The organism is Alteromonas sp. ABV4_515 (genome assembly GCF_056160345.1).
The window spans coordinates 1-57,671 of sequence record NZ_JBSWWZ010000008.1 but is presented as its reverse complement, the minus strand read 5'-3'; the positions used below and the strand labels follow the sequence as shown (position 1 = coordinate 57,671).

The window sequence follows — 57,671 nt, the reverse complement described above, 5'->3', positions numbered from 1 at the left end:
CCGGGTAGCACAGCCCCTCGTTACGGCGGTGCCTGGTGTGGCGTCTGCGGCTATTGCCGGCGGCGCGCCGCTGGCTATGCGTATCTGGGTTGACCCGGTGAAGCTGGCAGGCAGAAACCTCAGCCCGTCTGATATCGCCACCGCGCTGCAGCAAAACAATGTGCAGGCGGCACCGGGCCAGCTGAAAGGCGGTGGTACCACGGTCAATATTACCGCCAATACCGACCTCACCAGCGTAGAGGCATTCCGCAACATGATTATCCGCGAATCGGGTAACGATGTGGTGCGTCTGAAAGACATCGCTACCGTGGAAATCGGCGGGCAGAATACCAACAGCGTCGCGCTGAGTTCAGGCAAACGTTCTGTATTTATGACCATCTCCCCGACCCCGGACGGCAACCCGCTGGAAATCGTGGCTAGCGTGAAGGCGTTGATTGAAGACATACAGAAAGTCGCCCCACCGGGCATGGTCATCACCAACCAGTTTGATGTGGCGCACTTTGTTGATGCCTCTATCGAAGAAGTTCAGCACACCCTGATTGAAGCTATCGCAATTGTCATCGTCGTGATATTTCTGTTCCTGGGCACCTTCCGTGCGGTCACTATTCCGGTAGTGACCATACCGCTGTCGCTGCTGGGAACGGCAGCGCTGATGGTCATGTTCGGCTTCTCCCTGAACCTGCTCACCCTGCTGGCAATGGTACTGGCCATTGGTCTGGTAGTGGACGATGCCATCGTGGTGGTAGAAAACATTCACCGCCATATTGAGGAAGGACATTCGCCGTTTCAGGCCGCGCTCATCGGTACCCGTGAAATTATCGGCCCGGTCATTGCCATGACGATTACGCTGGCAGCCGTTTACGCCCCCATTGGCATGATGGGCGGCCTCACCGGCGCACTGTTCAAAGAGTTTGCCTTCACGCTGGCAGCATCGGTGGTGGTCTCTGGCGTTATCGCCCTGACCCTGTCGCCCATGATGAGTAGCCAGTTACTGGACTCCAAACTGACTGAATCGAAAATGGCCCAGCGCGTTGAACACACCATGGAAAGCCTAACTAACGGCTACACCCGCCTGCTCGACAGTACACTGGTGAACCGCCCGGCTGTACTGCTGGTTGGCGTGGCCATTCTGGCCACCATCGTGGTGTTCTTCATGAGTGCTAAACGGGAACTCGCGCCCCAGGAAGACATGGGTTATGTGTTCGTGCAGACCAAGGCGCCCCAGCATGTGAGCGTGGATTACACCGAGAAGTACAGTGCCGCGGTGGCCTCGCAGTTCACGGAGCTGCCGGAATTTGAGAACAGCTTTTTCGCAGTCGGTCTGGAAACCGAGAATGTGGGCTTTGGCGGGGTAATCCTCAATGAATGGAGTGAGCGTACCCGCACCGCCGACGACATTCAGGGCGAACTGATGGGCCGTACTGCAGGTATCACCGGGGTGTATTCCTCCGTGTTCCAGGACAGTCCGCTGCCCGCCAGCACAGGCGGACTGCCATTCCAGATGGTTGTGCGTTCGCCGGACGACTTTAGCAGTCTGTTCCAGACCTTACAGGGCCTGAAAGGCGCGGCATGGGGCAGCGGTTTGTTTGCCTTTGTGGATAGCGATCTGGCTTTCGACAGCCCGCAGGCACACATTACCGTGGATAAAGACAAAGCAGGACAGCTCGGCGTCAGCATGACTGAAATTGCGAATGCGCTGGCGGTGCTGGTCGGTGAAAACTACGTCAATCGCTTCAACTGGTTTGATCGCTCCTACGATGTCATCGTGCAGGCAAATCAGCAGGATCGTCTGACCGTAGAAGATCTGGGGGAAATTTATGTACGTGCCAACACTGGCCGCCTGATTGCCCTTTCGACGTTCATCGACGTGGATATGCGTTCACAGGCGAATCAGCTGCCCCAGTTTAATCAGATGAATTCTGCCACGGTTTCAGGTGTACTCCTGCCCGGCGTGACCATGGGACAGGCGGTGGACTTTATGCGTCAGCAACCGCTGCCGGATAATGTCACCATCGACTGGCTGTCGAACAGCCGCCAGTTCGTGCAGGAAGGGAACAGGCTGACCGTCTCTTTCATCTTTGCACTGATTGTTATCTTTCTAGTACTGGCCGCGCAGTTCAACAGCTTTCGCGATCCGCTGGTTATTCTGATCACCGTACCACTGGCAATTTGCGGCGCACTGGCCCCGCTGTATCTGAGCTTTACCACACTGAACATCTACACCCAGATTGGTCTGGTCACCCTGATAGGGCTGATCTCAAAACACGGGATCCTGATGGTGAGTTTTGCTAACGATATGCAACAGCACGACGGTGTCAGCAAGCTCGAGGCGATCCGCCATTCAGCGGCTGTGCGGATGCGTCCGGTACTGATGACCACTGCCGCCATGGTGGCAGGCCTTATTCCGCTGCTGTTTGCTGCCGGAGCCGGCGCTTCCAGCCGCTTCGCGCTGGGCATTGTGGTGGTGATGGGCATGCTGGTAGGCACCTTCTTCACCCTGTTCGTGCTGCCAACACTTTACGTGCTCATTGCCGGAGACCACCGCGAGAAACCGCAGGATGATACCTCCCCTGCACACAAGGAGCTGGCCCATGACTAAATCGCTTACCGCGCTTGCCATCGCATTGAGCCTTACCGGTTGCAGCAGTATGACCCGGGTGGAAACACCCGAAGTCAGTGCGCCGGCTCCGGCCACATTTGAAACCACCGACAGCGCCTTCAGCAATGCTGCCACACCAGTAAAATGGTGGACACTGTATGAAGACGACACCCTGAATCAACTGGTTGAACAGGCTGTTGCCGCCAACCGTGATTTGCGCGTCGCCAGCGCCAACCTGAAACGTGCCCGGGCGATATTTGAGGAATCTGACAGTCGCCGTTTACCGTCCACATCGGTGGATGCCTCGCTGGCTTATGGTGACAGCATTCCAATGACGGGCATGCCCACGGGCACCCGACAATGGTCTGATACCGGCAGTTTCAGTGTTAGCTGGGAAACCGATCTGTTTGGGCGGGTCTCTCATGCTATTGAAGCCGCCGAGGCAGACATCGCTGTACAACAGGCTCTGCGAGACGGCGTCGCATTACAGGTTGCCTCAGAAACGGTTGAAGCTTATCTGCTCGCCTGCACACTGGCGGAAAGTAAGAAGGTGGCTGAAAATTCACGTGACGTTACCCGCTCCCAGCTAGAGCTCGCTGAAAAAATTCAGCAGGCCGGTGCGGCAACGCGGGCAGAGACGGAAAGCGCCAGAGCGGCCGTGATGGTAGCGGAAGCTGAGATCCCGGCACTGGACGCAGGGCGTCAGGCTCAGCTGTTCCGTCTGGCAGCACTGCTTGGCACGACCCGCAGCCAGTTACCGGATAGCTTGGATGATTGCACGGCGTCACCGCAAATTGCTGGTATCACACCGGTGGGGAATGTGGCTGATATGCTCAGACGCCGGCCGGATCTGCGCGAAGCCGAACAGCAACTTCGCAGCGCCACGGCATTGAACAGCCTGGCAGTCGCTGAGCTTTATCCCAGCATTTCGCTGGGCGGCAGCCTGAATTACTTCGACAGCCATCAGTCCGCGGTGTCGGACAACTGGTCGTTTTCAGTGGGTCCGCTGATATCCTGGCAGTTCCCGAACCAGCAGGCAGGACGCGCCCGGGTGCGTCAGGCACAGGCCACGGTGGAGGCTTCGGTTGCCGCATTTGAAGGCAGCATTATCAAAGCGCTGCAGGAAGTGGAAACGTCACTGACACGGGTGACTTCATTCGACCAGCGCGTGGATGCGTTGGAACAGGCGGCAGACCACGCTGAACTGGCTTACAAGCTCACTAACCTGAGTAAAATCGCTGGTGCCAGTTCATACCGGGATGTGCTGGAAACTCAGCGGGACTGGCTGCTGGCGAGGCAAGCCTTTCTGAATGCCAGACAGCAACAGGTGGCACAACGAGTCACCCTATTCAAGGCATTAGGCGGCGGTTGGGAAGCTCTTCCGCTGACTGCCAGTCAGGACAATTCAGCCAGCCCGACGCAACAGCCTTGAGCGCTGAGATAAGCCCTGGGCGCAGGTGTAAGCCCTGAGCCTGGCCAATAAAAAAGCCCGGTCTCGCTTCACAGCGGGCCGGGCTTTCGCTTACTTGTCAGTATATGCGTGTAAGCTTTTACTTGTCACAGGAAACCACACGCGCTGAATCATACTTTTAAAGCTTAGTCGTTAGTTACCGGAGTTTCCAGAAACTGTTCGTCAGTAACGGGTTCCATCCAGTCTACCGGACTGCCGTCTTTTGCTTCATTCACGGCCACGTGCTGCATCGACGTTTTGTCGGTGGCTCCGTGCCAGTGGCGACGACCGCAGTTACACCAGATAATATCGCCCTCGCGGATTTCCCGCTTCGGTCCACCTTCACACTGATGCCAGCCTACGCCGTGGGTGACAACCAGCGTCTGGCCCAGTGGATGGGTGTGCCAGTTGGTGCGCGCACCGACCGAGAAATTAATGATGCCGACACCGACCCGGGAAGGCTCAGGCGCACTGAACAGGCCGGAAATATGTACTTTACCGGTAAAGTTCTCATTGCCGCCATCAATCGCTTTGAATTCGCTGGCACGGATAATTATCATATCCTGATTTATTAAATCTTCGCTCATAAATCGTGTCCCCTTGATGCTGCAGATTCGACGGGCATCGTTGCTGCCCGGCGAATTGATAAATTATTTCTCGTTACGTTTTTCAAAGATGTCTTTGAAAACCGATAACGCTGAAAACGCCTTTGGCCAGCCGCTGTAGAATGCCAGCTGAGTCAGCACTTCACCGGCTTCTTCCTGGGTCAGACCATTGTCCATGGCTTTGTTCAGGTGGAAATTAACCTGCTCAACCTGGCCGGTAGCAACCAGTGCAGACACCGTTGCCAGGCTGCGGTCGCGGGGCTCAAGACCAGGGCGTAACCATAAGTCACGGAACAGCGCGTCGGTAGTGAACTGCACGGTGCCTGGCGAGACATCACCGTAGTTATCTTCCACCATATTGGCCCGTTGCTTTTCCTGCTCCCAGTTGATGGGCAAGAGGTCTAATTCGGACGATGGCAATTGCTTCGCTTTGATTTTGCGCTCAGCATAAACCGGCCCGATAGCTGCAATGGCCGCCTTGGCGTTAGCAAACCCGGTATAAAACGCGAGGTGATTTATAATTTCAGCAATTTCTTCAGGCGAAACATCGCTGTCCAGCGCTTTGCCTACAATCTCAGGCATAGCGTCTAGCTGGCCACGGGCAATCAGACCGGAAAGGGTCACGATGCTGCGGTCACGGGAGGACAGCGCCTTGCGCTTCCAGAGATCATTGCCGATAACGTTATCAAGGTTTCGCTGCACCTGAGGCGCAACGATTTCTGCATAATTAGACTGTGTCACTGTAGTTTGTCCTGTTGCATAAAATGAAAGTGAAAATAACGTCGCCAGCGCGGTCAGCGCTGCCGGCTTACGAACCTTGTTCAAACCAGAAAGCGTCATATTCCGCTCCTTATTTTTCGTACTGTTCGTCAGTGACTTTTTCCATCCATTCGACGTTCTTGCCGTCTTCGAACATTTGTACCGCCAGGTGGGTCAACATGGTGCTTTCAGTCGCGCCGTGCCAGTGCTTCACGCCTGGTGGCGTCCAGATTACATCACCGGGTTTGATTGTCTGCTTGGACTTGCCCCACTCCTGTACGTAACCGCTACCCGCGGTCACCACCAGATACTGGCCTTTGGGATGGGTGTGCCAGTTCGAGCGCGAGGCTGGTGCAAAGGTAACACTGGCTGCGGATACACCGTTGTCCTTGCTGCTGAAATACGGGTTTACGATGCTGGTGCCGGTGAAGAGTTTTTCGGCGCCGGTGATAGCTTTCTGAGTGCCGTTTTTTGTGATCTCAATGGATTGCGCTGTGGCGAAGCCACATGCAGAGAGAAATAATGTTGCGCTAAGTAATTTTACGGTAAATCGCATGTTTTCAGTTACCTTCCATTTAAACGTATTTGAGAAAACGTGTATTAGAGGTTACGTGAAATGGATGGCGAAGTTTTCCCGTTGTAGTGCAATGCTGTTATGAGCGAAGTTCATTAATCTTTTTCACGCAACCAGCAGTATTTTTCACGACAAGCTCTTTTCCTTTCGGCTCTCAACTCTCGGAGTTTCAGGCAAGAATTTCACAGGATTGTGGCTTATCTGCGCGCCGTCGATCCCAGCCAGGGTGGCAGTGAAAAGGAGGTGAATATAAGTCCTGATTCGCTAAAAAATGCCACTGCTGTATTGCCTAATTCACCATCATCACAACAACGGCGTAAAATGTTGTTTGAGGGCGATTGTGCGGGTATTCACTCAAGTAATTCTGAATGGTTCGTCTATCAGCATTGGTGAGCAGCATGAATTCATGCCTGGCTTTGGCAGCATTTATTCAGACAGAGACGTAGCCGCATTAGCAAACATAGATGCGATAAACCACAAAGAAAAAGCCAGCACTGATATCAGGTGCTGGCTTTTGTTTTTAAGACTCTATGCTCGCTCAATTGTCAGGCTAGGTCATGGCTTGGACGGTGCATCTTTGAGAATACTCAGCATCTTTGGGTCTCCATTAAGTTCGGCGATGTCGATGAGATAACTTTTCTGCAGTTCATCCAATGTTTGCCCGGCAAGAAGTTGCTTAACCCGATCCACTTCGTTATTCGCAATGGCCGATTGAAGCCCTTCCATATTGGCAATAGAACGGGATTCGGCACTTTGACTGCTTTGTGATGACATAATAGGTTCCTCAGAAAAAAGCCCTCATGAGAGGGCCAAAATATGGATCAAAAAATTAGCTTTTCATTTTCATCAAACCTTCAGCTTCCACAGTGAAGGTATTGAAAAACTCCTCTTCCATCTCGCCGGTCACGCGTACACGCTCACCTTTCATCAGTGAGAGTTTACCGTCATCATCCACCGGTGGTAGTTCGTCCAGGTCGTCTAGCTCAACTGTGAGCGTTGAATCACCCACTTCTAACTGCAGTGCCTTTTTACCAATAGACTTTACGGTACCGACGAGTACCATTTCTTCATCGTCCACGTCTAACGCACTTGCAGCACTCAGGTACATATCGGCCGCGTGTTGATCTACATCATCAGCAAGGTATGTGGTTTCCATCTCATCAACAAAAACACTTTGTGCTTTGATCCGCTCGTCGGAAAACAGGCTGTCATCAAGTTGAGCCGTCACCATCACATCTTTGCCTTCGAGTTGCTCATACGCTTGTGCATCAAGATCGGTATTATTCAGCTCTACAAAGATGGTGCCCTCACCATAATCAAGGGTGAAGAATTTGGAATCTACGTCAACCACTTCACCAGTAAGGGTTATCCAGGTGCGAGGCTCGGTGCTCACTTGCGTCATCGTAGTGGAATCTTGAGCTTGCATCTTAGCTTTCTTCATACGCTCATCCACGTATGACATTTCATCTTGTTTCATCTCGGTTGCGGAGTGCTGCATTGCTTCAGCTTGTGAATTAATTTGCTTTGCTGCAGCGGCGCCAGATACTGTCGCCAGTGTTGATGTAACCATTACCGCAGCAAGTGTTTTATTCATGTTCATCATAATGACCTCCAGATTGATATGTCTTTCGAGAACGCTGAAAGCTCATGCAAGGCCAATACCTTCTATAATATTCAGTCACTTACATAACAATTGCAGTTTTATATCAACCAGGTGGTCAGAAAAATTCGCATGATTTTTGTAGAGTTTACAGGGGCCTTGCGTCTGGCTTGAGAGTGGAAAAGGTTACAAACCCTGCCCTATTTGCTCTAGTGTCCGACCCCGGGTTTCAGGGAATATTTTGATAACCAACACCAGGCTAATAAACGCAAAAGCGCCATACAAGGTGAATGTCAGGGCCGCTCCCAAATACATCAACTCCCAGGGGAACAGAAGCTGCACCATAAAGCTTGAAAGGGAGTTCACTACGCCGACCAATGAGATAGCGAGTGCTCGGCTCTGGTTGGGAAATATTTCAGCGAGCATGGCCCACATCACCGGCCCCAGTGACATGGCATACGAGGCGACAAAGGCAATAATGCCAAATAACACCAGCGGGGCATTCATGTCGATGCCTTTACTCAAAAGCGTACGCTGATAGTGGTGATACAACTCATCCCCTAGCGCGCTGCGCAGTGCATGCTTGAATTCAACATCAGAATCAAATGCAATACCTTCCAGTGGTGTCAGCGCCGACTGCAGTTCAGCTGAGCCAAGGGAAATTTCAGCTACCTCCACACTGTCCAGCTTGTATGTTGCCTGTTTGAAGCCATACGCGCACACCGACATACTCAAGAGCACGCCGCACAAGCCAGTGATCAGCAGCGGTTTTCGACCCCAGCGATCAATGGTCACCATGGCGACTACGGTAAAAACGATGTTCACCAGACCAATAAAAATGGCCTGCATAAAGGCTGCATCGGTACCGACACCGCTATGTTCAAATATGGTTGGCGCATAGAAGAAAATGACATTGATTCCGGTAATTTGCTGCGCAACGCCTAGAATAAGCCCGATACGCAAAGGAAAGCGCATTTTCGGTGTCAGTAGGAACCCCAGCCGTTCCCGCCATTGCCAACTCTTCTGCTCCAATGAATCGCCGATGGCGGCGAGCTGCTTTTCAGCCTGTTCGCTGTCGAACAGCGAATGAGCGACCTGGCGAGCTTCTTCATGACGATTATTCAGCATCAGCCAACGAGGGCTTCGTGGTACCGTGAACAATAGCGTAAACCAAAGCGCCGCTGGTATCACCTCCATGCCCACCATAAAACGCCACGCGTGGTCATTAATGCCTAACTGCTGAACCCACTGAGCCTCACTACTACTGAGTTGTAAAAACATGAAATTGCTGAAGTAAGACACGGCGAAACCAAGCACAATATTGAGCTGATTCACCGAGATCATTCGCCCACGATGGAACGGCGCGCTGATTTCAGCAATGTACATGGGCGCGATGAGTAAGCAACAGAACGCCATACCGCCGACAAAGCGGGCGCAAACCAGCATGGTGTAGTTTACCGACATGGCAGACGTTAACGACGACATGAAATAGAGTGCGGCAATGAATATGAGCATTTTTCGCCGCCCTATCACATCACTCACCGCACCAGCGCAGCACATGGCGAACAACGCTCCCAAGGTAGGTGAACTCACCACGAAACCCTGCTGCCATTCAGTCAAACCGAACTCAGTATCGATAAAACCAATAGCTCCGGAGATAACGCTGGCGTCGAAACCAAAAATGAATCCACCAATGGCAACAATCAGCGTATGTCGCAGCGTGGGAGAGACCCGACTAAACGGACTAAAGCGGCCCAAGCGAGTCTCGCTCTATGAGTTCAGGTTCGAATACATGAACAATGGGCTCGGAAGATTTAATGTCGTAAACATTTTCCAGGACCCAGGCTGCCGCCATCTCCCCCATGGAATGTACCGGGTTGTTGATGGTGGTGAGCTTAGGGTGCAAATAACGTGAAAACAGCACATTATCAAAGCCAATGACGGAGAGATCGTCAGGAATAGTCAGGCCCGCTTCCCTGGCAGCTGTCATGGCACCCGATGCCATTTCATCGTTTGCGCATACCAGCACAGAAAGGTCTGCATTGTCGCTAAACAACTTGGCGAAACCGTCTTGTCCAGAGGATTCATGATAGTCGCCCTCAAAAAGCAACGTGGGCTCGTTGACGATACCCGCATCGTTCAGCGCCCGCAAATGACCATTTAAGCGTTCGGTGGCATCTTGCTTAAACAACGGGCCGCTGATGTATCCGATTCTTTTGTGCCCGTTGTCGATAGCTGCTTTGGTGGCCAAGTAGCCGCCGTTTTCGTTGTCGGCAACAAAGCACTGATCTTCCATGCCTTCCACTTTACGGTTTACAACCGCTACCGGCACCCCACTCTTACCGAGTTTGGTAAGATAATCATCCGAAACTGCTTCTGCGTGCAGAATAAGGGCATCACAACGACGACTGGTCAGGAAGTCTATCGCTTCTGTTTCTCTGTGCTCTTCCACATGTCCAGCCGTAATGATCACGTGTTTACCGTGCTTTTTAAGGATGAACTCAATGGTGCTCATCAGCTCACCAAAGTAAGAGCCATGCAGCTCCGAAACCAATAAACCAATACTGTTCGTGCGATTGGAGGCCAGAGACTGCGCAATAGCGTTTGGTCGATATCCCAACGCATCCATGGCATCCAGCACCTTCTGACGTGTACGCTCACTCACCCTGGCATTCCCGTTCATTACCCGGGAAACCGTTGCCAGCGACACGCCAGCCGCCTCAGAGACTTCGTAGATGGTAGCCATAATTGCTTCTTAAGTAAGTGGTTTTATTTTGCTGGTTATATTTTAACAGTAATGTACCTAGAAAAGCCTTTTCGAACCAGTGTTTCACACTCCACCGCAATGAGAGCGGAATGATCAGTTAATCACTATCTGTCCATCGTCCATTTGCGGCTGCTAAAACAAAGACTATTGAACTCGTTCACACTTCATGTAATTATCATGTTAAAAAATGTAAGCGCTTTCAAAACAAAAGTAAACCGCAATGTAAGCGCTTTCAAATTTTAATTGGAAGGACACCCATGCGTAAAAAACTACTTTCCGCTCTGATTGCCAGCGCGCTGTTATCAGGTTGCGCGAAATTGCCCGAAACAACCACTGCTCAACAATCAGAAACCACAACGATATGGCCAAAGCTGGATATTGCAGTGAAGCAGGACCCTGCTGTAGAAAAGCGAGTTGCCAGTATTTTGGCTTCGATGACCGTTGAACAAAAAGTAGCGCAAATTATTCAGCCAGAAATCCGCAGTGTTACGGTAGAGGACATGCGACGTTATGGTTTCGGTTCTTACCTCAATGGCGGTGGTTCCTTCCCCGGCGATAACAAACATGCCACGCCAGAAGAATGGATTAATTTAGCAGAAGCCATGTATCAGGCGTCTGTTGATGACAGCCTGGATGGCTCAACGATTCCAACCATGTGGGGAACAGATGCGGTGCACGGCCACAATAATGTGGTCGGTGCCACGCTGTTTCCCCACAACATTGGTTTGGGTGCAGCAAACAACCCGGCGTTAATGGAAAAAATAGCGAATATCACCGCGCAGGAAGTCATGGCCACGGGCATCGATTGGGTATTTGCGCCAACCGTCGCCGTAGTCCGTGACGATCGCTGGGGCCGAACCTATGAGAGTTACTCAGAAAACCCTGACATCGTTAAGGCTTACGCGGCGGCGGTGGTAAAAGGGCTGCAAGGCCATGCTGATGCCGATGATTTCCTGGGTGACGAGCGGGTGATCAGTACCGTAAAACACTTCGTTGGCGATGGCGGTACAGTAAAGGGTGACGACCAGGGCGACAACATCGCTACTGAACAAGCCCTATTTGATATTCACGCTCAGGGCTACGTGGGTGGCCTTACCATTGGCGCGCAATCGGTGATGGCATCGTTTAACAGCTGGCACGGCAAAAAGCTTCATGGCCACCAGTACCTGCTCACCGATGTGCTTAAAAATCGCATGGGTTTCGACGGCTTTGTGGTAGGCGACTGGAACGGTCACGGTCAGATTGCAGGATGCACTAATGACAATTGTGCCCAGGCGATTAACGCTGGCCTCGATATTTACATGGTGCCTTCAGATTGGAAAGCCCTGTATGAAAATACCCTGGCACAGGTAAAAGATGGCACCGTTAATGCCGCTCGTTTAGACGATGCCGTGCGCCGTATCCTGCGGGTTAAAGTTCGTGCGGGCTTATTTGATAAACCAAGCCCGGCGGCACGACCGCTTTCAGGTAACAAGTCACTGATTGGCAACGAAGCACACCGGGAAGTAGCGCGTCAGGCCGTGCGTGAATCACTGGTGTTGCTGAAGAATAAGCACAACTTACTACCACTAAACGCGAGCAGTAAGATCCTGGTTGCCGGTGACGGTGCAGACAATATCGGCAAACAATCCGGCGGCTGGACCATTACCTGGCAAGGCACCAACAATACCAACGACGATTTCCCCGGCGGTAGCTCCATTTATGACGGTATCGCTACTCAGGTCGACGCCGCAGGCGGTAAAGTAAGGCTGTCAGTCGATGGCAGTTACACCGAAAAACCGGATGTGGCTATTGTCGTATTTGGCGAGGAACCTTATGCCGAAGGTGTTGGCGATCGCGACACACTGGTTTACCAGCCCGAAGGTAAAACAGATTTAGCGTTGTTAAAGCAACTGCAAAGTGACGGCATTCCGGTGGTTTCAGTCTTTATTAGTGGCCGTCCCATGTGGGTCAACCCAGAACTTAATGCCTCCGATGCGTTTGTCGCCGCCTGGTTACCGGGCTCTGAAGGCGCGGCGGTGGCGGATGTGTTATTCGGCCAGCAGGATTTTAACGGCACCCTGCCCTTTTCGTGGCCTGCTTCCGGCTCGCAAATTGTGAATATGGGCGATGAAGACTACACGCCTCTGCTGCCATATGGTTTTGGTTTGCGATACAAAGATGCAAATGTGCTTCCAGATAATTTAGATGAAAATTTCTCTACAGATTCAAGTGATGAAAACTCAACTATCAACATTCTGGTTGGTGGTGTATCCGCGCCATGGTCACTTTCTCTACATTCCGGCGATCAGTCACAACGGGTATCCGCTGCAGCCCAATCATTGGGTTCGGTAAGCTATCGAACGGTAGATAAGGTAGTTCAGGAAGATGCCATCAATGTGACTTTTGATGGTAGTGCGCCTGCGGCCGTTGCTTTTCAACGGGATGATAACAGCGCGCCCATTAATGCTGCAGCGTCTCTCAGCGGCTATGCACTGAACGTTAGCTACGCTGTCACAGAAGCGTTTACCCAGCCCGCTTATGTTTCAGTTGCATGTGAATCGTTTGAGAGCTGTGATACACGTTTTGCGCTTAAAGCCTCAGAAGTCACAGACTGGGAAACTATCAGCATCCCACTTTCCTGCGTTTCCAATACGTTAGAAATATCTGCAATCACAACGGGACTTACCGTTAGCACCTTAGGAAAAGGCGCGGTTAGCCTGGCTGACATCCGTTTGCTACCGCCAACAGAAACCGTTGATACGGTTAATTGCAATTAACAAAAAATGGGGCGTGTCTGTAACACGCCCCATTTTTGTTTCTGAATCTTAGCGATCTTCCAGCCGGTTATAATCCAGCAGTCCACCTTCAATGGGGTACCGGCTTAGCGCCCACTGAATCACTTCATCGCTAAATTGCCAGAACGCCGGATTAGTTCGTCTTACGCCATAGTCGGTGATAAACGATTCGTAATCCGACTCCGATTTAATCCGTTTTACTTTCGCTACCATGTTCTGCACCTCTGACGCATTTATCTGCAAGAACACATCAGGATAGCTACCTATTAAACCTTGTACCAAGGTAACCGAATCCTGACCGTAGTTACGGTTTTCGTCTTCTTCAAACAAACTACTGACATTGTAATGCGCACTATTTCGCAAAAGGGTGAACATTTCAGGTTCACCTTCGCCGTTGTCCGGTCGAACCATGAGCATGGTAATTTCTGGCAGGATGGTAGCCTGCTCCGGTGACAACGTATCCAGACTACCTAAAAGCGCCAGTTGGTCGTCTGACAGCCAGTTACTGCGCAGGCTACTGCTTTTGGGCTGTACGTTTTCAAGGGCTTGTTTAAGCATGCTATAAAGCTCGGCTTTGGGGGTATCGGTGGAATACTCGATACCGGTATCCTGTTCAAAGCTATTGATGTCGCCTTCGATGAAATCAGTCAACTCCGGCCCCGCCTGCTGGTACCATTCCGACAGTTGTTGATGACGGGTTTGTGGTGGTAACAACGCCAGAAAGTTCGACTCACCTTCCATACGGAGAAAGTCCATATACAACCGGGTCATCAGCTGATGACCATAGTTCCCATACACATCAAAACCGGCCACCAGCAGGTAATGAATTCGCTCTAGCAAGGCATAATCAATAACCCATGCCGTCTTGGTGGGCTCGCCCACCAGCCCTTTCGCCACCGTGGCGTTGTCGAAATGTCGGAATACAGTTAGGGTGGCGTTGGTATTATTGCCATCACCGTCCCAGATGCTTTTAAGACTTAAATGTTGTCCCTGCTGGAAAGTATCATTCATAAAGTCAGTGCGGGCGCGAAGATAATCGCCTTGATGCTCAGCGTATTTGACCCAGCTTACGGCCAGTGCGGTTGACTCCTGCTCTGCTGGCAGGTGTAAGTTTTCTTTTTGCGACGCATAGAAGCGATTCAACTTTTCAGACGTTGCTACTTCGGGATCAACAAAGAATACCCAGAAGCGGTCATTAATCACGTTAAGTGCCACCTGACCACGACACACTGGCCCTTTGATGTAACCCATAATGGTATTTTGCGCGCGCTCCAGCATAAAACGGTAGCGGGTGTTTACCGGCATTAAGGTAAAGGCGGTAAGCGGGTTCGCGGCCACTTCGGGTTTATAAGAAGGAAGCTCCGGCACGTCAAATTCGGCCTCGACAAACCATGCGTTCCATTTCGCCATCAAGTCGTCATTGATTGCGTAAGGCTGGTGCGTTTTACTCACGATGGTTGACGTTACAGGCTGCAGGCGATACCACACTCTGTCCGTGCCAGGATGATCGAAGGGACGGCGGGTTGCCACCACATCCAGCGGCTCACCGGGCGGTGTTAGCGAACGTACCAGATTGAAAAACTGCGGCGTCACGCCTTCTTCAGAGAGCTCTTCAAAGTAAAGGTGCGACGTAAACAGGTGCTCGTAAATATACCGGGCTGAAAGCTGCGCTTTGTTCGAGTTGCCATTCAGCCAGGCTTCGAATTTATCGGCACGCTTCAACAGTGCAACAGGCAAAGGTTGAGCTTCGGGTAAAGGTGCGCCATTGTGTAGCCAGCGCATCAACGTTTGTTGCTCTTCGTTGGTCAGTCCTGGTAGCGCATAAGGCATGCCGCCTAACGGTTGTTCGGCAATGTAACTCCCCATTTCATCCAATGTGGGGCACTGCTGTGGTCGGTTCAGACTAATATCAAAACCTTCACCTAAGTGAGTAGTTTCAGGTAACGGATGTGCTTGCTTCAACAGCAGCATTTGCGCCAGCACTGAGGTTTGCGTAGGCGGCGAATCTTCGGTTTCCACCGTTTCGGGCAACACGGTGAAAAAATTCCGCTTGCGCCATTCATCCACATTCTGCGCGTCGATGAACAACCGGTTTGGCGTGGCCGCCGTTAGCCTTGTGCCCTGATACACTTTCTCTTTATTGGCACCTCGGGCAAGTCCTTCAGCGGAGGACATTTTCAATTGACAAGGGGCATCGTAACAGGCATGACAAACTACACAGCGGTGGGTGAGTACAGGCTCAACATGCTGAACAAAGAATTCCGGAGGTAGCGGTTTGGCGGTCAATGTGTTTGTGGAATCAGCCAGTAAAGGGGCTTCTTCTGGCATCCATTTACAGCTCGCCAACCCCACAATTAAAGCCAAAACTATCACCAGCCCAGCTTTCGAGACACCACTTTTCATCATATCTATCATTCCTGCAAAATTCGGCGTCAGTCTACCATCAAGTGGTCGGGCCTTAATACACAAAAACGCCTAAGAAAAATTCACAATAAAAAAGGGCTGCGATGGTTTCCCATGCAGCCCCAAGTCGTCAGGTTGCTCTTGTTATTAGTGTTATCAGCTATCAGAAGGTATAGCGAGCACCCAGTGTATAACGCGGTCCATATTGGCGTGCGTAAAGGAATTGCTCCTGAAAACGCCCGTAGCCTCGTTCGGTTTCGTTGTTTACGTTCACGCCTTCAACAAACACAGTGAAGTGATCGTTGAAATCGTAGTTCACGCTGAAGTCCCATTGACCAAATGAATCAGCCTGTGTGGGTGGTACATCGGCGGAACCCTGTGCCTGCCCCATGCCTTGCAGATAACCTGCACGCCAGGCATAAGTGACTTTTACCGACAACGCTTCTTTTTCGTAGAACACCTGAAAGTTGGCAGAATCACCAATACCCACCAACGGGTTCTGACCACTTTCGAGAATGTACGGATCGTAAGTCACATCGCCGTCAACCAGCGTACCGTTTACGCCAACCCCAAAGCCGGTTTCCCCAAAGGTGTGCTGAACCGCCAACTCGATACCATCAACGGTGCGGGAATCCGGCAGATTGCGCGGCTTGGTCACACGCCATGTAATGAGTGGATCATCTGCATTTGGCTCAATCACACCTTCCGCATTGGCATAGCCGTTATCCTGGAAATACTGGAAGATGGCACTGTCTGTGGCCTGTACCCCATCAGCTTGCAGAGCCGCAACCGCTTCGTTCCAGCGCGGTCCCTGGTAAATATCACGCACCCCTTCGAAGGTCTGATCGCCCCCCGTGGTCTCGATATACTCACTCACTTTCTTACGGAACAAGCCCACAGAGGCATAGCTGTCTTCGCTGTAATACCACTCCAGTGATAAGTCGAGGTTTTGCGACTCGTAGGGTTTCAGGCTGGTGTTACCTTCAGACGCGGTACGGGCTCCAATTTTCGGGCTACCACTGAACGAACGCCCTCCTTGCAGCAAGCCAATAGGCGCACGGGTTATCGATTTACCCCATGAGAAACGGGCAACCACGTCTTCAGTCACGTCCACTTTAATGTCGAACATGGGCAGCAGAATGTCATATTCACCAGTGAAATCCTGCAGGATAAGTTCCGACTGATATTCAGTGATCCATTCAGAAGGGGCTACCCAGTTCACCTGCGTAGGCACCCGCACCTGTGCGGAACTGGGCACTTCAGTTTCTTCGTAGCGCACACCGGCATTCACCTGCACATAGAAATCACCAATATCAAAATCCCACTCGGTTTGTACGTAAACAGAATCGGTGATCTCTTCGACAAAATTCACCGTTGGCGCATTAAAGAAAGGATCGATGGAGTACACGTTGCTGTCACCGGTCACGTCTGCCGTAAGGTAAGCCAACTGTCGGGTGATCGCTTCATCAAAGCTGTAGGTGTAAAAGTAATTCGGATTCAGCGCATCACCGCCGCCACTGAATGTATCAAGGAAATCACCAGTGTCATGGCGGGTAAACATGCTGTCCGGGAAAATTTCAGTATAAGACGGGCTGAAGCCAGGTCCACCTCGCAAACCACCCCAGGCATCAGTTGCGCCCAACGACTGTTCGGTACGGGCATAACCAAAGTCGACTTTCACCAGTGGAATACTGTCGAAAACCGAGTTGTACCAGGTACTGTCGATTTGTAGCTGTTCAATATCCGAACGGCCCTGATTGCGGGTAAACTGACTAAAGTTAGAATCAATTTCACTGGGCATCAACTCGTTGGTGCCGTTATTCCAATTGATATAATAACTCGGAATATCACCTTCCCGATAATCATATACTTTGGAGATCAACTGATCGGAACCAAGAATGACCTGGCCACTACCGCCCAACCCTTTGTCCTTACCGTTATCAATCTGATTGTAGGAGTCGTGATAATCCACTGACACTTCCCAGTCATCGGTGATTTGCCACTCCAGATTTACACCCAGAGAACGGGCATTCACCTCGGTGGTGTTACGGCTGGCTGTAGCAGAACCGTCGTCACCAGCAATATCCGCATACAATGCGGTACCATTTTCGTCCAGTTCATAAGCATTGATATTCGGCCCGAAGTTGTTCCAAATCCCCCAGCCAAAGCTGTTAGTGCCGGTGACGGCGTCTGATGCGGTGTAATCCACCGTTGCCGTGAAATTATCGGTAGGACGGAACTGGAAAGTAACCTGCGCGTTGGTACGCTCACGCTGTACATCGGCAAAACCAAAGTTCAGATCTTTAGGAAAGAATGCCGCATCGGTGATAACAGAACGGTTATCCACCACCATAGATGGGTCAAGCTCGGGCAGATCCGCATCAGGCACTTGTACCCACCCTTGAATACTGGCGGACTGTTGACGGAAATCCCGTTCCTGGTGAGAAACCGACAGCCCGATGCCGAACATATCGTCGGCAAACGTGTTAGTGAACACACCTGCCACTTCCGGCGTAATGTCGCTGCCTTCCTCATTAGAGGTATCCATAATGCCCTTGGCCGATACCGAGAATTGCTGGCCTGGGTTGTCCATGGGGCGCATAGTCAGAATATTCACCGTTGCCCCAAGACCACCACTGGGGTTTTCAGCCCGTGCAGTTTTCTGCAGTTCCAGGGTTTTCACTCCTTCCGAAGACAAGTTCTGTAAGTCGTAAGAACGGGTGAAACCGGTGCCCGGCATCTGACGGCCATTTAGGGTGATAAGGTTAAATTCAGGGCCAAAGCCACGCACTGTGATCTGGCTACCTTCACCGTTTGCGCGGCTAATGGTCACACCTGTAATACGCTGTAGCGCTTCCGCCAGGTTGGTATCCGGGAATTTACCCAGTTCTTCAGCGGAAATGGCATCCACGACACCGCTTGAATTCCGCTTGAGATCCTGCGAGCGCATCAGAGAGCCACGTATCCCCTTAACCTGAATGACTTCCATGCTTTCGTCAGCATCGGTTTCAGCTTCTTGTGCCTGCACACTGAACATGCTTGTTGTACCCAGTAACAAAGCCATTGATGTGGCGACCCGGGTCTTTTTAAATGTATTGTTTTTCATAGTTGACCTACTCATCATAATCAATTGTTCCGGCGAGCCAGCCTGGCGTCGCCAGAGGCTTTGTTATTGCGCTGCAATTTCTGCGTTATCGATGCGGTACACCGCGCCGTCACCCTGCCCCCATGCTGGGAACACCATCACTACGTTAATGTCTGAAACATCGAGACCAAGATCAGATAGCGTTTGCAGCGGGAAGGTATAGGTTTGCCATTCGCCCGCTACCGGGTCGACGCCTTCAAGGCTTTCCGACAGCGGCAACTCAACGGCAGTGGCAGCACCGGTAGATTCAATCTTAAACAGCCAGGGCGCTGTGCTGTCAGCAGGCATAGAAGTCACTTTCATTTCAAAGCGAACCGCGCCTGTGGTAAGAAGTGCTGAGGCATCAAAAGACACATCTTCGTCTGCCAGGAAGCCCATAACCGTTGGGGTACCGCCGATACGGAATTCGGCGACGTCACCGTGGGTATCATCATCGGCTTCGATTGTCGGAGTAGAACCGCCACAGCAATCCCACACGCTCCACATGTCCGCTGCGGTATCAGCGAACAGGGTTAAACCAGCAGCCGCACCGGCATCCGGGTGATAGAGTTTCATGTTGTCGATACGATATGCCGCACCTTCACCGGCGCCCCAGGCCGGGAACACCATGATCACGTCAATGGCACTGATATCCAGACCACCGGCCTGCAGGTCAGCTATGGGGAAAGTGTAGGTTTGCCACTCCCCTTCAACCGGCGCTTCCCCTTCCACACTTTCGGTGATGGGTAATTCAATGGCCGTAGACGCACCGTTGGATTCCACTTTGAATAACCACGCCGCCGATGCATCATTCGGCATGCTTACCACACGCATATCGAACTGCAGCAAACCACCGTCCGCCAGTGCGGTGGCATCAAATGGGGTATCACCGCCACCGTCCGCAGGACGGGTAATAAAGCCCATCACAGTAGGCTCGGCACCAATACGGAATTCAGCAGTCAAGCCGTGGGCATCGTCATCCATTTCTTCTGTGGGGGTTGAGCCGCCGCAGCAGTCCCACATAGGCCAGTTAGGGTTTGTGGCATCATCAAAAATTACCAGTTCCGGGTAGTTGGATTCCGCAGAAATTTCCACGTTGGCCATGCGGTATGTGGCGCCGTCACCCGCGCCCCAGGCTGGGAACACCATGATGACGTCAATAGCGCTCACATCCAGGCCGGCTTCATCTAGCATGGACAGAGGGAATTCATAAGTTTCCCACACACCCTCTTCCGGCGTATCTCCGGCAGATTCATTCGGGCCCACGTAGCCTGTTGCCAGCGGAAACTCTACAGCGGTTGAGCCTTCCGAACTTTCAATTTTAAACAACCAGGCGGCACTGGCGTCAGACGGCAGGGAGGTGACTTTCAGATCAAACTTTACACTGCCGGTTTCAACCATAGGCGCACCATCAAAAGGGGTTGCCTGACCGTCCGGTTCGGTAATGAAAGTACTGCGACTGACAAAGCCCATCACAGTGGGTGTTGCGCCAATAGAAAATTCGTAAACGTCACCTTTTTCGGCATCGTCGACGATGGCTGGCGTTGAACCACCACAGCAATCCCAGGCTGGCCAGTTCGGATTAGTGGTACCGCCAAAGATGGTCAGGTTCTGCGCTACGCCACTGGAAGGGGGTGAAGGAATGGGCGCTTCACCTTCTACCAGTGCGTCATCCGTAGAGGCATAACCCGGACGTACAGTTTCACAGCCTTTACCGGTATCCGGGTTGGCCGAACACTGATAAACATGTACATAATCGATTTCGTAAGTTTGCCCTTCCGCGAAGGCTTCCGCATCGATGCCAAGCTCGTTCACGTTAGATGGCCAGTCGCCGCCCACCGCCAGATTCAGGATCATGAAGAACTCCTGATCGAAAGGGGCATTGGTATAGTAGTTCTGCAATTCGCCGCTGGTCTGATCGAAGTATTCGGTGTACCAGCCTCGATGCGCCAGGCCTGTTGCTTCGCCTTTGCTGTTATATCGCACCGTTGATTTTCGCTGTGTGGCGTACAGGTAATCATCCATGTACCAGCGAATTTCTCCTTCCTGCCATTCCACGGCATAAGTGTGGAAATCATCAGCCGGGTTGGAACCATCCGGTAATTTATACGCCTTGCCACTGTATTTATTGTTCGGCCACTCACTGCCGTAATGCAGGGTACCGTGGATGTTTGCTTCCGGGTTGCCGTCGGCATCCATGGCTTTCAGGTTCACCGCTTCCATGATGTCGATTTCACCACTGCGGGGCCAGCCACCATAAACAGAATCGGTAGGCATCATCCAGAATGCTGGCCAGCTTCCCTGACCAGAGGGCAGCTTTGCGCGCATCTCAAAACGGCCGTATTTAAAATCAGCTTTGTACTGGGTAACGAGTCGGGCTGAGGTGTAAGGCTTTTCCGCTCCCTCTTCGGCTGGCAGTGCAACAATGTGTAGGGCACCATCCGCTACATAGGAGTTGGCATCACTGTCGGTATAACATTGCGATTCATTGTTGCCACCGCCAGCGCAATTTACCTCGTGGGTCCACTTGCTATCGTCAATGCTTGTTCCGTCGAAGTCATCGCTCCATACCAGTTCCCAGTCTGTCACCGGTTGTGTGGTATCAACGATGTTGATATCGGTATCTGTTGTGGCGCCCCCACCGCACCCAACAAGGGTCGTGACCGATATCGCGGCCGCTAACCGCGAGAGTTGCGTGATTTTCTTAGTCATTATTTTTCAGCCCTGATCGATTAATTATAAGTTGTGTTCCGCCGAGTGGAGGCGTCGAACCGCATTTTTGTAAGCGCTTACAAGTTCAAATAAAAAGAAAGCACTCCTAAATGAAAGCGCTTTCATTACATTAATTGAGGGTAAAATAAAGATCAACAATATTTTCATTACATTAACAATTCATTTCATTAAAAAACGATGAAAGGGTTGTTTTCCGCCAGCGCTGTAATCTGCGCGACATTTAACCAATTTACCCTCGACATAACGGGCGCGATTCTTTATATTGCGCGGCCCTGCACGCATACCGTGTTTCATTTATCTGTTCAGCATCTGGGAAAGAATCTTGATTACCACCGCCAATATCACCATGCAGTTTGGCTCCGCGCCGCTTTTTGAAAACATTTCCGCCAAATTTGGTAATGGCAACCGATACGGCCTGATTGGTGCCAACGGCTGTGGTAAATCCACGTTCATGAAAATCCTGAGTGGTAAACTCACACCGACAGCGGGAAATGTGTCGATGGCACCAGGTACGAAGCTTGGGATCTTGAGTCAGGATCAGTTTGCTTTTGAAGAAATGTCGGTGGTTGACGCTGTGATCATGGGCGACCGCGAACTGTGGGAAGTAAAACGCGAGCGTGACGAGATCTACAGTAATCCGGACATGAGCGAAGAAGACGGCATGCGTGTGGCCGACTTAGAAGTGCAATTTGCTGAAATGGATGGCTACACCGCTGAAGCCCGTGCCGGTGACATACTGATTTCTGCAGGCATTGAAGAAGACTATCACTTTGGCCTGATGAAGGAAGTGGCTCCCGGTAAGAAAGTACGTGTGCTGTTAGCTCAGGCACTGTTCGCGGAGCCGGATATTCTGCTTCTGGACGAACCCACTAACAACCTGGACATCTACACCATTAACTGGCTGGCGGAAGAGCTCAACAAGCGTAAGTCCACCATGATTATCATCTCCCACGATCGTCACTTTCTGAACTCAGTATGTACTCATATGGCTGACATTGATTACGGCGAGTTGCGTATTTATCCGGGTAACTATGACGACTTTTCTGAAGCCGCTGCGGCAGCGCTAGAGCAACTTCATCATGAAAATGATAAGAAAAAAGCAGAAATTGAAGAGTTACAAAGCTTCGTTGCTCGTTTCTCGGCTAACGCGTCTAAAGCTAAGCAGGCGACCTCCCGGGCCAAGCGTCTGGAAAAAATTGAGCTGAACGAAATTAAAGCGTCAAGCCGCCGCAAGCCTTACATCATTTTCAAACAGCATAAAAAGCTGCACCGTCTGGCAATTACACTGGAAGAGCTTGGTCATGGCTTCCCAGAATTACCCTTGTTCAGTGGCGGTAACCTGTTGCTGGAAGCTGGCGCACGATTGGCAATTATCGGTGAAAACGGTGCCGGTAAAACTACCCTATTGAAATGTCTTATAAATGAGCTGGATGCCAATGAGGGTGTGGTGAAATGGGCTGAAAATGCTGCTGTAGGCTATGTACCGCAGGACAGCAACCGTGACTTTGCTAACGATCTCACCCTATTCGAGTGGATGAGTCAGTGGCGCGGACCAAAGCATGATGATCTGCAGGTTAAAGCTATGTTAGGTCGACTGCTGTTTGGCTCTGACGATTTCAATAAAAAGGTCAGCGTGTGTTCTGGTGGTGAGAAGAACCGCCTGCTGTTCGGCAAGTTGATGCTGCAGGATATCAATGTGCTGGTGATGGATGAACCGACCAACCACCTTGATATGGAATCCATCGAAGCATTGAATAACGCCCTGCTCCACTACGACGGTACGGTTATTTTTGTCAGCCACGACCGCGAATTTGTCTCGTCACTGGCTACCCAGATCATTGAAATTAAAGATCAGAAAATCAATCATTTCGAAGGCACTTACGAAGAGTTCCTGGCTCACAGCGCTGGCGCTTAGTATTTTTCTTAATACCTTTTCGACGACTGACACTATCGCCTTTTGACTTACTGGACTATGTTTAACAGTAAGGCGCAAAAGGTGATGGTGTATGTCAGTATCCAGAATCTACCCTAAACAAATCGTTCCAATCCTCTCCGGCGGCGGTACCCGGCTACCCGCTCATATCGGTATTTTGCAAGCCCTCGACGATCTCAACGTAAAACATGAAACTATTGTGGGTGTATCCGGCGGCTCTATCATTGCCGCCATGTACGCCAAAGGCTTTTCTGTTGCGGAAATGAAGCATCTGGCGCTGAATACCGACTTCCGGCAGTTTGCTGATTTTTCCCTGTGGCGTTTGCTGCGCGAGGGCGGGCTGGCCTCTGGCGATGTATTCGAAAAATGGCTCGATGAACAGCTGGACGGTGCCACCTTTGCGTCGCTCAAATACCCCTTACATATTCTCGCCACCGACGTAAATGGCGGCGGCCCGGCTTTATTCAATAAAGAAACTACCCCCGATGTGCATGTGTCTGCTGCTGTGCGGGCGTCCATGTCCATTCCACTGATTTTCTCGTTCAAGCAATTTGGCGACAAGCTATTAGTTGATGGTGCCGTCCTTTCGGAAGATGCCCTGTTCCGCGACTGGCAGCAGGATGGTACGCCCTCTGTTTGTTTCCGCCTGCAAAGTCGACAGAAGAAAGAGCCGTTAAACAAGAAAGCGCGGTTTGCTCTGCCCACCTATGTCATGCTGCTCATCAGAACCTTCATGTCTGCTTTGTCACGGGAATACGTGCACGCTGAACATTGGCACCACACGATTCTGGTGGATACCGGCGAGGTTTCTGCCGTAGACTTTGATGCTAACGATATCGATAAAGAAGCTCTTTTCGAGATTGGTTACAACACCACCCTGGCTTACCTGCCGGATAAGCTAAAGAAGCAGTACACCCAAATTAGTTAGTTCATCGGCCTTTTTCACTGATTTTATCGCAAACCCTTGACTCTGGAGTTAACTCCAGGGTTTATAGTAGGCAATATGAAAAAATCAGACTTGCTGAAAATAGGCGAATTGGCGCGCCTGACTGACCTGAGTAACGACACCATTCGCTTTTACGAAAGCAAAGGCTTACTCACCCCTTCCGAACGCTCTGATGCAGGTTACCGGCTGTATTCTGCGGATGACGTAGAAAAGCTTTTGTTTATTCAGCGAACCAAAACCGTGGGGTTCACACTGAATGAAATCAGCGAACTTATGGAGCTGAAACTCCACCCGGATACGCACACCTGTGGCGAGGTAAAGAAAGTCACCGAACAAAAGCTGCAGCAAGTCACGGCTAAAATTAATGAACTGGAGCGAATTCGTCAGTCGCTCCTGCAAATGAACGATTTGTGTGATGGCGGCCCGAAAAGCACCCAACACTGTACCATTTTACAACTTCTGGACTCTGAAAAACCGTTATGAATGACATTACGCTTTTACTTACCAACTTCTTTGGCCTGTTCATGGAGTCAGCCCCATGGTTATTAATGGGCCTACTGGTCGCCGGTATCATGCACGAATTGGTACCTGTTAGCCTGCTACAAAAACACATGGGTAAAAATAGCACCGGGGCGGTGGTAAAGTCGGCCTTGATTGGTGCGCCATTACCCTTATGCTCCTGCGGCGTTATTCCTGCTGCGCTGGGTTTACGCCGTAGTGGTGCATCCAAACCCGCAACCGCGTCCTTTCTGGTATCGACACCAGAAACGGGGGTGGATTCAATTTCGGTATCCTACGCCCTTCTCGGCCCGGTATTCGCCATCGTACGTCCCTTCGCCGCCATCTTCAGCGCCATTTACACCGGTATGATGGTGAAATGGTTTGTGAAGGACGACACTAGCACACAGAAAGCTGATGACATTTCTACAAAGGCAACGCCCGTTGAGTCATGTTGCAGCAGCGAAAAGCCTGCTGAGAAAGGGCAGACACCGTCATGCTGCTCGTCGGAAAAAGCGCCCGTACAACAGGCGACTTCATCTTGTTGTGGTAGCGAAAAAGCGGCCAAACCGGAGGTGACAAGTTGTTGCAGTTCGAAAACGCCAACGCCGGCACCCGCTGCATCATCCTGTTGTAGTACTGAGCAAACAAAAACGGTGAAAGCCGAATCCAGTTGTTGTGGCACGTCTACGCCAGCCACGCAAAAAGAAAGCAAACTGGTGCAGGTGTGGAAATTCTCCACGGGCAAGCTGCTTGCAGATATCACCCTGTGGTTATTATTGGGTTTAGGCCTTGCTGCCGCCATTCAGACCTGGGTTCCTACTTCATTTTTAACGCAATGGGGTGACGGATTCCTCGCCATGCTGGTGATGGCGCTAATTGGTGTGCCCATGTATATCTGTGCCACAGCATCTACACCATTGGCGGTTGGCTTCTTATCAGCGGGCCTCTCACCTGGTGCCATTCTGGTGTTCCTGTTAGCCGGCCCGGCCACCAACATTTCTACCATGGGCATGATTGGCCGAGAACTGGGCAGACGCTCACTGGTCATTTATCTGTTCTGTATTCTTACCGCCAGTATCGGTCTTGGTTATTTACTTAATTTCGCTGTTGATGCCTTCAACTTACAAGCGCTAATCCCGACCGGTGAAGGTGCCCATATTCACGGTGAAGGTGTGAGTGCCATTTACGCCTTGTGTGCGGTCGTGCTGGGCGGCCTGATGGTACGAAATCTGTGGCAAGCGGCCAAAGCCAAGATTGCACCGGCCGGTGGTGCACAAAGTAGCTGTCACTAACCGTTGCTATACATTAGCGAAGAAAAAGGAGGGTTTTATGTTTTCATTTGCCAGAAACATCAGCTTTCCCGTTCGGCGGGAGCTGGTATTATCCCGCCGGGCAATGCGCACTCGCAACCAATACACCGCATTCAAGCACCTTGAAAATGCCCATGTACTAAGCCAGCTTTCAACCTACTGGCACACCCGAGTTCACTGGCTGATGTTTGTGTGGGCATGGCAGCAACATGACTTTCGAGAACTGCGCGGTCAGACCGTCCGCTTAGTAGGCGCCATAACAAAAACGGCTATCGGCCTTTTACCTACGGGAAATACCGGTGGGAGTAACGTAAGCGCCTTTAAACCCATGCCGTTATCAACTAAGCACCATGCAATCATTGCGCGTGCGCGACAGCGTAAAAGCACTTAGGTAAAGCTATGCGCTAGCGCGGGCATTTTCCTGCACTTTACCGGCCAGCCGGGTGAGATAATCCCGGTTGGAAGGTAGCGAACCCAACAATTCTGCGGTGGCGCGCTGTACACCGCCTAACGCTTTATCTGCCACTCGCATTTCATGTTGGCTCAGTCCTACACAAGCTTCACTGCAGGTAGCCTGCATGCCCATCAGAATGTACTGCTTACTGGCAGAAGAGAACAACTCTAACCGGCGATCGGTTTCGTACAACCAAGGTGGCTGAGTTTGCCACAAGAGTAGTGACTCTTTCAGGCTCTCCGGAATAGACGCGCCCTCCCGGTGAGCACGCCAGTATTCGCTGTCGTCACGAGAAGACAACACATAATGTAGTTTGATGAAATCGATGATCTCTTCCCACCGTTTGTGGGTCATCTCATTGTAACGCTTCGCTAATACTGTCATTGCGTTGCGGCAGCGGGGGAACTGGTGACTGATCCACTCGACGGACTTCTCAACCAGCACTAAAGCAGTGGCTTCCAGAGGTTCAACAAAACCAGCAGACACCCCAATGCCCACGCAGTTACGGTGCCAGAACGTTGAGCGGTGGCCGGGTTCAAATGTGATCAAACGCGGCTCTGCACCGGTGGCATCAAGATGCGGATCGCTTTTTACATAATTCATTAGTGCTTCCCGGGCTTGTTCTTCAGAACAATGCTGACGGGAAAAAACGTGCCCTATCCCGCGACGGCTAGACAGGGCGATATCCCAAATCCAGCCATGTTGCTGTGCCGTTGCAACGGTTGCAGAAGCAATGGGGGCGGTGTCATCTTTGTAAGGCACTTGCAACGCCAATGCGGCATCGTTGAAAAGTTGATCCCGTTTACTTACCAGGGGAATGTTGTAGAAGCCGTTGAGTAGCAATGCTTTAAAACCACTGCAATCGATAAACAGATCGCCATCGATCTGACGTCCATCATCTAACGTCAGAGAGGCAATATCACCATTCGCTGCGCCATTGACGTTCTCCACATGACCCAGCGTATGTACCACGCCCAGTTTCTGCGTACAGTGCAATCGCAACATTTCGGTGAATTTACCCGCATTCAGGTGATAACCGTAATTCATTGCAAAAGCGTATTCAGGCATAGCCAGGGTTTTCGGCGCTAAAGACTGTTCGCATACTGCGCCTTGAGGACAGACCATCGACTCGAAATCTGCACCGGGACGGTTCTTTACAAAATGACTGGATAAGTTAACGGCACCATAGCCAGCCGGCGCCGTGAAAGGATGATAATAATGCTCGCCATTGCCATACTGCCAATTAACGAACTTTGAAGCTTGTTTGAAGCCCGCATTACAAAATCGCATGAAGTCTTGTTCAGACAGGCCGATTTGTCGAAGCGTGTCGCGCATCGTAGGCCAAGTTCCCTCGCCCACCATGAGGTTTTTTACATTGGGTGATTCAACCAGCTCAATATGAACAGGATTGGTACACCCGGAATGGATACCATTTTTTGCAGCAAGGATACCAGCAGTAAGCCAACCCGCGGCTCCACCACCTACAATCACAACACGGTTAGTCATTTTTCAGGCTCCTGAAAAAATTAACCCACCTTCCCTGCCGGGCAATATTTATGAATAAATTGCTCATGAGGTGGCAACTGTGCCACCTGGTTTTCAATTTGTTGCTTCAAAGCGGCTAACTGTTGTTTTAATCCTTCGGGTGCCAGCATCTTGCCTGCATGATGGTATTGCTTTGGCTGTAAGCCCTGCCCCATCATCACCTGAATCCAGGAATCCACTCTGAACAGCGACACGTCGTCCGGCCAGACATAACCATTTTCAGCAAAAATGGTCATTCTGTGTCTGAGAGAATCCGGAATATCCATAGTCCGGTAATGGTCCCAGAACGGACTGTCATCGCGCGCAGTCTGATGATAATGAAGGATAATAAAGTCACGGATAGTTTCAAGTTCAACCGCCGATTCCTGGTTAAACCTTTCGGCTAATATTCCGAAATTATCCGAGAACGGAAATAATTTCATAAGCCGGATCAGTGCCGTGGTCACTAGGTGAATACTGGTAGATTCAAGAGGCTCTAAGAAGCCGCTCGATAAGCCAATGGCAACACAGTTTTTGTGCCAGGTTTTTACCCTGCGGCCGGTTTTGAACTTAATGCGACGGGGTTCTGTTAAGGGTTTCCCGGTCAGATTGGCCAGTAAGGTTTCTTCAGCATCTTCATCGCTCAGGAAACGACTGGAATAAACGATGCCATTACCCGTGCGGGTTTGTAAGGGGATACGCCATTGCCAGCCAGCATCGTGGGCAATCGCACGGGTGTAAGGCCGCGGTGGTTCTGGTGATTCAGTCTGCACAGCAATGGCGCTGTCGGCTGCCAGGTAGTGGCTCCAGTCTTCATACTCCACGCCAAGCGCATCGCCGATTAATAAGCCACGGAAACCAGTACAGTCGATGAAAACGTCACCCTGTACGCATTCACCATTGTCTAATTCCAGACTACGGATGTTTCCGCTTTGCTCATCAACAACGATATTGTTAATTTTACCTTCTACCCGTTTAACGCCAGCGGCTTCTGCCTTTTTGCGCAACCAAGCAGCATAAGCGGTGGCATCTAAATGGAAGGCGTAATTAACCGGCTTCTTGCCTGCGGCGAGGGCGAACTTGCCGGCTTTCGCCGCTTTCAGTTCCAGACAGTAATCATCTAAACTGTCGTTCAATCCACTGTCGCGGGCCGCCATCCAAAAAGCATGAAATTCAGCCATCCAGGCACGTTGACCAATTTCGCCAAATGAGTGGATGTAACTCTCGTTTTTCTGCCCCCAGTTTTCAAACTCAATGCCGAGCTTAAACGTGGCCTGTGTGGCCGACATAAACTCTCGCTCATCGATGCCCATTAACTGATGGAAATTGCGCATGGTTGGAATGGTTGCTTCGCCTACCCCAACGGTACCGATTTGCTCTGATTCCACCAGCGTAATATCAAGCAAGTTTCCCAGTCGGGTAACCAAACTAAAGGCACTTAACCAGCCAGCAGTACCACCACCGGCGACAACAACACGCGTCTTCGTCGCTGAAGTCATGTCTGGCTCCTTATCGATTTAGGTTACTGATTAACATGGCGCGCAGACGGCGGGCGTTTATCTCAGTCATCTCACCCAGCGCGCCCTGACATTCAGGCGGCAGATGCTCACGCACCACTTCACCTTCACCGAATACGTAATAATCAAACAATGCTTTCCATGCACGCTTTTCGTCTTCAGGCTTGTCGCGTAGACTCATCATGCCATTTAACAGAACATCCATCGGATTGCCTTTATAGCGCTCTGTGGTCATCCACCAGAAGTTCACCATAATGTTAAAACGCTCGAACGCTGTCACCTCGTGCCACCACATACTCGGATAATACAGTCCATCACCAGGCTCGAGATCGGCAATCCAGGCATTTTCCAGCGCCGTTTTAAGGCGAGGAAACTTTTCAAAATCCGGCTCAGCGAGGTTAGCAATCGTCACTACCTGACCACCCGGTGTTGGATGCAGTGGACCGGGATATAAGTTTTCAATCTGGTCTGGTGGAAACAGGGTGAAACGACGTTTTCCCAGCACACAACAAGCGAGATTTTTGGGTTGATCGAAATGGCAGGCTGCCAACGACTCGGTGCCAATCCAGATTTTGGCCAGCACCTGATTTTGCTCGAATTCAGGATGATTAAAAGCCAGCGAGTGAGAAGCCGCTAATGCGGGAAAGCCCTCGTTGAGGATTAGCGAATTGACATACAGATATTCATGCTCTTCTTTATCCAGCTCATTGCGAATGATGTCGAGCACAGAGGGAATCGTTGAACGTTCTGCGGCGAAGTTAAAACCGGTGTAGTTGTCGTTGTACCCAAAGCGCCCTTTTATGGAAGCGGGCGCGCGGTAAACAAGCATGGGCTTTTGACTGTAATTCTCTTCCAGCATTTGCATAGCAGGCAATATTCCCTGCTGACCAGTTTTAACCAGCGGCCAGTCTTTTACCAGCCCTTTCAGGATAACCGGTTTATCCAGAGCAAAGAGTTCATCAAAAGGAATGTTGTCCGGCGTAATGCCTTCCCACACGGTTACTTTCTGTTGAGATGCCTGCACCATAGCGAGTTCCGTTTGTGATTATCAGGAAATTGCGGACTTTACAGCAATGATGACTTCGCGTTCTTGAGGTCAATCAAGCGCTGGAAATTTGCAAGCGAAGAGACAATAAAATACAACGGCCCAAGCATGCCGAACTGGCTCAATCGCGCTAACGCTTCGCCACTTAGCTGGCTAAGTTTGTCTTGATTAATCGTGTAGTAATTACTGAAGTTAACCTGTTCCACGTTGCTGAGCTTCACCTCAATGTTAACGTGTTCAAGCAGCTCCATTTCTTCCACCAACGCAAACAACGTTTTATTGTATTGGGTACCCGCTTCAATAGTCTGCAGAGCGCGTTTTACATAGCTCAAGTAACCTGACTCGCCGCCCATGGGCATGAATACAGGTTCCCCTTCCGTTTCGTTAATGCGGGGATCTTCGGTATCCACACAAATGAAAGGTTGCGGTGCGGCATCATCAGACTCGCGATAGGCAATGCTAAAAGGCCCTCTACCTAACAATGCAGGTACATAGCGAGTGATCCAGCCATGATCATCGAGGAACAGGTTTTCGTCTTTACTCAGGCCAAGAATGGCGTGGATCTGGATGTCGCCTGACTCACTGTCTTTATGAAACACCAGCGGAAATTCTTTGTGCAACTCACTCACTTCTGAGGCATAAACCCGAGTGCGATTTACCTGATAACCCGTAAAAGCGGATGGGCGAGTATCGACTTTCAGATCTTTGTGATCAACGTTATTTAACACGGTAGGTGTAGACATAGATTGGTCCCCGGTTACTGCGGGTTAAACGAATGGTATACGCGGGATGTTATCGCGCTACCTTGTTATGCGCAATGTCGTGATGGTTTTGAAAGTGTAAACTGGCCGACCGATGCCGGCCAGGAAATTATTCCGCCACAGTGAAGGACCACGGTGGCGGGTTGCTAACAGCGATTAGAAGCTGTAGCGCGCACTCAGTACGATACGTCTATCAAGTTCCTGGATGAAGAACGTATTGTTGTAGCTACGGCCATATTGACGCGAGCCTTCTTCCAGTAAGTTGATTACGTCCAGGCTCATGGTGAAATCTTCAGTGAAGTCATAGCTCACGTTCAGATCCAGCTGCTTGTACTCATCGATAAACAATGGGTTACGAACAGAAGAAACACCACGGTTAACTTCCGCAAGGAAAGAATCACGCCAGTTGTATGCTACGCGAGTAGACAGACCTTCTTTTTCGTAAATCAGTACCAGGTTAGCGGAGTCACTAAGACCTTCCAGAGCGAACTGGTCGATTGAAGGATCTGCACCGATGTCGTAACCGATATCACCGTCTACGATAGTGAAGTTAGCTTGGTAACCGAAGCCACTGTCACCGAAGAAGTGCTGCCACGCAAACTCGTAACCGGAGATACGTGCACTCTGGTTGTTTACAGGCTGAGTTACTTCAAACTGCATTTCCGGGTCGCCGGCTACTGGGTCAACGTTATTGTTAGCAAATACGTCGTCAGCAAACGCCTGACCTTCCTGGAACTCATCCGCGCCACCAGGGAACACGTCTGGGTTTGCAAGCAGAGCAGTCATGGTGAAGAAGTTACGCTCGGTAATTTCTACGCCACGCGCTTCCAGTTCGGCAATGGCTTCAGCTGAGGTAGTACCTGCTGCGCCAGAAGTCGCATCCAACAGACCAAACAGCGTCTGAGAAACCTGCTGCGTACCTACAAAGTTATCTACGTCTTTACGATAGTAACCCACAGACACCATGCTTGAATCACCGTAGTAATATTCAAGAGACAGGTCGAAGTTGTTGGATTCCAGTGGATCCAGGGCTGCGTTTCCGCGGCTACCAGAAGCCACACCGCCTAAGTATGTAGGACGACCAGGCGCACCGATAGAAGTTGCAGTGTACATCTGGTTATACGCAGGGCGTGCCAGAGTCATGCTGTAAGAAACACGTGCTTTTAAATCATCAGACAGGTTTACAGACAAATCGATGTTAGGCAGGAACGCTTCATATGAGTGGTCCTGAGACAGCGCTTGAGTCTGGTCGCCGTAGCTGATAGTGAAGTCGTTATCTGATAACCAAGTGATTTGCTCTGGGATAGACTGTATAGAGATTGACTCTACATCTGTCTTCTCATAACGCGCACCTACTACCAGGTTAGCTTCGAAGCCACCGATTTCACCGTCCATTGTCGCCATTGCGTACAGAGACAGGATATCTTCTTTAACCGTATTGTCCTGCGCACCTACAGAAGGCAGGTCACCAGGCGTGTAACCGTAAGCTGGCGCTACTGCGTTCAGCAAGTCTACAGCGTTGCCGCGGAACGATACACTACCCAGAGGGATAGTAGTAGACCCCGCAGGTACTGCAATTGAGTCTGCACCTGCAACACCGCTCATGTCGTGATCTTCAAATGCACAAGCAGTACAAGTTACGTCAAGCAGACCTTCAGGAATGTTGCCAACATCAGCTACACCCCAGCCACCCAGCTGTGCTTCAGTTTCGTAACGAATCTGGTTCATTTCGGTGGCCATGTAACCGATACCGAAATCAACTTTCACGTCAGAACCTTCGTCCCAAGTACCGTCGAAACGGAACTGCTGAACGTCAGACTCTTGATCTGAAGAAATAGCACGTGTTACCTGAGGACCAACATCCGCCAGGTCGAAAACACCGTTGTTGTTACCTTTAACAGAATCGTCAACAACAATGCTTGCTTGTGGCATATCCAGACCGAAGTCCATGGTTTGCCAGCCAGCGGTTGCACCTGCAACGTTGAAACGGATTACGTTTTTACCGTAAGGGCCATTACCACCAGACTTAGCATTTGCCACGTTAGCGTCGAAGCGCAGGTTCAGTGAATCGTTGGCCCACCAGTCAGCGTTGAAGCCGAAAGAGCTCAGTTCATCTTTCGCAGCCATTACCAGGTTCTGGAAGAAGAAGTCTTTACCGCCGTCAATGTCTTCAGTGAAACGGATAGGCGTAGCAACTACAGGGTTACCATCAAATTCCATATCAGTGAACTGACGAGCAAACCAAACACCGTCTACGATAGAGGTTGAGTTGATTTCGTTGCTGGCATAAGTCGCATCTGCGGTTAATGTCAGCGTATCTGAAGGCGCGAACTGTAAAGTAACCATACCGTTCAAACGTTCACGGTTATCTTCGTTCAGACCTAAACCTAAGTTAGAAGGCATCGCAACTAATTGGCCTTCTTCTGGCGCATTAGTTACGTTTGCACCATCAACCAGACCGAATGTACCAGGAGACGTTGAATCCCAGTTGTACAGTTGATAGTTCTCAACACTCATGTGACGGCTACCAGAATCACGTTCCTGGTATGAACCGAATACTGCAAAACCAAACGTGTTATCTTCGTTTGACCAGTTAGCAACACCGCTCACTTCTGGTGTTACGCCGTCGCCACTGTAATCTTTCATGGCTTTCGCGCCGATAGACGCACGGTTTTCACCTTGAGACAGTGGCTTCAGAGTGTTGATGTTAATTGTTGCACCGATACCACCTGAAGGTACGGCTGCACGGCCAGTTTTGTAAACTTCAATGCCACTTACACCTTCCGATGCCAGGTTAGAGAAGTCAAAAGAACGGGTAGTACCTGATGCGCCTTGGTCCAGCGGGTTACCTGTAATAGAGGCAACGTTTGCTGCCGGCATCTGGCGGCCGTTTAGTGTGATCAGGTTAAAGTTACCGCCAAAACCACGAACAGTAACTTCAGAACCTTCACCGTTTACACGGTTAATAGAAACACCAGTGATACGCTGGAGAGATTCTGCCAGGTTAGTGTCTGGGAATTTACCCATATCTTCGGCAGAGATTGCGTCAACAACACCACTAGACTGGCGCTTAACGTTCATTGATTGAGACAAACTACCGCGAACGCCGCGTACTTCAATCTGTTCTACTTGTTCAGGCGCATCCTGAGCAAATGCAGGTGCTGCAACCATTACGCAGAGTGCCCCTGAAACTGCGTAAGATAGCTTTGTTTTATTAAACATAGTTTGGTTTCCAGTTGAGTTTTCACACGTGAATTTAAGTGCGTGTCCCTTATGAGGTGAAAACTGAACCGTTATCCGAAGATAAGGAAGTAACAGCTTCTCTCTTGCCCCATCACGCACTCGTTGTGCAAATCGTTTCGTTGTGATCCCATTCTCACAATGAAACGGGTTACATTCCGCCATTTTCGTTAACGATTTGTAACAGGTGTAGTTATAGCCCGCCTTGTGAAGGAATTGCAAGTATTTTGTTAGGCACCCTAACAAAATTATTCTTTTTTATGAAAATGAAGTATTCTTTAGTCGTAATTTTGAGCAAAAAAGAAGATTTCCTGCGTTTTCTCTGCTTAAAATGAACGGGAAAAGTTACAGCAGTTTTACAAATCAAGTTTAGTAAAGACCACAATTTGAATACCTGCAAGTTCGGCTTGTATAAAGTGTCGCAAGCGAAATTGAGCAACTGGTGAAGCTTAGCGCGAGCAGTAAATCTGTATACTATCTGGTTTTAACGTTAGTCGTAACACTACAAATATTTAATTATTCGAGTGAACCGAGAGCCCATTTTTTTATTTTACTCGAGATGAAAAGTGTAAAGGTGAGTCAGGCTGGGTAAATAGTAATGCCTGCGTAAAAAGTACAAATAACACCCAACTGTCAACCCGGTACATTTTTTAGTCTTTGCGCACTCTTTGAGGCAATTAAAAGACAACAAAATCTGAAATTAACGCGGTTTCCCTTCCCGCAATTTATTTACAACAAATAAACAATTAGGATTTACGGCTAGCCGTAAGATAATCAAAATAATATGCCCGTACATAAACAATCTTGCCAGGGATTTGAACAGCAAAGCTTGGCGCTGGACACAGACAGACGTTTTTTCAAATGCCTGCTACAACATGGACCGATGAGCCGTGCGGCGATTTCGCAGCTTACCGGTATTTCACGACCGACTATCTCTGAAGCAGCTCAGCGTTTGAAAGGACAATCGCTGGTTAACGAGACGAAGCGCAAAACACAGAATAAGCAGGGCCGAGCTGGCATCTTGTATGAAATCAACGCGATGCGTGGCGTAACGTTAGCAGTAGCGTTAGACAGTGCCCACATACAAATGCGTTTGATGGACTTGGCCGAAAACGTGATTTCAGAGCAGCATACTCCCCTGTCAGATGTGCTTACGCAGGAAGCTTTTCTTGCCCGTGTAATACAAATGGCCGAAGATTTGGTATGTCAGGTAGATACTGTTGTGCTCTCTGTGGGCATTTCTATTGCCGACCCAGTAGATGCAAACACAGGCCTTGTGGTGCCATTACCTAAGGCACCGTTCCCCCTTTCCCACAACATCAATTTTTGCTCACTGTTTTCCAATTTATTCCATTGCCCGGTAACCATTGACAATGACGTAAACTGGGCGACGTTGGCTGAACGCGCCCAGGGCAATGCTAAAGATGAACAAAATTTTGTGTTTTTCTATTTTGGGCGCGGTATTGGTGCAGGTATTCACATTAGTGGTCACCTGTTAAGAGGCAGCTCCGGAATGGCTGGAGAAGTGGGTTATTTTAAAGTGGATGGCGACACCAATCTGCAAGATTACGTAGAATCTCAGGGCCTTCTTAAAGCCCTACTTGAGAACCGTTCACTAAAAACCAACCCGGCCATTGATAAAATTGTGCATGTGATCTCTTCAACGGCCATTCTGGTTAATCCCGATCTGGTGATCCTGGGCGGCCCTCTTGCCCGTCACGACGCGTTTATGGCTGCGCTAATGACAAAAATTCCTGAAAATACCTTAGTGAAAACCCGGGTTATGCCCAGCGCCATGCCAGAAACTGCGCCTCTTTGCGGGGCATCGGCGGGGGCACAGGAGCTCGCACTGGCATCACTGGGATTACTTCCTCAGCCTGAATAGTCGCCCATTAAATGGTAGGCTGCTTTATACCAAAGCGGCCTCTTCCATCACCTTAAACTCTGCATCGAGTTCACTTACTCCCAAACCGCTTCGCTTGTGCACTCTGATCTGCGTGGGAATACGTTCTTTCATGGCTTCAACATGGCTAATAACCCCAATCATTCTGCCCGACGCGTTCAGGTTATCCAGCGCATCAAGGGCAATATCCAAGGTTTCTGCATCCAACGTGCCGAATCCTTCATCCAGAAACAGTGAGTCGATGCTGGTTTTATGACTCACCAAATCTGATAACGCGAGCGCCAGCGCCAAACTCACCAGAAAACTCTCACCGCCCGATAACGTTCGGGTGTCACGGGTGATATCTCCCTGCCAGGTATCTGCCACCAGCAGAGAAAGGCCGTTCACTTCTTTGCGCTGCAAGCGATAGCGACCATGTAATCGGCTTAGCTGTCTATTTGCCAGTACAATGAGGTTATCCAGTGTGAGTCCTTGCGCGAATTTTCTGAATTTATCGCCTTTGGAAGAACCAATCAGTTCGTTCAGTGTAGACAACACATCAAAGGCAGATTGTTTGGTTTCAATATCATCAGCAATTTGCTTCAGTTTTTGCTTCTGTTCGTCGTCGGCCTGCTTGCGCGCCTGCAATTCTCCTTTGCGGGAAAGGCATGCATCGCGGGTTGTTTCCGCTTCTTCCAGTGCTCGTTGCACTTCCGCTAATTCCATCGTTTGCCAATGGGCCGCTTCCTCACTGTTTTTCCAGTTGCTGTATGCCTTAGTAGCCTCATCAGCAAACGCACGCGTTTGCTTAAGTGCGTCCTGCAATGTTTGCTGCTGTTGTTTTAATGCTTGCAAGCCATGCTCGTCCAGTCGCGCCTGTTCAAATGCGCTATCAGAATCAAACCCTTGTTGTTCCCGACTTTGCAACCACTGCGCTTGCGCGGCTTCAAGGCGCTCTGACAAAACAGACACACTTTTTTGAAGCTGTATTGATTCGGCGTTCAGGGCCGTATGCGTATCTGTGGCCGTTTGCACCGCTTTACGTGCTTGCTCAGCGCGTTGATGGTGTAAGGCAATGGCCTGTTCAGCGTCATTGAGCGCCTCACGTGCTGGTGTATTACCCAGCAATGCTTTCCGCTGGGAAAGTGCTTCACTGTACTGTTCGAACAATACCTGAGCAGCGTGTTCAGCATCGGCAATGATTTGCTGAAGCCCCTTCGCGGCAGTTTCTTGCCCAGCGAGTTCGACATTGAGGGGGCCAGACTGACGCTCAGAGTCACCAACCTGTTGCTGTGCCGCCTCAAATCGCTGTGCTCGCGCCTGCAGATCTTTCAGCCAATCCATCAACTCCCCGTCAGGTACCGTCAACCCGGCTTCTGTTACTTGCTGATGAAGCGCTTGTATCTGCGCCTGAGATTCTGTGATTACAACAGACAAGCGTTGAGCCAAAGCGGCCTGCTCTTTTTGCCCCTGTTCGAGACGCGTCAGTGCCAATTGATGATTGTTATCCGCTTTTTCTACTTTCCGCTCACATTCATTTAGCGCAGTACTTAAGAAGGTAACCGCCTCCTTTTGTGCTACCAAGGCATTTGCTTCAGCCCTTAAGGACTCCGCTTCATTTTGCAGTGCAGTCTCATATTCACCTACGCTAGTAGCCTGCTCAAGTACCAGAGTTACCGGAAGCTGATGCTGTTGTTGCTCCCACTGTGCAACAAGCTGTTGCAATTCGCCTTCGGCGTCAACAAGCCAGCGGTCAAAGCTCGATAATTCGCTCTCAAGTTGCTGGCATCGCTCCTTGAGTGCGGTCCCCGCTTCTTCTGCTTTTGAAAGTTCTAGCTCAAGGGCTTGTTTTCGTTGCAGCGTTTCTGGAATATTTATCTCGCCTTCAGCGGTTATTGGATGAGATTCCGCGCCACAGAGCGGACAAGGTACACCGTGTTCCAGTTTGGCCCGGTATTCGGCAAGTTGCTCCTCCTGCCTTACCAATTGGCTCACATCTTTTAATGACTGGCTTGTCGTCTGATACGCCTTTCTTAATGCTTGTAGCTCCTGCTTTTGCATTTCCAATCTGCTTGCCAGTGCATCACGCTGCTGCTTTTGGTTCCCCATATTCTCAGAAACCGAAAGGTAACGGCGCTGCACTTCCGCCGCTTTGCTCAAGGGCCGCCACTGGGCGTCAATCTTCTGAGCGCGTTGCTCTCCAGTAACACGTCGCTGCTCGCCGCCGAGAGTTTCAAAAGCACTAACCGCAGCCTTTGCTTCGGCTTGCTTTTCTGCCTGTTCTGAACGGGCGGTTTCAACATCAACAGCCAGTTGGTTGACCTTGGCTTGCTGTGCTGCAATAGCGGCTTGTTGCGCAGACTGCTCTGCTTCAAGCGTCTGTTTTTGCTGCTCATATTGGGCCATTAATGCTATTTGCCCTTGCCAGCCAGAAAGATGATGACTCAACACGCCATCATTTTTATGCGCATCAAGATAAGCTTGCTGCTGTTGTCGCTGAGTATTCAGCGTGGTTAGCTGCTGCCTGAGTGTGGTTAACTGATTTTCCTTATCTTTAAGTGTTTGCTGTTGTTCTGTTACTTTGCGGCGAACGTCTTGTTGCTCCTGTTGCAGGCGACCGATTTTATCGTCCAGCGGTATAACTTGCTCGTGGACAAGGGAAATGCGCGTTTTCATGTCCTGTTGTACTGCGCTGTACGCGCTGGCAGCCTGTCTGTCAGTCGCTTTTGCCGCATTTAGCGTTTGCTCTGCCGTCGCCACCTGCTGTTTCAAATCAGCTTCATTGGTGACGGCTTGCTCACGCTCCTGCTTCATGGTTTGCAGGCTTTTCCACTCCGGTAACAATTTGGCTGCTTTCTCAGCCAACAAAATACCCTGTTCCTGGGGCAGGAAATTATCGTAGTGTTGCTGCGCTTGATTCAGGTTTGCTGTAGCTTGCCGTTGTTTCTCTTCGCGTTCCGTCGCCCCCAACCACCAAGTCACGCCGTTCTGCCATTGTTCGACCTTTTGACGGGCAGACGCTAACTGGGATTCCGCACCGTCAATTGCCGTTTCCAGCGCCAACCTTTCCTCGGCAGAAAGTAACGATACGTTATCCATGCCTTCCCGTAACAGGCCTAACTCAAGCTTCGCTTTAGCGTAATTCTCATAAACCCGCATGGAAATGTCGGCGTAAATTTCAGTACCGGTCAGTTCTTCAAGCAAGGCTGCACGATCGCTTTCGCTGGCGTTGAGAAAAGCGGCAAAGTCGCCCTGAGACAACAACATAGATTTAGTAAAGCGGGCAAAGTCCAGCCCGGTAATAGCTCTTATCTCGTCATCTTTGCTTTTAACCTGATTGGCAAGCACGTCGCCGCTTGCCACTTCCGCCAATTCCACCACTGCCTGCTGTAGATTGCCATCTGCTTTTCCCCGGGCACGACGCATGCTCCAGAAAGCGCGGTAGGCTTTCCCCTTCACGGAGAATTCCACTTCTGACAGGCATTCTGCGGTTCCCCGGGTCATGATCTCATTGGAAGACTGGGTGAGATTTCCTAGTCGTGGGGTCTGGTGATAGAGCGCTAAACAAATAGCGTCCAGTAGCGTCGTTTTACCTGCACCGGTTGCACCAGTAATCGCAAACAAACCGTTATCGGTAAAAGGAGAACGGGTGAAATCTATCTTCCACTCGCCTTTAAGGGCATTGAGATTTTTAAGTCGTAGCGTAAGAATTTTCATCAGACTTCCTGCTCCTCATCCAACGAGGTCACCACGGCAGAAAATTGTTGTCGAAGCGCTTCTTTGGTTTCGTCCACCTCGCTGTCTAATAATTCAAGGCGTTTTTCAAACACCTCCTGTGGCGACAATTCCGATAAGTCTTTCTCATACTCGTTGCTCATACCCACAGTTTGTTGTTGCTGAACCCGACGTAATTGCAGCACTTCTACGGGTTTACCTTCAACCATGGCTTGAATACGCTGATGTAGATCAGACAGATACCCTTGTGTGGTCACCTCAATGCATAACCAGGTAGAGGCCTCCTGGTTCTCAAACTCACTCAGTGCCTGTTCAATGTCGTCCAAACTGCCCCGGAGCACCTGCATGTCCTGAAACAATGGTACGGGTACGGATTCAACAGAAGTGGCCTGATGGCCGTCGAAGGACACAACCAACACCTGCTTTTGTGTACCGAGCTCATCAAAACTTAGCGGAATAGGTGAACCGCTATAACGAATAATGTCAGATTTTGCTACCCGCTGGGGACGGTGAATATGGCCCAATGCTATGTAGTCTGCCGGCGGAAATCCGCCTGCATCAAAACCATCCAGGGTACCAATATAAATTTCCCGTACACTCGAAGACGCAGACACACCAAGGGCGGTAAGGTGTCCGGTAGCAATAACAGGAATATCGATGCCAAGTTCAGCGCGACGGGCTTCAGCCAACTGATATACCGAAGCGTAATGGGCTTTTATTGCCTCACCAAGACTCTGCTTTTTATCTTCTCCAGACTGACCTGCCTCGCTAACCATCACATCCCTGGCGCGAATAAACGGAATCGCGCAGACAATCCCGGTCACATCATCGTTATTATCACGGATTTCCACAACCTGCTCTGCAGGATCGGCGCACGTCGAAGCGATAACATGGGTATTCAAGCAAGAAAGCAAGCCACGGGTTTCATTGAGCACAGAAACTGAGTCGTGGTTGCCACCGAGTATGACCAATGTGCAAGCATGGGCCTGCAGAGACACCACAAATCGGCTATAAATCTCCCTGGCATAACTAGGCGGCGCCCCAGTATCAAAAATGTCACCAGCCACAATGATGGCGTCAATGCCATGCTCGTCTACCACGTTAAGTAACCAGTCGAGAAATCGCTGATGTTCATGCTTTCGATTTTGAGTGAAAAAGCTCTGACCCAGATGCCAGTCGGAAGTGTGCAGAATTTTCATGAAACTAAACTTGGGAATAATCAGACCATTACCTTACCACATGCTTTGAAAGCGGGTAATGAATCAGTCAGTTTCATAGATAGATTTGAGGTTGTGTTTAGGCAAGAAATACACGGGAAGCGAAGCCGGATTATTTAACGCTAATACCCTCAGTGCTGATTTTATTTAGCAAACCACGCCAACGAGAAAGCTTAGCTGACGCTGAACCCGATGACTTCTTTTGCCCTGGCGCCCATACACCGGTACTGTTGAAACTGAACACAGGCATCAAGTCTGTTCTTTGTCGGGCGGGTAACACTTCTGAAATAAGGCTGTCGAGGATAAGCGGCTGACTGTCTGGCGTTGCGTAATAACCGAGTACCATGTGCGCTTGTGTCACCGTACTGCGGCGTCCACCTATCTTGGCTTTAACGTAAATGAGCCGAAGCTTCTCATCGGCAACACCCAAGTTAAGCAGGAAAATATACTTGGCGATGGCGTAGTCTTCACAGTCTCCCACCCGTTTAGCCAGAAATTCCGCCGGTGACGCCCAATAATCACTTTGCTTCCATACCACGTCATCGGTTTGGTAAGTCACATTTTCACTGAAATAATGATTAACCCGCTTAAGTTGCTCGGTTTCTGACAGAGACGCTGCATCTGAAAACAATGCACTTAGCGCCGCTCTTCGCCCGCTATCAACCTTTCCGCCGTGTTTTTCAACTGCTTGCCAGAATTGATCAAAGTTTATGTTTACCAGAGCAAATGCGGTAAGGGTGCAGCAAAGCGCGAGCGCAGCTGCAGTAATCCCGACTTGCAGATTTAAGATGCGAGAAAAGAAAGAAGACGCAATACGTTTCAGCACCGACACAGCAGCTCACCCGGGGGAACTGGCTTGCTCACCAATCGTAAAGAAAGAAAAATGTTCACTCGTGCCCGCCTAACGCTTGCTGTCCAGACGTGTGATACCATCAAATCCCATGGACATCAACACTTCCTCATCTTTCTGCGATACTACGCCATCAGCAATGACTGCCATCCCGAGCGAGTGTGCCAGGTCTGCAAGGCCATTGAGGTAAACCTGGTTTGAGCGATTATTGACAACATCGTAAACATAAGCACTGTCGATTTTAAGGTATTTGAGGCCAAATTCGTGAACGTCAGCCACTTTTGAGAAACTCTCTCCGACACGTTTAAGCCCGGTGTTAACGAGGAGTTTGTCAGCCATGCGACAAAATTGACGGAATGCGATGGGGTGAGTAGCGGCAGTATGTTCCCGCAGCTCCAGTGATAACCGAGATAATACCTGACGTGAACCTTTTAACGTACTCTCTAGCTGAGAGAGTGATTTGTCACTGATAATCGACTCTTCATACAACAACACGGAACAACGCTTATCGGTATTTTCTGCCAGCCAGTTCAATGCTGTTGTCAGGGTGAGTAAATCTATTTTCTCTACCTTGCCAAAGCGTCTGGCTGCTTCTGTGAGCCGGCCAAATCCTCTCATTTCACCGTTATCATCATAGTTAAGCAATGCTTGATAGTGCATCACACTACCATTGTGAGAAAACACTTTAACGGTCTGCAGGTGACAATGTTCACTGGCTTTAGCGAAATCCTGCTCCCACAGCTCTAGGCTTTCACAGCGGTAATGCCGCTCAGGCACTGGCTGCAGATTAAAACCAAACACAATATCCTGCTCTTGTACTTCCTCCAACAGCTCATCTACTCTGTCGAGAAGTTCATAACTTGCTTCGTTTGGACTTAGATAAACGCCAGCGGTGACGCAGTGTAATGATGCATCACTAAATTCTGGCAAATCTGAAATTGGGTTATCTTCAACAAACACCTGCGCAATGTCTTCCATCGCCCGGCATTCAGAAAGCAGCACACAGATATCGGTCTCGTTTATTCGCGCAATTCTAAAATCGGTATACAACTCGTCGTGGCGGCGATAAAACTGCGCTAATTTTTCGGCGAAAGTTTTAATAAAGTGATTGAATACGTCAGGCGCCATGGATTGCACATCGCCCTGATGTTTCATTAAGCTATGCATCAACAAGCCATTCTGACCATCTTTATCGCGGTACCGCAGTTGCGATTCAAGAATAGAAAAGAAGGCATTAATATTGACAAGTTTAGTCACCGGATCATGCTGATCGCGTTCACGGGCGAGTTCCAGTCGACGGTTATTTTCAACGAGATTCGCTTTAAACCGATCGGCCAACGAGTTCATTGCGTTAACCACTCTGGCAAAGTCAGCCGTCCACGGGCGGGATATCTTAATAAATTTTCGTTCTGAGAAGCTGTTAGCTTGGTTAACTATATTGCCAAGGGGCTTAAGAATGACCCTGAGAATTAACGAACCGATAATGCCAATAGCGGCCATCAGAACCAGAATACTGATCACGAAACTTTTGAACTTTGACCACAGTGAATCCATGGCGAAAGCGGTCTGACTTTCAACATACAAGGTACCGTAGAGATCCCAGCCATCACTCACTTGCGATATGCCTGGCGCCACTTCCAGTGAGGCTAACTCCTGAAACCAACCTGGTGCCGTTGATGGCTCCCCTTCGTAGTAGATTTCATCAATAATACCGCCGTTATTACCCTCAAGACGAATTCTTGCATAGTGCCCGGAGTCAAATTTTGCTGACAACATTAATCTGATTTCTGCCGGTGACTTTTCAGCCTGCGTTAAAACCAGCGCAAGTGAATTGGCATCATCGTTATTTTTTAAATAAAGCTGTTCTTCAGTATTCTGCTGAGTCGAAAAAAACAACACCAGAAAGCTTACCATGCTGTTAAGTGCAATGATCGCCAGTACCGCAATCCAAAGTTGTTTATTCAGCGTCACAGATTACCACTCGCCTCATCTTCAAGTTCTACCGGCAATGTCAAAGTGAAAGAGGTACCTTCACCCACTTCCGTTTTCATTTTCAGTTTGCCCTGCATTTTGTCTTCCGTCAGGGTTTCCACGATATGAAGGCCCAACCCACTGCCTCCCTGCTCCCGCCGGGTAGTGAAATAGGGTTCGAACATCACATCTCTGAATTTAACGGGAATACCCTTACCATTATCAGCAATAGTGATGATTGCCGACGATTCGGTGGAGGTTACCGTTAATGTAATTTGGGGGTCGGTTATGGTACTGTCGAAAGCATGAATAGAGGCGTTAAACAGCAGGTTTGTCAGTACCTGTGACAGCGCGCCCGGATAACTCTTCATCATGAAGGTTTCCTCGATATCTTCTTCCAACACGATTTCAATTTGCTTCGCTTTCAACTGCGGCTTAACACTGCTCAGCACGCTTTCAATGGTACTGTGCAGAGGAAAGGTAAGCAGTCGATCCGCGCTTTGGTTAACCGCATTCGTCTTGAAGTCTCTGACTAGTTTGGCTGCGCGACCAAGATTAAATGTCAGTAAATCTGCGACCTCATTGCTTTCTTCGATAAACTCTTCAAAATATTCCTCGGTTAACGAACCGTCATTAAAGCTTTTGTTGAGGTCATCCACACTTTCTTTTAAATGTGACAACGACGTAATCGCCACGCCAAGTGGATTGTTTATTTCATGGGCCACTGATGCCACCATGCCCCCTAACGTACTCATTTTCTCTAATTCGATAGCCGCTTGCTTTTTCTCACGCAAATAATCAGATTCAATAAGTAGAGGCGTAAACTCCAAGATGACGCGTTGTAAGTTGATATCCTGTTTATCTATCACCTTGTCACTGGTCAGCACAATAAAGCCGCCCACCAGTTCTGTATTGGCAATCATATAAACAGCAACCGACAATCCTTGCATTCCGCTTTCGTTTAACCATGAAGCCATGGCCACCGATATTTTGTCATCGTCGACCCATCCACTTTCCCTGGCAGCAAGCATGGGCTCCAGAACATGTCTTTCTAAATGTCGGGGCGCATCAATGCCCATACTGTCTAAAGCGATGCAGCTATCGGCACTGATTGACCAACAAGACACGTGCTGGCATTCTGCAGCAATAAAGATAGCCTGATCGAGAAAAGTAAATTGCGCTTGTACCGGGAGATCCCTCAGTAAGGTCGTTCCCAGTAGTTCTCCCATCGCTTTTGTGACAGATTTACTCATTCAAACACTCCTTAGTCCGGAAAGTTTTCACGAATCGACCAGAAAAAATCGATATCTTCGATCATCAGGTCTGATAGCGTAGGATCAAATTTAGCGCCTTTTTGCGCGCTGAGTTGACTAAGCACCTCATCCTTAGACATCGCCGCGCTATTGTCAGAACCAGACGTCATACGATCGAACTCTGCAGCAAGCGAAATAATGCGTGCGCTGACAGGAATGGTTTCGCCGCTGAGCTGATTGGGATACCCTTCACCATCCCATTGTTCGTGGAATGTCTGGCAGGCTTGTGCAGCCTTCTTCATCATTGGCTTATCAGACTTACTCAACAACGCTGCTCCCACATTAGGATGGTTTTTCAGCAACGCCATTTGTTCAGCAGAAAGGCTCTCTTCACTCTGTAAAACCGTATCTGGCAGGGTGATTTTACCGATATCACATATAGGCGCGAGCCGGCGAATAGTCTCAGCATCATCAACGCCTAAACCAGCACGTCGTGCCAGTTCATAACTCAGTTCTGCTGTGCGTAGACTGTGTGAGTTACTTTCACTACTGCGCTGTTCAGCCAGGTTTCCGAGTAAGTGAAGAATATCGGATTGTGTGCCTTTGATTTCTTCACTGATCATCAGATTCTCGTAAACCAGTGACACGTTGATGCAGTAAATTTCCAAGAATTCTTTTTGAGAATCCGTTAACGCCCCTTTGGTTTCTATAAAGAGCAGGTTCTCGTACCCCTTATCCGTGCAGGTATAAAACACGTAACCATTATCAAAGTGCTGAGATTTCTTGGTGGCTAACACTTCTTTAAAACAAGTTTCGACATCTTCTGGCACCATAGGCGCACTACTTTCTTTGATGTCAGCCAGGCTGCCGGTAGCAGCAAGCACCGCCCGCTCCTTCGCACCGCTGCCTTCTTGCGGAAAGGTCGAACAGTAAATGGCACTGGAATCTAACTGCAACAGGTTCATGATTTCTTTAAGTACCGCTGAAGCAAAATCATTCAAAGAATGGGTTTGCAACATTTTGGTGGTACTTTCGATAACCTGTCTGAGCCCCTTACGATGATTTTCAATGGTGGAAATATCACGATAAGATCGTAACCCCGTATACATCAGGGTTTTCAGCTTCTGACTCGTGAGCTCGGTTTTTTCTTTGTAGTCGTTGATATCATAGCGTTCAATAACTTCATGCTCAGGCGCCTGCCCCGGCTGTCCCGTTCTGAGCACCAGACGACATGCATTGTTTTGCAGATCTTTGCGAACGTAGTGCACCACATCCAGGCCGGCATGATCGGTTTCCATCACCACGTCTACCAGCGCCAGCGCGATATCCGTTTCGGTATTAAAAATTTCCATCGCTTCCTTGCCTGAATAGGCGTGCAAGAATTCGATTTTTTTGCCATCAAAGCGAAAACGCTTGAGGGTCAAGTCTGTCACCCGGTGAACTTCTGTTTCGTCGTCAATGATTAGCACTTTCAGCGGTGATGATGCCTTCTCTTCAACGGTTTCATTCCCGGAAGGTGCAACGACTTCTTTCTTCTTGGCAAATAAAGGATTTCCCATCAGTTACTCCTTATCATCTAAGTCTTTAATTCGTAATGAAACCCACAAGCCACCTTCTGGCTCTTCTCCGTGATTAAGCTCACCCTGAAGCTTACTTTTCACCAGGTTGTACACCACGCTTAAACCCAGCCCAGCATTTCCCCCGCCACGTCGGGTGGTGAAAAATGGGTCAAAAATCTTACCGAGGTCTTCTTTGGCCACCCCTTCACCGTTATCCGAAAACTTGAGCATTACCCATTTACCAAATGTGGTAACGCGTATGGAGATAACGCAGTCCTGCTCTTTGTTGGCAAAGCCATGAATCGAAGCATTTGAAGCCAGTGCGTCCAGCACTTGATTAATTACCGTGGGGTAAGTGCATATTTCTGAACGACGGCCTATTTCAATGTTAATTTTCACTTTGGTAGACATCGCGTTCTGCTTATAGTGTTCTGCAAAATTTTCTACCAGTTCAGCCACATCTACGGTTTCAGGCGCAACCGAATCATCAGCGTTAATGACGTCAATTTTTTTGAAAGATGAAATAAGTTTAGATGCTCTTTTCAGGTTTCCCAGTGCCATTGCGAGCACTTCTTTACCGGATGTAATAAATTCCTCGAATCTATCCTCATCTAAATCGCCGTTATCGAAATCTTCCTTCAAATCACGGATAAGATCGTTAACGTGAGAGCAACTCGTAATACTGATCCCAAGCGGCGTGTTGACTTCGTGGGCGATACCGGCGACCAGTCCGCCCATCGCGCCTATTTTTTCTGCCTCTACGGTTTTTTCCTGGGCAAATTTAAGATCCTGTAAGGCACTTTGGCGCTCGTCGCTGAGGCGGTGCACTTTTAAGGCGAAGTAAACGATGTACAACACCATCAGGCTGAAAAGAAAAGCAAGTACAGGAATTAAAATGTAGAACCGGTTGAACAGATCTTCCGGAGGATAAACCACCATTTCCCACTGTTGATTGAAAAGAGTAACTTCACCTCTAAAGGGTTCTGCTAACGCAGACGAATACTTAACATCCGAAAAGGCCACATTCTTTTTATCGTCTTGCGTTTGATAAACGATAAAGTTACTAGCAATACGATTACTGATCGCGAGCCTCGCCGCCTTGTGCACGTCTACCACCATAATCAATAACATTTTGTGATCGGGCATAGCACGGACCAACGAAACAAACTTACGTTGGGTATCGTCAATGGCAAACAATTCTGTCGAATAGTCATCCATATTGCCCACCGTTCGCATATCAACATAGGTTCGCGTTATATCGCGCATCTGCTTACGACCAAGAAATTCATAGCCATCTGCCACAACCCAGTACTTAATTTCTGGTAGCGTACTTTTGGCTCCGGCGCGAATGTCGTACTCGTAGATGCCAATTCCGCTTATTGCCGGATTATGCTCCAGAATCACTTCCGCAAAATATTCAAATTCGATGCTATCGACACTTTCTGACGAGTCGAAAAACTTGTTTTGTAAGTGCAGTGCGTATTCGAAATCGTTGAGATTAACGTTGAAATGATCGATAAATTCTTTCACCGGCCCATCAAACGAAGCGACACGCTCCTGCTCTGAAAGCTTCTTGTAAAGCTGAAAGCCGCCGAGAATGCAAAGTATGCTGAAAAGCGCTCCCAACCCAATGACGGTCTTATTTTGAAAAGTGTAAGTCACAATGCCCTCATACTTATTTCGGAATGCTATTGTGGAGCGCTATTAAAGCGACCAATTTTTAACAACAAGGCCACCCGGTCTTTCACCCGGTACTTTTTAAGAATAGAAGACATATGTTCTTTTACTGTCCTCACGGTGATATTTAACGTTTCAGACATTTGCTGATTCGATTCACCCTTCAACAATAGTTGCAGAATTTCTCGTTCACGTTCGGTAAGCACCTCACCGCTATCTTCCCGTAACGTATAGCCAGGGTGTTCGCTCAAGCGATGGAACATGGCTGTCACCAAACCGCCAGGGATCCATAAACCGCCAGCAGAGATAGCCTGGCTAATGGCGTCGCAGTGACGAAATACCTCTGTGGCATTGCAGTAAGCCCGGGCGCCGAGCAATAAGCTCCCCTGCATTTCTTTGATATCGGGTTGATAACTGACAACCACGGGAGATATCTCTACAGCTACCGCATCACGGACCACTCTCTGCCAGTTGGGCTCGCGGGTATCGATCCAACATATCCCACCTGAATTAATAGTCGAAAAAGAGGCATTCAGCCAAGAATCAGCGTCAGAAAGTGAGGAAATTTTCCTGAGTGCATCGCCAAGAATAAAAAATTTCATTTCTACCGTTCCCTTAAAGCAGAAGTTGAAGCACGAATCAGAGGGTTAAGCAGATATCGCATTACCGTGCGTTTGCCTGTGATGATATCGACTTGCACCATCATGCCGGGCAGAATATCCAGTTCACCGGCATCACGTGCCGCGGTGGATAAGCGCACAAGATAGAAGGTTCGGTCCTGATCATCGGTTACAGTGTCGGCACTTATATGTTCCACAGAGGCATTCATGCCGCCATAAATGGCGTAGTCATAGGCACTGAATTTTAAAATTGCGGGCTGCCCTAACTTGAGAAAGGCAATGTCTTTCGGCGGAATTTTCGCTTCCACTAACAGCACGTCGTCAGAGGGAATAAGCTCAGCAACAGCGCTTCCCGGTGTAATGACTCCTCCTACGGTGTTGACTAACAAGCGCTGAACGGTGCCCGACACAGGGGCGCGTATTTCAGACTGCTTGACCACATCCTGAAGGCCAGTTTGCGACTCCTGCAAGGTTTGTAACGTGGCCACGGCTTCGTTCAATTCCTCACTCCAGCGGTTCTGCATTTTTAACCGCGCCTCTTTCAGGTTGTTTTGTTCTTCGTCGATGGTCGCTTCACTGCGAAAAATGGCGGCTCGGGTACGCTGAATAGCCCCTTGGTTTTCTATGATCTGGCGCTCTAAACGTAAAATATCGATTTCAGACACCGCCCCGGATTCAAGCAATGGACGGGTTACACTTAACTCTCGCTCAGCTAAGGTTAAAGTGTCCTGAAACTGTTTGAGCTCAGAGCGAAATGATTCCACGTCCTGTTCTCGCTGGGCTATCCGACTTTCAAATCGGGCCTCTGTTTCCTCCAATTCTCTGATACTGGAATAGTAAAGTGCCGTTTCGTTGGTCACGATATCGGGTGCGGCTAGCCTCAGATCATCGGTGAAAGCCAGAGGCTCGCCACGGGTCTGAGCGGAAAGGCGTTCAACCTTGGCCGAAACCGCATTCATTCGGGTGCTGTTCTCCTGCAGAGAGGAGATATAACGGGTGGGATCAACGCGCAGTATCACGCTTCCCGCTTTAACAAACTGCCCTTCCTTAACCAGGATGTCCTGCACGATGCCACCATCGTACGATTGCAAGACCTGTAGCTGGCTAGAAGGCACCACTTTGCCATCACCCCGGGCCACTTCATCAACCGGTGCTAAGCACGCCCAAACGATAAGTACCACTATGGTCATTACCACGCCATAAAGCAGCACTCTTGCACGCAGTGGTCGTTGTTGAATACGTGCCCACTCGGCTTCTAACACCCAATCGTTATCGGGCGGAGGCGTCAAACGTTCCCTCATCCAGGAAAAAATCATGAGTTTGCCCCTCCTTTTAGCGCTGATGCCAAGCGCAGCATGATCTCGTCTCTAGGGCCATCGGCAATAATGCGGCCACGGTCAAGCACCACGATGCGGTCCACCAGGCTGAGTAATGACTGCCTGTGTGTATTCAGAATTAAGGTTTTACCCTTGGTTTCTCTGGCCAGAAGTTGGGTTATTTTCTGCTCTGCTGCCGCATCCATGGCGGACGTGGGCTCATCCATTAAGTACATGGCAGGTCTGCGGATGAGCGCTCTGGCCAGCGCCACCGATTGGCGCTTACCGCCTGAGAGCAAGCAGCCGCCTTCACCGACACTGAGATTTAAACCATCGGGGTGGTGATTCACGAAATCGGTCAACCCGCAGGCGCCGAGAATTTCCCAAATGAAATCTTCGTCATAGTCTTCCTGAAAAACGGTGATGTTATCTTTCAAACTTCCGGTAAACAGATTGATGTCTTGCGGCACATAGCCAATTTGATTACGCAACGTACTCGGCTCATATTGCTGTAAGTCGATATTATCCAGGGTGATGATTCCACTGGTGGGCGCATAGGCGTGCAGCAGCATCTTGTGAATTGTGGTTTTACCCGAGCCGTTGTTGCCCAGAATGGCCACCCGCTCACCGGGTTCAATGGTTAGTGATAATCGACTGATTACATGAGAAGCCTGATTGGGATAAGCGAAAGACACGTTATCGAATGCGAACTTACCTTTGATGCAGGTATGCTGTGTCCATTTGCGACTACCATCAGACTCTTCCTCTTTCTCCATAAGCTCCGAAAGGGTTTCATAAGCCACTTTGGCGTGATGATATTGGGCGAGCAGCCCGGCTGCCTGAGACAATGGCCCCATAGCTCTGGATGACAGCAGGTAAGCCGCAATTAAACCACCTTGTGTCAGTTCACCGTCGACCATGAGAAACACGCCTACCACCAGAATAGCGACACCCACAGACTGCTGAATCCACAGCGCGGCATTGGTAACCGATGTGCCTGCCAGGCGGAGCTTTGCGTTAATTTTTGCGAGATTAATGGAGTAAATCTCCCAATCTCGCTGAATATGATGGCCTGCATTGAAAAACTTCACGTCTTCAAACATTTTCACTGACTCGGTCACCAACCCGTTGCGTGCCGATGACGCCTCACTGGCATTGGTAGCAAGCTTCGCCATGTTTCGCTGCGCATAAAGCCCGAAGCCAAGTAAAATCAAACCCCCAACAATAATAGGCAACGCCAGAAAGCCGCTGATCAAAGCAATGATGACAATAAAGAAGATGGCGAAAGGTAAATCGACCAGAGACACCAAAGTTAATGAGTTGGTGAATCCCCGGATTGCCTCGAAAGACTGCAGATTGCTGACGAAAGCGCCTGTTGACTGAGGCTTAACGTTGAACGAAAACCCAAGCACCTTTTGCATTAAATTAGCGGTAAGGCTGATATCAATGCGACTTGCAGCCAGCTCAACAAAGAAATGCCGCAGCATACGTAAGCTAAACTCTGCCAACAGCACCAGGCCCGCACCAATGGCGAGCACCCAAAGGGTTTCAATAGCGGCATTGGGCACCACGCGATCGTACACATTCATCACAAACAAGGGCATAGCCAGCGAAAGTAGACCGATGAAAACCGATGCCAGTAGCACATCCCTATACAGCGGAATGGCCGTTGATACCGCGCTCCACAACCAACTGGTCTCCGTGTCGCTTTCTGCAACCGAGGGCGGACGGCCGATTTTGTTGTCGGGGCGCAGGAATATGACGAATCCGGTAAATTCAGTGTCAAGTTCACTAAGGGAAACTTTTTCCACGGTTTCCGATGAGTCTGGAAAAACAACTTCGGCAACATGCTTCTCTGTGTCTAGCCCAACCAAAACGCATGAACGTTGTTCCTCAAGCACCAAAATCACGGGCAGAAGAGATTTATTTATTTCGGTTAGCGGCCTTTTCACTATTTTACAGTGTAGCCCGACGCGGCTGGCAGCTCTGGGCATTACCGACGGCGAGAGTTCTTCATGCTGCATAGGCAAACCTGCCAAAACAGCATCGGCAATCATGGTGATGCCATGAAAATCACAGATTGTTTTCAGACAAGCCATCAGACACCCGCCACGTACCGTTGAACGGGCTGCGATTTCCTCGACAGAAAGGTGAGAAAGATTGGGTGGTGACATTAGCGCTCCATACCCCTAGTTTCAGGCAATGCAGCGTTGTTAATAAAGAGAATTTCTACTCTACGATTAGCCTTGTCGGCTGCATCCGTGTTGTTATCAATAGCAGGGCTGTCCTCGCCAAGGGCAATCACCGAGAACCGGGATTCGAGGCCTCCTGTTGTGACTTGGGTTGTTAACCAGTCAGCCACATTTTGCGCCCGCTTGAGTGAGAGAGCCTGATTATAATTCCGGTTACCTTTTAGTGAGGCATGACCGTATAATTGGATAGCATTCGACGGCGATTCATTCAGAAAATCCACAACAGGTTGTAACGCCTTTTTTTGATCTTCACTCAATGAGGCGTCATTTTCAGCGAAGAAGGCATTCATTGCGGGGCGCAGCTCTGGCTCCAGCAATGGCGTTGGCTCAGGAGCGACAGACGCCGAGTCCTCGACCATTTCATCGCCAAAGGGGTCTACGACCATGGGTTCTTCTATTTCCTGATGACAGCCAAAGTCGTCTGCAGTTACATTTGCAGGTGTGTCTGGACATTCATCCCATAGGTCAGTTACCCCATCACCGTCGCTGTCTCGTACCAGAATGTTGGTTTCCTGAGACATCACGTCGGTACTTTCCGCCGGACAAACATATTTGGGGTCGTAAACTGCACCAGACAATCTGATTGCTTCGGTTACGTTAAAGTCCGAGCGCGTTACTGCCAGAAATTCAGCAAGCTTGCCGCTACCCGCCAACAATCTGAGTACCGCTTTGTACTGGGTATATAAGGCTTCAGTGTAAGCCCGGCCAGATTCATAGGCCTCATTTTCTGAGTCGAGCAGATCAAGCAGTGTTCGTTCGCCGATTTTGAATTGATCAAGATATGCCGTTCTTACTCTGCTTGCAGACAAGCGGTGTTCGTTCAACGCAGGTAATTGTCTGTCGAGATTGCGAATATCGTTAAATGCAATCTGCACGGTTTGCCTGACATCGCGACAGGAGCGATCTCTCAGATCAAGGGCTTGGTCTTTCAGGGCGAGGGCTGACTTGATTTGCGCGCGATCAGCACCGCCGTTATAGAAGTTGTAGGAGACTTCAATGCCTACCCGTCCCTCAGTGATCGTATTGTCTAACCCCGCCTGGTCCCGTGTTTGCGTACCGTAACTTCCCACTAAATTTACCGTTGGCAAATAGCGAGACTGCGCAGAATCAATGGAGAATTGATTAGAGCGAATGTTGTACCAGGTCGCGAGGAAGCCTGGATTGTATTGATAAGCCACCATCAGACTGTCGACGACAGACGCGGGCAAATCAACATAAATCAGATTATCTATGCCGGCAAGCTCATCAGGGGGGCGTTTACCCGTTAGGCGCTGATAACGCGAAGCGACATCATGTAAATTAGACTGCTCCGTCATTACATTAGATTCGGCCAAATACAAACGCCCACTAATTTGCTCGAGGTCAGCGCGTCTCGCCACACCGGCCTGCGCACTTTTTTCTATCTGCTTGTATACATCAACGTGTGTTCTTAAGTTGTCTTCAGCCACGCGAAGCAATTCGCGATAAAGAAGCATATCGGCGAATGCAGTGGCCACTTCCAACGAGATCAGTTCCACCTGATTCAGTAATTCCAGGTATCTGACTTTTTGTGCCGATTCGAGCCGCTTAATTTCGGACGATGTGAAGAAGCCATCAAAAAGCATTTGTGTGGCTGTAAGGCGGATCTCGCTATCAGAATAGCTCTGTTCAAGGCCGGAATTTCGTCTTACTAAGGCGCTTCTCGCGGTTAAATCAACTGTGGGTCGATACCCCGATCGCGCCACCTTGGTATCTTGCCTCGCGCTTTGCAGATCCTGCCAGGCCGCGTTGATATCAGGGTGGGAATCTATTGCCTCACGCACTACTTCAGAGAGTTGTATCGGTTCTGCTGAGGTAGCACGAACACTAATTAACCCGAAAGCTAACAACAAAAATAACCATCGAATTGGCATATGTTCTCCACGATTAAATAACTGAAACAAAATTAATCTCGGCGGTAATTAAGCCTGTTACTTAAAGGTAGACACTGGAATCTGAACCCGCAAACTACCGAGGTCAGAAAAAGATTAAAAAAAATTTCTGACTTAAATCATTTGTAAAACAGAACCTTATTAAAAGCCTGTTCTCTGGTACAGGGCCGGACTTTTTGACTGACCTATCTTTGAGTGCATTAACAGTCACAGGTTTTAAGTCATGCTCAATGTCACAAATGTCACTGGTGAAGTGATTATCCGTCTGCCCAATGGCGAAGAACGTCCGGTTGTTGCCGGCGATGTTATTCCATCAGATGCTGAAATCATTGCTGAAAACGGCGGTCAGATAATGACCGAAGAGTTAGGCAGTGTTGTATTAAGTGCCGGCGTTCCACAGCGTGTTGAATCGCTCGAAAATTTCACTGCAGCCACCTCAGATGATGAATTCGTCGTCTACGATGACTCTCTTGATGATGTATTGAGTATGGTTGATGGCGGTGCAGATGCTGATGTTGATAACGCAAGTAGCGAAGTTGACATCGACGCGCTACTTAGCGGCGATGGCGATATTCTCGACGCCTTAGAAGAAACCGCTGCCGGTCTTGGTGGTGGCGGTGGTGGCGGCGGTGCCTCCTTTGTGCAATTAAGTAGAATTGCCGAAGATGTCGACCCCCTCGCCTTCGAATTTGAACCAACAACTGGCAACGAAGCCACACTCGAAGACACAGACGCTGCTGGTAACGAAGCAGACGCAGAGCCAACAACCCTTGAAGATGTCGTCATTAGCGGCGACTTCCCTCCCGTGGTATCGGGTGAATCGAACCTTGCGCCTGACACCCCCGTGACCATCATTGTCACCGATGAAAACGGTACTGAAACGACCATTGATGTGCCAGTCGCAGAGGACGGAAGCTTCACCGTTACACTTCCGGATACATTGGAAGACGGCACCTTTGATATTGTTGTAGAAGCACCCGACCCGCAAACGGGTACGGTTACCTTTTCAGACACGTTTGTGGTGGATACCACCGCCCCAACTATCACGGTTGATCCCGTTGACGTTACCAACGATCCATTCATTGAAATAACAGGCTCAAGCGATCTACCTGCAGGCAGCGAAGTCAGTGTGACGATTGTTGACGCCGCAGGAAATACGCAAACTGTCGTAGCAGTTGTCGCTGATGATGGCAGCTTCTCCGTTGTCCCCGACGCGCCTCTAGCCGAAGGCGCATTCGACATTTCTGTATCGGCAACGGATGAAGCCGGCAATACAACCACGGTAGAGTCAAGTGGTGAAGCAGATTTCACACCGCCAACAGTGACTTTTGATGTGACAACTACCCCGGGTGAGCCTGCCGTCGTCAATGGTAATACTGACCTTGCGCCTGGTAGTACGGTAACCGTGACTGTTACAGACGCCAATGGCGATGCGTTTGATCTTGTTGCCGATGTACAAGCTGATGGTTCTTTTGCTGCAACACTGCCTGCTGACTTAGCCGAAGGTGACTACACCGTTTCTGTTGAAGCTACAGATCCTGCGGGTAATCAAACGCAAACTGCCGGTGAATTCACCGTAGAGGCTGATGCGCCAGTTGCAGAAGAAACCACAGAGCCAACTCCACCGCCAGCAGCTGAAGAAGAAACGACAACGCCGCCAGAAGAGGCTGGTACAACTGAGCCTGCGCCAGGAGAAGAAGAAGTAACGCCGGGTATAGAAGAGCCTGCGCCAGGGGAAGAAGCAGCAACGCCGGGTACAGAAGAGCCTGCGCCAGGGGAAGAAGCAGCAACGCCAGGTACAGAAGAGCCTGCGCCAGATACTGAGGCACCAGACGGAACCACGGAAGCTGAAACCTCACCAACACTGACAATTGATCCTGCTACACCAGGCAACGATGCCACACCCACAGTTTCAGGTACTACAGACTTACCTGCTGGCGAAACAGTATCGATCACCGTTACCGATGCGAATGGTGACGACCAAACTTTCACTGCTACCGTACAACCTGACGGTTCGTTCAGCGCCGATGTCCCTGCGGATCTAGCTGAAGGTGCTTACACGGTTGACGTTACAGCCACCGATGCTGCTGGTAACACAACAACGGCAACAGACGCGGGCGGTGAAGTTGATACTTCCGCACCAACAGTGACCGTTGATCCACAAAATACAGGCAATGACGCCACACCAACGGTATCGGGTACCACAGATTTGCCTGCTGGCGAAACGGTATCGATCACGGTAACTGATGCGAACGGCGACGCCCAAACCTTCACCGCTACCGTACAGCCTGACGGTTCGTTCAGCGCAGACGTTCCAGCGGATTTGGCCGACGGTGCCTATACGGTTGAAGCGACCGCCACCGATGCGGCTGGTAATACAACGACAGCAACAGAAACTGGCGGTGAAGTGAACACCGCCGCTCCATCACTGTCTTTAAACCCACAATCGCCCGATTCAGATACTACACCCACGGTATCTGGCACAACGGATCTACCGGCTGGCGAAACCGTGTCCATCACAGTGACCGATGCTAACGGTGATGCCCAAACCTTCACGGCAACGGTACAGCCAGACGGTTCATTCAGTGCCGATGTCCCAGCGGACATGGCCGACGGTGCTTATACCGTTGAAGCCACTGCCACCGATGCTGCCGGTAACGCCACTACGGCTACCGACAACAACGGTGAAATCGACACCGCTGCGCCCACCATCACTTTGGACGCGCAGACAACCGGCAACGATGCGACGCCGACGGTTTCTGGAAGCACAGATCTGCCAGTAGGCGAAACCGTGTCGATCACGGTAA

Annotated in this window: 36 protein-coding genes (1 of these 36 running past the window's edge); 10 read left to right on the top strand and 26 right to left on the bottom strand. The window is 49.9% G+C overall.

Features of this window, described 5'->3' with window-relative positions:
• Positions 1–2,599: the 3' portion of an efflux RND transporter permease subunit gene (locus ACXAGX_RS18200; RefSeq protein WP_474840074.1), read on the top strand. Its footprint begins 473 nt before the window's first position; the window shows 2,599 of its 3,072 coding nt (coding positions 474–3,072); its start codon lies off the left edge, out of view; it ends in the stop codon at positions 2,597–2,599.
• Positions 2,592–4,031 (top strand): efflux transporter outer membrane subunit, encoded by a 1,440-nt coding sequence (locus tag ACXAGX_RS18195; protein ID WP_474840072.1) that lies wholly within the window; start codon positions 2,592–2,594, stop codon positions 4,029–4,031. Before ACXAGX_RS18200 ends, ACXAGX_RS18195 begins: the two co-directional genes overlap by 8 nt.
• A 164-nt stretch (positions 4,032–4,195) precedes the next feature.
• On the opposite strand, the gene ACXAGX_RS18190 is transcribed toward ACXAGX_RS18195, so the two are convergent.
• The 7 genes from ACXAGX_RS18190 to ACXAGX_RS18160 all read right to left on the bottom strand — a co-directional run bounded on the left by ACXAGX_RS18190 (position 4,196) and on the right by ACXAGX_RS18160 (position 10,333).
• Positions 4,196–4,636 (bottom strand): (R)-mandelonitrile lyase, encoded by a 441-nt coding sequence (locus tag ACXAGX_RS18190; RefSeq protein WP_474817595.1) that lies wholly within the window; start codon positions 4,634–4,636, stop codon positions 4,196–4,198.
• Between the two features lie 63 nt (positions 4,637–4,699).
• Positions 4,700–5,494, bottom strand: coding sequence for a carboxymuconolactone decarboxylase family protein (locus tag ACXAGX_RS18185; protein ID WP_474840070.1), 795 nt, complete (start codon positions 5,492–5,494; stop codon positions 4,700–4,702).
• 10 nt (positions 5,495–5,504) lie between these two features.
• A complete protein-coding gene (locus tag ACXAGX_RS18180; protein WP_474817593.1) occupies positions 5,505–5,969 on the bottom strand; it encodes a (R)-mandelonitrile lyase in 465 nt (154 codons plus the stop codon).
• 573 nt (positions 5,970–6,542) lie between these two features.
• Positions 6,543–6,761, bottom strand: coding sequence for a hypothetical protein (locus ACXAGX_RS18175; RefSeq protein ID WP_474817592.1), 219 nt, complete (start codon positions 6,759–6,761; stop codon positions 6,543–6,545).
• A 55-nt stretch (positions 6,762–6,816) separates the two neighbouring features.
• A complete protein-coding gene (locus ACXAGX_RS18170) occupies positions 6,817–7,590 on the bottom strand; it encodes a hypothetical protein (RefSeq protein ID WP_474817591.1) in 774 nt (257 codons plus the stop codon).
• A 183-nt stretch (positions 7,591–7,773) separates the two neighbouring features.
• The gene (locus ACXAGX_RS18165; RefSeq protein WP_474840068.1) at positions 7,774–9,345 is read right to left on the bottom strand and encodes a sugar porter family MFS transporter; all 1,572 of its coding nucleotides are present in this window, start codon (positions 9,343–9,345) and stop codon (positions 7,774–7,776) included.
• The gene (locus tag ACXAGX_RS18160) at positions 9,332–10,333 is read right to left on the bottom strand and encodes a LacI family DNA-binding transcriptional regulator (RefSeq protein ID WP_474840066.1); all 1,002 of its coding nucleotides are present in this window, start codon (positions 10,331–10,333) and stop codon (positions 9,332–9,334) included. Before ACXAGX_RS18160 ends, ACXAGX_RS18165 begins: the two co-directional genes overlap by 14 nt.
• Positions 10,334–10,611: 278 nt before the next feature.
• Between ACXAGX_RS18160 and ACXAGX_RS18155 the strand changes: the two genes are divergently transcribed.
• A complete protein-coding gene (locus ACXAGX_RS18155; protein ID WP_474840064.1) occupies positions 10,612–13,113 on the top strand; it encodes a glycoside hydrolase family 3 protein in 2,502 nt (833 codons plus the stop codon).
• 48 nt (positions 13,114–13,161) lie between these two features.
• On the opposite strand, the gene ACXAGX_RS18150 is transcribed toward ACXAGX_RS18155, so the two are convergent.
• The 3 genes from ACXAGX_RS18150 to ACXAGX_RS18140 form a co-directional block, all read right to left on the bottom strand.
• On the bottom strand, positions 13,162–15,537 hold the full coding sequence (locus ACXAGX_RS18150) for a fatty acid cis/trans isomerase (RefSeq protein ID WP_474840062.1): 2,376 nt from the start codon (positions 15,535–15,537) through the stop codon (positions 13,162–13,164).
• A gap of 160 nt (positions 15,538–15,697) precedes the next feature.
• Positions 15,698–18,640: a TonB-dependent receptor gene (locus ACXAGX_RS18145; protein ID WP_474840060.1), complete on the bottom strand. Its 2,943-nt coding sequence runs from the start codon at positions 18,638–18,640 to the stop codon at positions 15,698–15,700.
• A 63-nt stretch (positions 18,641–18,703) separates the two neighbouring features.
• Positions 18,704–21,370 (bottom strand): family 16 glycosylhydrolase, encoded by a 2,667-nt coding sequence (locus tag ACXAGX_RS18140; RefSeq protein ID WP_474840058.1) that lies wholly within the window; start codon positions 21,368–21,370, stop codon positions 18,704–18,706.
• 343 nt (positions 21,371–21,713) lie between these two features.
• On the opposite strand from ACXAGX_RS18140, the gene ACXAGX_RS18135 reads away from it, so the two are divergent.
• From ACXAGX_RS18135 to ACXAGX_RS18115, 5 genes are all read left to right on the top strand, one after another.
• Entirely contained in the window at positions 21,714–23,306 is a 1,593-nt protein-coding gene (locus ACXAGX_RS18135; RefSeq protein WP_474817584.1) for an ABC-F family ATPase, read from the top strand.
• A 91-nt stretch (positions 23,307–23,397) separates the two neighbouring features.
• Positions 23,398–24,252 carry a patatin-like phospholipase family protein gene (locus ACXAGX_RS18130; RefSeq protein WP_070127375.1) on the top strand — a complete coding sequence of 285 codons (855 nt, stop codon included), beginning with the start codon at positions 23,398–23,400 and terminating at the stop codon, positions 24,250–24,252.
• Positions 24,253–24,327: 75 nt separating this feature from the next.
• Complete coding sequence (zntR, locus tag ACXAGX_RS18125; protein ID WP_474840056.1) at positions 24,328–24,753, top strand: Zn(2+)-responsive transcriptional regulator; 426 nt, start codon at positions 24,328–24,330, stop codon at positions 24,751–24,753.
• On the top strand, positions 24,750–26,063 hold the full coding sequence (locus tag ACXAGX_RS18120) for an SO_0444 family Cu/Zn efflux transporter (protein WP_474840054.1): 1,314 nt from the start codon (positions 24,750–24,752) through the stop codon (positions 26,061–26,063). Before zntR ends, ACXAGX_RS18120 begins: the two co-directional genes overlap by 4 nt.
• Positions 26,064–26,100: 37 nt before the next feature.
• Positions 26,101–26,472: a DUF3703 domain-containing protein gene (locus ACXAGX_RS18115; RefSeq protein WP_474840052.1), complete on the top strand. Its 372-nt coding sequence runs from the start codon at positions 26,101–26,103 to the stop codon at positions 26,470–26,472.
• A gap of 6 nt (positions 26,473–26,478) precedes the next feature.
• Here the strand turns inward: ACXAGX_RS18115 and ACXAGX_RS18110 are convergent, their stop codons facing one another.
• The 5 genes from ACXAGX_RS18110 to ACXAGX_RS18090 all read right to left on the bottom strand — a co-directional run bounded on the left by ACXAGX_RS18110 (position 26,479) and on the right by ACXAGX_RS18090 (position 34,604).
• A complete protein-coding gene (locus ACXAGX_RS18110; RefSeq protein WP_474840050.1) occupies positions 26,479–28,041 on the bottom strand; it encodes a tryptophan halogenase family protein in 1,563 nt (520 codons plus the stop codon).
• A 20-nt stretch (positions 28,042–28,061) separates the two neighbouring features.
• On the bottom strand, positions 28,062–29,558 hold the full coding sequence (locus ACXAGX_RS18105) for a tryptophan halogenase family protein (RefSeq protein ID WP_474840048.1): 1,497 nt from the start codon (positions 29,556–29,558) through the stop codon (positions 28,062–28,064).
• 10 nt (positions 29,559–29,568) lie between these two features.
• A complete protein-coding gene (locus tag ACXAGX_RS18100; protein ID WP_474817579.1) occupies positions 29,569–30,603 on the bottom strand; it encodes a cupin-like domain-containing protein in 1,035 nt (344 codons plus the stop codon).
• 38 nt (positions 30,604–30,641) lie between these two features.
• Entirely contained in the window at positions 30,642–31,364 is a 723-nt protein-coding gene (locus ACXAGX_RS18095; protein ID WP_474840046.1) for a SapC family protein, read from the bottom strand.
• Between the two features lie 174 nt (positions 31,365–31,538).
• Positions 31,539–34,604, bottom strand: a complete 3,066-nt coding sequence (locus ACXAGX_RS18090; protein ID WP_474817577.1) for a TonB-dependent receptor — start codon at positions 34,602–34,604, stop codon at positions 31,539–31,541.
• An 802-nt stretch (positions 34,605–35,406) separates the two neighbouring features.
• Here ACXAGX_RS18090 and ACXAGX_RS18085 point away from each other — a divergent pair.
• Entirely contained in the window at positions 35,407–36,507 is a 1,101-nt protein-coding gene (locus tag ACXAGX_RS18085) for an ROK family transcriptional regulator (RefSeq protein WP_474817576.1), read from the top strand.
• 24 nt (positions 36,508–36,531) lie between these two features.
• Here the strand turns inward: ACXAGX_RS18085 and ACXAGX_RS18080 are convergent, their stop codons facing one another.
• The 11 genes from ACXAGX_RS18080 to ACXAGX_RS18030 all read right to left on the bottom strand — a co-directional run bounded on the left by ACXAGX_RS18080 (position 36,532) and on the right by ACXAGX_RS18030 (position 54,846).
• Positions 36,532–40,221, bottom strand: coding sequence for an AAA family ATPase (locus ACXAGX_RS18080; RefSeq protein WP_474840044.1), 3,690 nt, complete (start codon positions 40,219–40,221; stop codon positions 36,532–36,534).
• Positions 40,221–41,438 (bottom strand): exonuclease subunit SbcD, encoded by a 1,218-nt coding sequence (gene sbcD / locus ACXAGX_RS18075; protein WP_474840042.1) that lies wholly within the window; start codon positions 41,436–41,438, stop codon positions 40,221–40,223. The genes ACXAGX_RS18080 and sbcD overlap by 1 nt, the downstream gene beginning before the upstream one ends.
• A 130-nt stretch (positions 41,439–41,568) precedes the next feature.
• Positions 41,569–42,288, bottom strand: a complete 720-nt coding sequence (locus tag ACXAGX_RS18070) for a transglutaminase-like cysteine peptidase (protein ID WP_474840040.1) — start codon at positions 42,286–42,288, stop codon at positions 41,569–41,571.
• Positions 42,289–42,357: 69 nt separating this feature from the next.
• Positions 42,358–44,277, bottom strand: a complete 1,920-nt coding sequence (locus tag ACXAGX_RS18065; RefSeq protein ID WP_474840038.1) for a bifunctional diguanylate cyclase/phosphodiesterase — start codon at positions 44,275–44,277, stop codon at positions 42,358–42,360.
• A complete protein-coding gene (locus ACXAGX_RS18060) occupies positions 44,274–45,530 on the bottom strand; it encodes a sensor histidine kinase (protein WP_474817571.1) in 1,257 nt (418 codons plus the stop codon). Before ACXAGX_RS18060 ends, ACXAGX_RS18065 begins: the two co-directional genes overlap by 4 nt.
• An 11-nt stretch (positions 45,531–45,541) precedes the next feature.
• Entirely contained in the window at positions 45,542–47,089 is a 1,548-nt protein-coding gene (locus ACXAGX_RS18055) for a DUF3369 domain-containing protein (RefSeq protein WP_474817570.1), read from the bottom strand.
• Between the two features lie 3 nt (positions 47,090–47,092).
• On the bottom strand, positions 47,093–48,751 hold the full coding sequence (locus tag ACXAGX_RS18050) for a sensor histidine kinase (protein WP_474817569.1): 1,659 nt from the start codon (positions 48,749–48,751) through the stop codon (positions 47,093–47,095).
• A gap of 26 nt (positions 48,752–48,777) precedes the next feature.
• Entirely contained in the window at positions 48,778–49,368 is a 591-nt protein-coding gene (locus ACXAGX_RS18045; RefSeq protein ID WP_474817568.1) for a response regulator transcription factor, read from the bottom strand.
• A 2-nt stretch (positions 49,369–49,370) separates the two neighbouring features.
• Positions 49,371–50,702 carry an HlyD family type I secretion periplasmic adaptor subunit gene (locus ACXAGX_RS18040; RefSeq protein ID WP_474817567.1) on the bottom strand — a complete coding sequence of 444 codons (1,332 nt, stop codon included), beginning with the start codon at positions 50,700–50,702 and terminating at the stop codon, positions 49,371–49,373.
• Entirely contained in the window at positions 50,699–52,876 is a 2,178-nt protein-coding gene (locus ACXAGX_RS18035; protein WP_474817566.1) for a type I secretion system permease/ATPase, read from the bottom strand. The genes ACXAGX_RS18040 and ACXAGX_RS18035 overlap by 4 nt, the downstream gene beginning before the upstream one ends.
• Positions 52,876–54,846 carry a TolC family outer membrane protein gene (locus tag ACXAGX_RS18030; RefSeq protein ID WP_474840036.1) on the bottom strand — a complete coding sequence of 657 codons (1,971 nt, stop codon included), beginning with the start codon at positions 54,844–54,846 and terminating at the stop codon, positions 52,876–52,878. Before ACXAGX_RS18030 ends, ACXAGX_RS18035 begins: the two co-directional genes overlap by 1 nt.
• Positions 54,847–55,087: 241 nt before the next feature.
• On the opposite strand from ACXAGX_RS18030, the gene ACXAGX_RS18025 reads away from it, so the two are divergent.
• Positions 55,088–57,671, top strand: a 2,584-nt coding sequence (locus tag ACXAGX_RS18025; RefSeq protein ID WP_474840034.1) for a retention module-containing protein, incomplete at its 3' end; no start/stop codon positions are given.

Coding starts and splice junctions, on each gene's coding strand:
- ACXAGX_RS18175 (WP_474817592.1), bottom strand. CDS start 6,761: ATGTCATCACAAAGCAGTCAAAGTGCCGAATCCCGTTCTATTGCCAAT.
- zntR (WP_474840056.1), top strand. CDS start 24,328: ATGAAAAAATCAGACTTGCTGAAAATAGGCGAATTGGCGCGCCTGACT.
- ACXAGX_RS18055 (WP_474817570.1), bottom strand. CDS start 47,089: ATGGGAAATCCTTTATTTGCCAAGAAGAAAGAAGTCGTTGCACCTTCC.
- ACXAGX_RS18185 (WP_474840070.1), bottom strand. CDS start 5,494: ATGACGCTTTCTGGTTTGAACAAGGTTCGTAAGCCGGCAGCGCTGACC.
- ACXAGX_RS18060 (WP_474817571.1), bottom strand. CDS start 45,530: ATGAGTAAATCTGTCACAAAAGCGATGGGAGAACTACTGGGAACGACC.
- sbcD (WP_474840042.1), bottom strand. CDS start 41,438: ATGAAAATTCTGCACACTTCCGACTGGCATCTGGGTCAGAGCTTTTTC.
- ACXAGX_RS18190 (WP_474817595.1), bottom strand. CDS start 4,636: ATGAGCGAAGATTTAATAAATCAGGATATGATAATTATCCGTGCCAGC.
- ACXAGX_RS18045 (WP_474817568.1), bottom strand. CDS start 49,368: ATGAAATTTTTTATTCTTGGCGATGCACTCAGGAAAATTTCCTCACTT.
- ACXAGX_RS18140 (WP_474840058.1), bottom strand. CDS start 21,370: ATGACTAAGAAAATCACGCAACTCTCGCGGTTAGCGGCCGCGATATCG.
- ACXAGX_RS18090 (WP_474817577.1), bottom strand. CDS start 34,604: ATGTTTAATAAAACAAAGCTATCTTACGCAGTTTCAGGGGCACTCTGC.
- ACXAGX_RS18155 (WP_474840064.1), top strand. CDS start 10,612: ATGCGTAAAAAACTACTTTCCGCTCTGATTGCCAGCGCGCTGTTATCA.
- ACXAGX_RS18120 (WP_474840054.1), top strand. CDS start 24,750: ATGAATGACATTACGCTTTTACTTACCAACTTCTTTGGCCTGTTCATG.
- ACXAGX_RS18160 (WP_474840066.1), bottom strand. CDS start 10,333: ATGGCTACCATCTACGAAGTCTCTGAGGCGGCTGGCGTGTCGCTGGCA.
- ACXAGX_RS18195 (WP_474840072.1), top strand. CDS start 2,592: ATGACTAAATCGCTTACCGCGCTTGCCATCGCATTGAGCCTTACCGGT.
- ACXAGX_RS18180 (WP_474817593.1), bottom strand. CDS start 5,969: ATGCGATTTACCGTAAAATTACTTAGCGCAACATTATTTCTCTCTGCA.
- ACXAGX_RS18115 (WP_474840052.1), top strand. CDS start 26,101: ATGTTTTCATTTGCCAGAAACATCAGCTTTCCCGTTCGGCGGGAGCTG.
- ACXAGX_RS18080 (WP_474840044.1), bottom strand. CDS start 40,221: ATGAAAATTCTTACGCTACGACTTAAAAATCTCAATGCCCTTAAAGGC.
- ACXAGX_RS18100 (WP_474817579.1), bottom strand. CDS start 30,603: ATGGTGCAGGCATCTCAACAGAAAGTAACCGTGTGGGAAGGCATTACG.
- ACXAGX_RS18085 (WP_474817576.1), top strand. CDS start 35,407: ATGCCCGTACATAAACAATCTTGCCAGGGATTTGAACAGCAAAGCTTG.
- ACXAGX_RS18095 (WP_474840046.1), bottom strand. CDS start 31,364: ATGTCTACACCTACCGTGTTAAATAACGTTGATCACAAAGATCTGAAA.
- ACXAGX_RS18150 (WP_474840062.1), bottom strand. CDS start 15,537: ATGATGAAAAGTGGTGTCTCGAAAGCTGGGCTGGTGATAGTTTTGGCT.
- ACXAGX_RS18170 (WP_474817591.1), bottom strand. CDS start 7,590: ATGATGAACATGAATAAAACACTTGCTGCGGTAATGGTTACATCAACA.
- ACXAGX_RS18145 (WP_474840060.1), bottom strand. CDS start 18,640: ATGAAAAACAATACATTTAAAAAGACCCGGGTCGCCACATCAATGGCT.
- ACXAGX_RS18110 (WP_474840050.1), bottom strand. CDS start 28,041: ATGACTAACCGTGTTGTGATTGTAGGTGGTGGAGCCGCGGGTTGGCTT.
- ACXAGX_RS18035 (WP_474817566.1), bottom strand. CDS start 52,876: ATGTCACCACCCAATCTTTCTCACCTTTCTGTCGAGGAAATCGCAGCC.
- ACXAGX_RS18030 (WP_474840036.1), bottom strand. CDS start 54,846: ATGCCAATTCGATGGTTATTTTTGTTGTTAGCTTTCGGGTTAATTAGT.
- ACXAGX_RS18130 (WP_070127375.1), top strand. CDS start 23,398: ATGTCAGTATCCAGAATCTACCCTAAACAAATCGTTCCAATCCTCTCC.
- ACXAGX_RS18105 (WP_474840048.1), bottom strand. CDS start 29,558: ATGACTTCAGCGACGAAGACGCGTGTTGTTGTCGCCGGTGGTGGTACT.
- ACXAGX_RS18040 (WP_474817567.1), bottom strand. CDS start 50,702: ATGATTTTTTCCTGGATGAGGGAACGTTTGACGCCTCCGCCCGATAAC.